This window comes from Lachnoclostridium phocaeense (assembly GCF_959599685.1).
Classification (GTDB): Bacteria; Bacillota; Clostridia; order Lachnospirales; family Lachnospiraceae; genus Claveliimonas; species Claveliimonas monacensis.
On sequence record NZ_CAUGIN010000001.1, the window covers coordinates 1 to 57,671 of the forward strand.

Sequence of the window (57,671 nt, forward strand, 5' to 3'; positions counted from 1 at the left end):
CCTGCAAGGAGATCCTTCAGGGGAGCCAGCACAGCTCCTGTCATCCAGGGCTACACTGCCACTACTACAATATCTGACTGCTCTACCGTCTCTTTGCTGTCCCGGCAGGCTTTCATGCCTCGTTTTTCTGTGTTCTTTTTCAATTTTTCATAGTTCACCGCGCAGGCACACATCTGGGACGGTTTCAATGTATGGGTATACAAAAATCCGTCCGCAATGGCCTGCCCCATATTTCCAAATCCAATAAATCCGATCTTTACCTCTTCTCTTGTCATGTCAGACCTCCTGTACATATAGCTTTTCCCTCAATAGGACGCTTCTATTTTTTTGATCTTCTCATATAAAAATGTATTGGCAGGCACAGGTATCCCGTGCCTGGCAGCCATGGGGATCACAGTCCCTGCAAACATCTCCACCTCCGAGGGACGCCTGGAGACACCGTCCTGGCGCATGGAGGGCATTCCCTCCGGAGAGAGCGTGCGAAGAATGGCTATGTACTCGTCAAGGTCTGTCTCAGTCAGATGGATCCCCTCCGCGTTTGCAAGGGCGATCACCTCTCTCATGGCAGCCAGCATGGTCTCATTTGCCTCGCTTCCCTCTCTAAGAGCGCCCCCATAGTTGGTCTCATAGGCCATACAGGTCTGGTTCACGCCCACGTTCAGCATGAATTTTCCCCACAGACGGTGCAGGATATCCTCCTCCAGCGTATATGGCATCTGTATCTCATCAAAATAAGCTGCCACACGAGCCAGATTTTCCTGCTGGCAGGCGTCCTCCGCCCCGATGCGCAGTTCACCCTTCTTTGTATAGGTCAGCTTATTTCCAAACTTCATGGCATCCATGCCCTGCGCCACTGTGTCGATGAGGCGGTCATGTCCGTACCTTTCTCCAATGATCTTCTCGCTGCTGATGCCGTTCATCACAGAGAGGATCACCGTGTCCTTTCCCACACAGTTTTTCATGGTGTCCAGAGCGCCTGCAAGTCCATTGTACTTAACTGCCACAATGACAAGATCTGCCGGTGAAACATCCTGGCAGCACTCCATCCGAAACGTCTTCTCCTGCCCGTTGCAGACAAACACGGTGCCCTCATATTTTTCGTATCTCTCCCGGTCCATGACAAAGGAGACACTCTCCGGTCCTTTTGCGGATGCGATCTGATCCGCGTAGAGAAGGCCCAGCGCCCCCATTCCTATGATCGCTGTTTTCTCTATCATCCCTGCATTCCTCCTGCGCTGTCTGTAAAATTCCTTCAGGATCACTCCTGTAAAACAGGATACCACGGACAGGAAAACATGTAAAGAAAAGCCGCTCTGCCGGGGAGGATCTTTCATCCTCTTTTGGCAGAACAGCTTTTTACTGTTGTTTTTATCTGTCTTTTTTACTGGTCCTTTTTCTTTTTTTCACAAGGTCTGCTGCCAGTACCACCAGATATCCCCCTGCCAGCACTGCCAGGATCACTCCATTGACCAGCTCCTGCGGAGGTGCCTGTCTGTGAAGGGCAAGCTGCAGGATAAAAGCCGGCCTTGTCAGAAGATCCTTGTTGTAGATCAGCCGAAAGGCCGCAGTAATGGCCAGCCCGCAGACTGCCAGGTTGAGAATGCTGAAAAGAGCGCCGATCTTCCATTTTTTAAGAAATGAAATGATCCACAGCAGGGCAGCTGTTCCCACAAATGATATAAGAAACAGCGTCCCCATGTTGATCCGCATACATATTACAACGGAATTGACACAGAGCAGCGTGATCACACCGGCCCAGATCAGTCCGTTATAGACAGCTCCAATGATCCGTGCCATTATTCTGCAACCGTAAATGTGGCGATGATATGCGTTCCCTTGGCAGGCATTTTGTCAGAAGGTCCGAATGTGATCTCCTCCTGGTACTGGTAAGCTGCGTTGCTTGTGATACCGGCCGGGCAGCTCTCCAGACACATAATGCAGCCTGTAGCGTACTCCTGGTTCACCTCCAGGTTTCCGCCGAAGCGCATAGCCATCTCTCTCTCCTCGGAGGCTGTAAACAGATCTGCAAAAGAGCAGGTCTCTGTACCGATTTCTACATTTACATCCAGATCCGTTCCTTCTATAATGCCATCCGGATCATCCAGTGCAATATTGTTTCCGTCCTGTGCTCCAAGCTGTTTCAGCGCATCATAGAAATCCTTTGTGGCTGCTGTGGTAGTAAATAAAGTCTTGTCCGCGTTGGATCCTTCCTCGTTTACGATGGCATGGATCGTAGACTCGTCATATCCTGTGGACAGAATATTCATGGAAATAGTCTTTGCCTCCTCGTTCACTACCATGGCTGTGTCATCCACTGTGATCGTAAAAGTTACCTCCGTTCCTTCCTCCGGCATATTATCTGAAGGTGTGAACTCGATGGGCTCATTATACTGGTAAGCCGCATCGCTGGCGATACCTACCGAGCAGCTCTCCATACAGAGCAGACACCCTGTAGCGTACTCCTGATTGAGGGCCACATTGCCGCCAAAACGCATGTCCATCTCCCTCTCCTCAGAGGCTGTGATCAGATCATATGTGTCGTAGTCTGTCCCGTCTACCTGGATGGACACATCCAGGCCGCTTCCAAGGATTGTCCCGCTCTCGGCATCTACTGGTATATTATTTCCCGGAATACCGCCCAGCTCCACGATCGCATCATAGAAGTCCATTGTAGATGCCTCTGTGGTAAAGAAAGCGCTCTCGGCGTTGCTTCCGGAGTCATTCACAAGCAGGTGGATAGAAGACTCAGTATTTCCCGTTGCTGTAGCCTGCACTGTGATGGTTTTCGACTCAGCATCCACTGTAAGGGCTTCTGTTTCCTCCTGTGTCTCCTGGGCTGTCTCCCCGGCGCTGTCGCTGCCGGTCTCCTCTTCCTGCGCGCCGCATCCTGCCATTCCCATGGTCAGAAGAAGTGCAAGGAATAATGCTGTCTTTTTCATAAAAACTCTCCTCCTTTGTTCAGACATAGCTTTTTATTCCGTTTTATCTTACTCTCTATGTCTTCGAAAAGCCAATCGGAATTTTTTATATTTCTTTGTATTTATTGTTTTTTTCCATAAACCATTCCCGGTACCAGGCCGGACAGATTTCTGTGCAAAAAAGCAGGGACAAAATGTCCCTGCCTTTTTAACATAATCTGTGAGAGGTTTTTTATATCTACAGGCCAAGCAGAGCTTTAATCTCTTCCTTGCCCTGGGCGCCGACTGCCATGTTTACTTTCTTTCCGTCCTTGAACACGATGAGTGTGGGAATAGACATTACCCTGTACTGCTTTGCCAGCTCCATCTCCTCATCCACATTGACTTTCCCGATCTTCACGCCGGTAAGCTCCTCGGAGAGTTCCTCGATGATGGGCAGAACCATCTGGCACGGTCCGCACCAGGTAGCCCAGAAATCCACCAGTACCGGTACATCTGACTGTAATACCTCTTTTTCAAAATTGTCCTTTGTGAAATGTAATGCTGCCATATTTATTCCTTCCTTTCTTTCCACTGATTCCGTCCGGTCTGCCGGAGGATCTTTTTGGGATTGCTTTTTTCGTTTTCTGTCTCTATTATACACCATTGCGGATTTTTTTCTGTAACCTGGTCACATTCTTTTCAATCTTTTAAGAAAGCTCCCTGATAAAGGGGCAGATCGATCCGCACCTGCGCCCCTCCTGTCTCTGCATTGGAGAGCGTCAGCCTTCCGCCTGCCTCCTCTGTGAAAGTCCGGGCAATGTAAAGTCCCATGCCGTAATGACGGTGCCCCCGGCTGCCATCCCCCTGGTAGAACCGCTCTGTTCCCCTTTTCAGATCCTCCCCGGAAAATCCCGGTCCCTGGTCTGTCACCGTGATGCGAAGCCACTCCCTGCCGTCATCCCCCGGCCGGACAATGGAGGCATGGATCTCCACCTTCCCATCTGCAGGCGTATAGTCCACCCCGTTGGAAATGACGTTCAGAACTGCACGGCTTACATTGGTCCGGTTTCCTGCCAGAAAGCAGGAAGACGCCTCCGGCAGTTCCAGGCGACAGAGAATTTCTGCTTTTCCTGCCCTCCCCAGAGCCGCGGCCTTTTCCTTTATCTCCTCCAGCCAGGGGCGGGCCGGAAAATATGCCTGTCCGCAGCCATCCTCCAGGCTTATCTCTCCTTTCATGGTCTCATGGAGGATCACAAGATATTCCTCTATATCTTTTATATTATCCAGGATCTCTCCGTCCCATTCACGGATCTCGCGGAGATCCTCCGTCTCGGCAAGAAGCTCTGCATTTCCCCGTATAATGGTAAGAGGCGTCCGGATGTCGTGAGCCAGGGCCCGGACCTGCTGCTCTTTTTTTTGTTCCAGCTCCCACTGCTCCCTGAGGGACTTCTGGAGGGCTTCCTTCATCTTATGGAGGGAAGCCAGGACTTCGTCTATCTCCTTTATGTCAGAATGTTCCCTCTCAAAGGCCAGATCCTCCCTCTCCACTCTGGCGGCAGTCTCCGACAGGACCTTAAGCCGCCGGTCCACATATCTTCCAAAGCGGCGGGGCATACAGACCGTCAATATAACTATGATCAGCACGAAAGCCCCCAGAAACACAAGCTCTGCATTGGGGAAAATCTCCCGCAGGGCAGGGGAGACAAACTTTGCCATCACCTGGTACCGGATCATGGCTGTACTGCCGTTTTCCTTTTCAATTCTCTGCCAGAAACTTCCATACAGACTGGTCGTCTCCTGTGTACCTGCCTGCCTCCACACTTCTTTTCGCTGCTCTGCCGGGATATTTCCGTACAGCCAGGTGCCATCCTCCCCGTACACTCCGTAGACACATGTATCCGGAAGCAGCTTCTCTTCCACCTGTCCCCCTGTCCGGATGGCATCCGCAGCCTGCATGATCCGGGTCTGTTCATAGGAAGGGATCCGGATCATACCCAGGCTCACCAGGACAAAGTAGGAAAAAAAGATGATGACGCTCGCTCCCACCGCCAGCAGGGCGTACAGAAGAAGGAACCCGGAAAAAATAGCATGCAATCTTTTTTGTCCCGGATTTTTCCGCTTTGTCAGTTTCCTCAGCTTTTCCATCTGTACCCTGTCCCCCACACTGTCTCCACAGGCTCGCAGCCGGCCGCCCGGCATTTTGCCCGGATGTTTTTTATATGCTCCGTAATGGCGGAGCTGTCGCTCTCGCCATCATAGCCAAAGACATGCTCATAGATCTGCTCCCGTGAGAACACCTGGCCCCGGTGAAGGGCCAGATACTCGCAGATTTCATATTCACTCTTTGTAAAAGGCAGCTCCGTCTCCCTGTATACCGCCCGTTTCTCTCCCAGATAGAAACGCATCTCACCTGCCAGGACCGCATGGGTCTTCCTGCGCCTCTCCCGGCGGATGTGGGCCTGCACCCTGGACCGCAGTTCCCCGATACCAAAAGGCTTTCTGATATAATCGTCCCCTCCCAGGCCCAGACCTGTCATGATATCTTCCTCCCCGGTCCGGGCCGTGAGAAAGAGAATGGGACAGTCCACCTCCCCGCGGATCCGCCTGCAGAGGGAAAAACCGTCCACCCCCGGCATCATCACATCCAGAAGGATCAGATCATATTTCCCCAGAAACCTGTTCTTAAGCAGGAGGGGATCGCTGACTGTATCCACCTGGCAGCCGTCCTTTTCCAGCGCTCTCTTTATGATCCGCAGGATCCCTTCCTCGTCATCTACCGCCAATATATTTCCTGTCATTTTATTTTTCACTCCCGAAAGTCTTAAAAATCTTTTTTCCTGTACCAGAAAAGTACTGCCCCGAAAATCAGAAGGGACAATCCCCCGCATACAAAAAAGGGCAGGAAAGCCTGCTCAGCCACTCCCCCGGGGGCCATGACACCCATGTGATATACTAACACATAATCACACCACCTGCCACTGAAAGCCCAGGGAAGGTACATCCAGATCCCCTCTCCCATGCCGGTGAGCATGAGGCAGGCAAGGATCATCCCGCCCGCGCCGGCGCTTATGGATGCAGCCTTCCCCAGCCGGATGGAAAGGAAAAGGTGGATCAGATACACCGGTATCTGCCCAAGCCAGATCACCAGGGCTTCCCGCACATACAGATCCAGAGAGAACACATCGCCGCCCGGGAGAAGGCGATACAGGACGCCAAATCCCAGTATGGCCAGAAGGACAGCTCCCAGCCCCAGGATCAGAAGGCCCAGCCACTTGGCCGCGATCCCCCGGCATCTGCCCGGCGGCAGGAGAAGGAGGATCTGATATCCCGCCTCCGCCTCCATTTCCGCCGCCATCCCGCAGACAAGTCCTGTGAGGAAAGGCCAGATACATGCCACCACCTCCAGATAGGCCTGCACCTTTCCGGCACTGCTCCAGCCAGAGAAGCTGTAGTATAGAAGAAACACTGTCATCCCCACAAGAGGGAGAACGAGATGGATCTTCAGAACAGGCGTATGGGCATACTTTCTCATCTCCGCCGCCAGAAGTCTTGCAAATCCTTTCATACTCTCGCAGCCCCCTTTCTTTCATACCACCGCCTGGACAGATACCACAGAAGCACAAGCAGCGCCAGGCTGATCCCCAGCCCCGGAGCCAGGCTGGCCGGATCCAGCAGCTCCGCAGAGAAAGTAGGATTGCCCGGCCTGGCCGGCATATTGTTGGGCAGCACCCCGATGACCACACACATCATCCTAGGAAGGATGGCATAGGGATCCACCATCCAGAAGGGCGTCACAGCGGCCAGAATGCCTGTAAGTGTAAGTCCCATCTGAATCAGCAGAGCCGGCAGCATACCCAGGCGCCGCCAGAGGGACAGACAAAGCGGCACCTGCCAGCTTCCGGCCACAACCATGACAAGGACAGCAGCTCCGGCCTGGGGCAGGGATACCTGCAGCGTCTGGGACATCACCAGATGTGGAAAAATAAGATTTCCCGTGATCCAGACAGCCAGCGCCAGCAGGATGTTGGCTTTTACCATCCACAGGATACAGGTCAGCACCTTGGCGTCCCAGAGGCGCGCCAGGGGCACAGGCAGGGACAGGATGGCCCTGTCCTCCATTTTTCCGTCTTTTCCTGCCGCCAGACAGCACAGCAGCCCTGTCATGGCCGGATACATACCCACATACCACCAGTTGTAGGCGCTGACCGTGCCGTAAGTCGTGCTCAGCACAAAAGCCACTGCCAGCGTAAGGACAGGCAGCAGATACCACAGCATGTCCGTTCCGCTGCGGCGGTACTTCATCTTTTCCGCCCGCAGCAGTCTTCCCATACACGTCTTTTCCTGACTCATGCCTGCCACTCTCCTTTCCTGTTTTTCTCCACCACTTTTGTGAAAAGTTCCTCCAGATGTCCCTTCTGCGGCATCCCGCCCTGGTAGCCCAGGACGCCTCCCGACAGGATCCCGATATGATCTGCCATCTGCTCCACCTCACCCAGGATATGGCTGGAGACCAGCACTGTCATGCCGCCAGATGCAAACTCCCGCAGCATGGCACGGAGCTTCTGTATGCCGAAGGGATCCAGTCCGTTGGTGGGCTCATCCAGTATAAGGAGCTCCGGTTCTGACAAAAGGGCAGCCGCAATGCCAAGACGCTGTTTCATTCCCAGAGAAAATTTCCCGGCTTTCTTCTTTCCCGTGTCTGTCAGCTCCACAGTCTCAAGCACCTGGCTGATCCGGCTTTTGGGAAGCCCAAGGGCAGCGGTGCGTACCAGAAGATTTTCCCTGGCGCTTAAGTTCCCGTAGAGAGGAGGGGTTTCTATGAGAACTCCTGTCTTTGCCAGCGCCTGTCTGCTCCACGGCTGCCCCTTAAAGAGCACCTGTCCTTCATCAGGCTGCACCATGCCTGTGATGATCTTCAGCAGGGTGGACTTTCCGGCCCCGTTTGGCCCCAGCAGCCCGTAGACGCATCCTTCCGGGATGCGCAGGGACACCCGGTCCAGTGCCTTTTCGTCGTTTCCCCGGAATGTCTTTGTCAATGCTTTCGTTTCTAAAACAATAGATTTCATTCTTTTTCTCTCCTTTATATAGTATACCGGCGGCGCCAGAGGCATCCCGCCCTGTATCTGAGAGTATAAAAGAGAAACCTAAGGAATTTATAAGGGTGGTAGAGTAGGTTAGAGGGCTTTAGCCCTCTTTCCCCTCATCAAACCGTGCATGAGGTTCTCCCTCACACGGCTTTCCGACATTCTTCTTTCTACAGCATTACGTCATGCTCTAGCCATTTTCTTTAATCCTTTTTCGTAAATGCTATTTCTAACAAATCCCACTCTTGACATATGTTTACGCCTTTGGTGTTTCTTGTTATACCATCTTGTAAAGGTGCAGATAATATACCAGTCTAATTCCTGCATCCATGTCTCATTTGTTTTGGTGGAATAATAATTCTTCCAACCTATGATTTTCGGATTTAGATTCTTTATTAAATCCTCTTCCTTTGCAACTAACAGACTTCGACCGTTTACATTCTTTTTGATTTCTGCTTTCATCTTCTTCATGGCTTTCCTGCTCGGGTACTGATAAGTTTCTTTATACAATTGTCCTTTGCTTGTTTCCGTTGTCATTCTTCTGTGGTGCATTCCAAGAAAGTCAAATCCCTCTTTTCCGTCCCACATGCTGACAATCTTTGTTTTTACTGGGTGTAGCTTTAAATCCAGTTTTGCCATGATGTACTGCAATAAGTTCAGTGCGTGATTTGCATTTTTCTTATTCTTGCAAATGATGACTGTATCATCTGCGTACCTTACAAGAATACCGTGAGTAAGTCCATACTTTTCCCACAGTCTGTCCAGTGTATTTAAGTAGATGTTTGCCAATAACGGAGATATAACTGCACCTTGGCTTGTTCCCAGTTCGGAAATTGTCAGTACATTTCCGTATAATACTCCTGATACTAACCATTGTCTTATCAGCTTCAATATCCTACGGTCTGATATTCTCTGCTCTACCAGTTTCATCAGTTTATCTTGGTTTACGTTATCAAAGAACTTCTCAATATCTGCGTCTACTACATAATAGCCCTTGTTGTTACACGCTTTCCTTACCACTTCCAGTGCTTGCCTGGCACTTCTTTTCGGTCGGAATCCATAGGAACAATCTCTAAAGTCAGCTTCGAATACTGGCTCTATTGCTATCTTGGTAGCCATCTGCACAATTCTGTCCTTGACTGTTGGTATTCCAAGAGGTCTTTCACTTCCGTCTGGTTTTGGTATCATAACTCGCTTTACTGGGGATGGTTTATACTTTCCATCCATCAGTTCCGATTTGATTTCTGACAGGTATTTTTCAATTCCCATCTCTTCAATATCTTCGATTCCGATACCATCTACACCACTGGAACCTTTGTTAGCTTTTACCCGTTTCCATGCTTCAAAAAGTACATCATCACGATATACCTTATCGTAAAGTGCATGAAATCTTCGGCTATCACATTTCTTGGCTGTCAGATATAGTTTGTTTTGAAGTTGTCGAACTTTTTCTTTGGAGTTGTTAGTCTGCATGACATTCTCTCACTCTTACCCTCTCCACAAACATGAATGAAGTAAGGAACCTTCCCATAAACTGCGTTTTCCTGCACAGTCATTGTCGGTACTATGTTCCTTTCCGACTCCCTCCCATCAGAAATACGATTTCGCCAAGCTTATACGCCTTCTCTTTACCTTTCAGTGATGGGTAGGGTCTCTCCAGTTCCGAACCACACTTTTCATACATACCGCTTCCTCTATACCGAGAGATTCTTCCGTGCTGCTTTCCAGTATCTTCACACGTTCCATGGTTTTCGCCCATTTTCGCAGGACTCAACTTCTCTTCCCTCTCTTTCGAGACCTTTTTAACGATACGGCAGAATTCACTTTATTTTACGGTCTGCATGATTGCTCGCTCCTCTTATCGAGGCTACTTTATCCACTCGCTTAGCACCCTGCATTACTGCAACGCACCGAGTTTAGCTACACAGCTCACTGGCGATTACTGTGACCGGACTTACACCGGCTAGTGTGGTCCAGCTTTGCTGGACACACCGAAAAAAAGAAGGGTATTGCTACCCTTCCGTGTGGATGGTTCCCTGGAAACTATCCTTAAAGATCCACCCCTGGGTCAGATCCGTGCTTGTAAAGACGGCCTTTGTATTGCCGGCCGTCCCCTGCCCCAGGGTCAGTGTAAACACGCCGCCCTCTGCTGTCAGAGAGTCCACTTTGTCCAGAAAGGATACACTGGAAGGAAGGCTCTCCCAGGGGAGGACCAGCTCTGTAAAGGAAGCGCCTCCATCGGTGGTCACTCTGAGAGCCGGATACTGTTCGTCGCCGTTCACTGTCTGGAGGCTGGCCACGCCATGTGATGTGTCCGAAAAAGCCAGTCCATCCAGCATCATTGCCTCCTCGTACAGCTCTGTGGAAGATGTCCACGTCTCTCCCCCGTCATGGGTCCAGTACACGTAAGTAGCCCCGCCACTCCCCATGGTCCAGTCTGTGCCAAGACCAGCGTACCCGTTTTCACTGTCCAGGAAACGGACGATCCTTCTTGTGCAGAGTCTTGGCATATAGTCTGTAAACGGAATGTCCTGCCAGGTGCCCCCTTTGTCCCGGGACAGGCGAAGAGTGGGCATCTCCCCGTAAAACACAGCGTAGACGCCGTTTCTATCTGCAAAGTAACTGTCCTCAAAAAGGCTGCCGCCCCTCTGGTAGGTGTCCGTGGTCTCGCTTACCTGCTGGCTGGAAAGTCCTGTGGAGACCCAGCTTTCTCCCGCATCACCGGTCAGAAGGAGGTCCCCGTTATTGATCCGATAATCCATCTGCATCACTGTCTCCGGGTGTCCGGACAGGGCGGACGTATCTGCCGCCTCACAGTAATATTCCAGCCTTTTGCCAGTGGCCCCGGTTCCATCCGTAAGGGAGATGACCAGGGCAGAGGAGCCGTCGCTGACACCGCCCTGCCCCTGCTGGTACTCTTCCCATGTCAGCACCGGGAAATCCTGCCCGCCGCTTCCATCCAGGACCGGTGTCCCCGCTTCAAGCTGGATGTCCGGCTGAAATTCCACCTGGAAACGGTCGAAATCAAGAAGGCGGATCTGTGCTTCAAAGGGGATCCTGCGGATCTGCTCATCTATGTATGTGAAATCCGCATTGGGATCGTAGTATGTGGGAAGGGCTGTTTCCTGGTACTCCCTGCAGGAAAGCTCCTGCGTCCCGCTGTCGTAGGTATAACCCACATGGGAGATATACTGATCCTGGTCATCGAAACCTGTCACCGTCAGCGTAAAGTCTGTCACCTCTCCCTTTTCTGTAATAGAAGCTCCCAGATAGGCGATATCCCCATGCTCTGGAAACTCTTCCGTTTCTTTTACCTTATCCAGAATGGCGGCAAGCCCCGCCTGTTCCAGCGTGTTCTCCTTATCCGTCCACCTGCTGAATATAAATGCCGCCAGCGCTGCCATCACAAGGATGGCCGCGGCCATTGCAATGATAACTCTCTTTTTCATGTCTGTTCTCCCCTTTCTGTTATCGTCTGTCCATACCCTGGCTTATATATCTCCATCCATGATCCGCTCCAGCACGACAGGGGTGGTCTTCTTCATACTGACCCTGCACAGAGTCAGTGTGCCGCCATCCTCCACCGTGTTCTCCCCGCCCTCCAGGATGCAGTCCGCATTCAGCACAAGAGTCCACTCAGGGCCGTCTTTGGGGAAAACCAGGGAAAGGGTTCCATACTGTATGTATGCATCATATTCGTAGGTTTCCACTCCCCGGGGCGTCTCCAGTTCCATCTGTCCGTTGCGCACATCCAGCATGTAGCCGCCTTCCCCCACCCATGTGCCTGCGATGGCATTGGACACATAGTAATAGGCAGTCCCGTCGCTGCGGTCTCCGTAAGTGGCAACATACTGGTGTACTCCTCCGTCCTCTTCTGACTCATACGTCACAGCGCACACGTCTTTTTCCAGCCACTGGGTCTTTACTTCCCCGGCAACGGTAAAGGGAAAAGTTTCCGCCTGGCGGACAAAAGGTCCCGCGGCCTGCCTGTAAAGCCTGGCAGAGCCATTATCCTCCTGTATTTTTAAAACCATGCAGTCTGAAGGAAAGCCGGGAGAAAAGCTGAGGATCTCTCTTTGTCCATCATCGGTCAGAAGGCCGGCTGCCCCATTGCCTGCGAAGAGGAGCACAGCTCCCAGCACCACCGCCGGTTTTAAGAAAAAGGGGCGCAGCTTTTTCATACAGAGGCCGCCTGCCATCAGAAACAAAAGGGCCGCCCCGTTTACGGCAAAGAACATCCACCTGGCCATATACTCGATCTGATACCCGTCTCTGTTAAGGATGTACCAGATCTGCACACCCAGGCACAGGATCCCCAGCACAAGCAGAATGCCCCCGACTCCTTCCAGCACATACCGGGACCGCTCCTTTTTCTCCGGGTGTTCCATGACACCGGAGGGCGTTGTGTACTCCTGCAGAGCCGGCTGCACAGTTTCCGTTTCTGCCGGGCCGCCCTCCAGGATCGCCTCCACCGGCACGTCCAGTACGCGGGCAAGCTCCAGCAGAACGCTGATATCCGGCATCCCCTGGCCTGTCTCCCACTTGGAGACAGCTTTGTTTGTCACACCCAGCCTGTCCGCCAGGTCTTTCTGTGTCATCTTCTTCTTTTTTCTGCAGGCTGCAATGTATCTTCCTGTCTTTTCGTGATCCATGCCGTCCTCTCCCTTCGCTGTTTTCGTTCTTATCATACCCCGCCGGGGAAAATCTGGCAATATACGCGAGGAAGAGCAGGAGTCCACGGATCGTGGAACTGCCTGCTCTTCCCTGTTTTCCGGTATTTTCTTCTATTCTTCCGCCGCTCCTTCTGCCAGCTTTTCATACCACTGAAGAGTGGTTTCCTCCTGCTGGCTGTTGGCAAACACAGTCATGTCGTCCAACCGGATCTCAAGAACAGGGGTAGATCCTCTATACAGGAACATCATACATTTCCCTGTCTCCTTTCCCCGGAAATGTCCCACATTGTACTCTTCTGTGCTGCCGCCGTTTGTCCTTGTAAAGTTCTCATCCGGCATATCATCCAGAAGGGTGACGGAGCGGATCTCCTCTTTGTCAAAAGAGCAGTCGTACCCTGCCGCCTCAAAAGTAAACGTATTTCCCTCCTGTGTAAGCAGGACTTCCACATTGATAAAATCTGCCAGCAGCACGGCCGTCCAGATGACAAGACCTGCAATCACCGCCGCCAGAACTGCCGTTATCACTTTCGCCGCCGGCCGCCCGTAATTCATGGACATGTTCATGCTGTTAAACCGGTCCTGGATAAAAAGATGCCTGTCCCCCGGGTTGTTGTACCAGCCGTATTTCCAGTATTCATCGTCGTCAATGTAACAGGCGGAGGTGTCTGCCTCCATCACTTCCTGCCGTTTCCTCACAGACCTTGCAAGCGGGAAAAGCAGGGCCGCTACCTCCAGAATGAGAAGGGCTGTATAGATCCCGTAGACGGCCCCCGACAGATCCGGGCCACAGCGGAAATACCAGAAAGCCATCCAGAGCCAGGATGCTCCGTTCAACCAGGACGCGTACACAAGTCCCTCTGTCCAGGACCGTTTCATCAGACGGTTGGCGGCCAGGTTGATCTCTGTGTGATCGCTGTACACCCGGTTGGGCCGCCGCACCACCGCAAGATGCATGCCAAGAAAAAGAAGGCAGAGTCCTACGCCGGTGCCGTAAAGCAGCCAGATGGGCCATGCCTCGGCCCAGGAGACATGGAACCTTCGCTCCCCTTCCACGACGAGGAAAACCGTAGCCGCTGTCAACGCCAGAACGGGAAGATGCCATTTCCAGTCCAGGGCCATCTTCTCCGAGGCAGCAGAGACGGCTGTGTCAATGCGGACAATCTTTTTACTTCTCTCATCCACCCAGCCTTTCTTTACTTTCAGCCGGTACATCCTTCTGTGTGGGACGATGATCAGATACTCCAGGCCGCACACATATTCCAGCAGCCACAGAGACCATACGATGATAAATACGATGTAATCCACAAAACACAGGAAACAGGAAAGGGTCCCCACCGCAAGATTGATCCGGTGAAATAACGTCCAGTTCCTCCGGTATTTTTCACAGAGTTCTTCCACTTCCGGGTGATGGATGCAGGTAGCCGGAATATGGACTCCCAGAACCATCCCCTCTCTGTACTCCCACATTTTCCCGTAGGAATAGCGGCACAGAGGAACAATGATCAGATTTGATATAAGGAAAATAAAAAACATGGCAATATTCATCGCTTACCCCTCACTTTCCGCGGGATGCATGCTTGTAAACATCTCCTCGCAGATCCGCATAAATTCGTCTTTTTTCATTCCTTTAAGGCAGGCCTCCGCCGACAAAAGCTCCAGCTCGGACTCCAGCTTCTCCCGGAAGAGTCCCTCCGCCTGCCCCGCAGGCAGTACCGTGGCTCCTTTTCTCCTGTCAATCTCTATAAATCCTTCTGTCTTCAGTATCTGGTACGTCTTGTTTACAGTCATGGTATTGATCCCTGCGTCCCGGGCCATCTGCCGGACCGAAGGCAGCGTCTCCCCTGCCCGCAGTTCGCCTCTGCCTATGCCTTTGACAATCTGGTTTCTGAGCTGTACGTATATGGGCGTGTCACTGCTCATATCAAGAGAAATGATCATAAAATCCGCCTCCTCTCCCTGGAATATCTCTGCTTTTGCATTATGATAAAAGTATTATCTGTATTACTAATCATAATACAGATAATACTTTTTTACAAGTCCTGTTCTCACATTACATTTACCTTACATTTCTGTCATTTTCACAGATTTTTCGACAATCCGTGCTACAATACGGCTCATAAAAGAAATCCAGTTTAAGGAGGGCTGCTTTATGAGCTCCTACGTACAGACCATTCTGACGGCGGTAGTCGCTTTTCCCTTTATCGCCTTTTTATTTACCTTCCCCTATATCATTTACAACTACCGGAAATACGGCTCTGTCCTAAGTTTCCGTATTCTGATTGTGTACTCTTTTATCCTGTACCTGCTGTGTGTCTACTTCCTTGTCATCCTGCCCCTGCCTTCCATCGATGAAGTGGCCCGCATGACAGGTCCCAGGATACAGTCCATTCCTTTTATGTTTATCCGGGATATTTTCCAGGAGTCAGATTTCCGCCTACGGGATGTCTCCACCTGGATAACCCTCATTAAAAATAAGGCATTTTTCCAGGTATTTTTCAATTTCATTATGATCATCCCTTTTGGCATCTATCTGCGGTATTATTTCCGGTGCGGTTTCAGAAGGACCTTTCTTTTCTCCTTCCTTCTGTCTCTGTTCTTTGAGCTGACCCAGCTCACAGGGCTGTACTTTCTCTATCCCAGGGGATACCGGCTTTTCGATGTGGATGACCTGCTGATCAATACCCTCGGCGGTATTGCCGGGTATCTGTGCGCCCCGGCCTTCATGCGGCTTCTGCCATCCCGCGAAAACATGGATAAAGCCAGCATACGCCGGGGAATGGAGGTGTCCCTGCCCCGGCGCGTACTGGCTCTTTGTTTCGATCTGTTCCTTATCTTTCTGGCAGATGCAGCGCTTCGGGCTGCCCTTCCCGGCGGCCGCCAGATGCCAGGCAGCCTCTGGCTTATTCCTGCCTTTTTATACTACTCCTTTGTTCCCGCGCTTACAGGCGGGCACACCGCAGGAAAATGGATCCTGCGCATCCGCATCGGCGCCACAGCAACAGGCGACAGGCCCCACTGGTACCAGTACCCGCTGCGGTGCGGCAGTCTGCTCCTCTTTCTCTTTGCACTGCCCCGGATCTTCTCCCTGCTTCCGCCTCTGCCGGCCTTTCTGTGTTACACAGTCTGGTTCTTCTTTCTTGTATACACAGGGATCCGCTCTGCCCGGCACCTGGATCTGTTTTACGAAAAGCTGTCCGGCACAAGAAATATTTCCTCCCTGGCAGACCAGCCTTGTCCCTCTGAGGAAATGTCATCCTAATGGCAGTTTTCTTACAAGTACCAGTCAGAACAGCGGCTTCAGACACTTCACGATCCGCTCCACCACCTGGACAAAGGTCTGTGTATCCACGGACATATTGTTTAAATAGGCGTGATACGCCCCCTGGATGCAGTAGGAAAGAAGAATATCCTTTTCCGGATCTTCCTGGTACTCCGGGTATTTCCGGTAGATCACCTTTTTAAGCTCCCTCTCCATCTGCACTCCCAGGTGGTTCTGCTCCTTTCCCGCAAACAGCACCTTGATGAGGGAGATATTGGACAGGAAGGCAAGGCAGAGGGCCCGCGTGAACACATCCGGATTTTCCGCAGAGTGTCCCTTAAGATCCGGGATGCTGTTTACAATGGAGAGCACCGTCTCCTGCTCTAGTGTCTCCGAGAGCGCATAGATATCGCTGTAGTGGGCGTAAAATGTGGACTTGTTGATACAGGCCAGGGCGCACAGCTCTTTCACTGTAATCTTCTCCAACGGTTTCTGCGCCCGCAGTTCCATAAATGCGTTGCGGATCGCTTTCTCTGTTTTTTCTGTTCTTAAATCCATCTTCCGTCCTCCCGGATCTTCCCTTTTAAGCAACCATTTCGCCAAAGAGTTGTTTTTCCGACGGATCACGGATATCGTCGGTGGACTCCCTGGCTGCGCTGTGATAATTATAAGATATAAAACAACTCGTGTCTATTATTTACGGAGGTCAGTTATGGATTTTTACGGATTTTATACAGGGAAAATTTTTGATGCGCACGAATACCTGGGCGCCCATGTGCAGGATGACGGAACCACGTTCCGCACCTTTGCCCCTTCCGCTTCCAGAGTCAGTCTCATCGGGGAATTTAGCGGCTGGCAGGAACTCCCCATGGAGAAAGTCCACGACGGAAATTTCTGGGAAGTCCATGTAAAGGACGCCCTCCCGGGTATGATGTACAAGTACCGGATCTACGGCGGGGACGGCCGCTGCATAGACCACTGCGATCCTTACGGGTACGGCATGGAGCTGCGCCCTGCCACCGCCTCCATCATACGCAGCAGGGACAGCTTTCATTTCCAGGACCAGGCCTGGATGAAAAAGCGTTCCGACTGCCGGGACAAGCCGCTGAACATCTACGAAATCCACTTCGGCTCTTTCCGGAAACCTTCCGATGAACCGGACGCCTGGTACACCTACGATGAACTGGCAGACCTGCTGATCCCTCATCTTAAGGAAGCCGGGTACAACTATCTGGAGATCATGCCCCTGGCCGAGTATCCCTGCGATGACTCCTGGGGCTACCAGGGAACCGGCTTTTTTTCCCCCACCTCCCGGTACGGCACCATGGATCAGTTCAAATCTTTTATCAATGCCTGCCACCGCAGCGGCATCGGCGTGATCCTGGACTTTGTCCCGATCCATTTCGCGGTAGACGACTATGCGCTTGCGCACTATGACGGCACGGCCCTCTACGAGTACCCTCACTCTGCCGTGGGATACAGCGAGTGGGGAAGCTGCAATTTCATGCACTCCCGGGGCGAGGTGCGGAGTTTTCTCCAGTCCGCGGCAGACTACTGGCTCACCGAGTTCCATATAGACGGCCTGCGTATGGATGCCATCAGCCGGGCCATCTACTGGCAGGGAGATCCGGCCCGGGGCGTCAACGGAAATGCGGTGGACTTCCTGCGAAATATGAACCAGGGGCTGAAAAAAAGATACCCCGACGTCATTCTGGCGGCGGAGGACTCCACCTCCTTCCCGGATATCACACGGCCCGCCGAAGAGGGCGGCCTTGGCTTTGACTACAAGTGGGACATGGGCTGGATGAACGATACACTGAACTATTTCCGCACAGCCCCAGCTTACCGCACAGCAGAATACCACAAGCTCACGTTCTCCATGGCCTATTATTACCAGGAGCAGTATCTCCTGCCTCTCTCTCACGATGAGGTAGTCCACGGAAAAGCCACCATCATGCAGAAAATGTACGGGGATTACGATGGAAAGTTCCCCCAGGCGCGGGCTTTCTATATGTACATGTACGCCCATCCCGGGAAAAAACTGAATTTCATGGGAAATGAAATCGGACAGCTCCGGGAGTGGGATGAAAAACGGGAGCAGGACTGGTGCCTCCTCTCCTATCCGGCCCACGACGGCTTCTTTCACTTCATGGCGGATCTGAACCACTTTTACCTGGAACATTCCCCACTCTGGGAGCAGGACTATGAGGAAGGCGGCTTCCAGTGGCTGGACTGTCACCAGGAGGAGAAATGTATCTATGCCTTTGAGCGCCGCAGCCGCAAAGAGCGCCTTGTGGCCGTCTTCAACTTCTCCGACAAAAAGATGGATGATTTTGTGCTGAAGGTCCCAGGCGCAGAGGCGCTGATCCCTGTGTTTTCCAGTGATCTGGAAATGTACGGCGGCGCTTCCAGAGAAAAAAGAGCAAAGATCAAAGGGGAGCATCAGCTCTTTCAGATTGATATGTCCCCCTATTCGGCCCTGTATTTTACAGTGAAGTGATTATAGCACAGGCCATTTCCAAAAAAGACAGCGGATGCCGTCCCGTATATCCGGAACCTCATCCGCTGTCTCCTGCCACGAAAGTAAAGTGATTTATAAATTATCTTCCCAGCATTCTGTATGCCACGTTTAAGTTGCCTCCGTTCATCATAAGGAAGCCTCCTGTGATTGTTGCTGCGTTCTCTGCAAAATATCTCTTAATTCTCTCCATGATTGTCATACCTCCATTATCTGTTATTACCATATTTCCATTCAATGCAGTTGTTTTCATAAGTCATACACTCCTTTCAACTGTTATTGATGTTGTTTCCTCTTTACGTGTATTATCATACTGCTCTTTTCCGGTAAGAAACAGATATCTTTTTGACATATTTTAAGTCGATATTGATTTATTCTGTTTTTTCTGCTATTCTATTCTGCAACAGAAAAAGGAGGATGATACAAATGGCGCAGCCCTATTATGAGACATTTCAGAATATAGGTAATTCAGGGATAAACGTGGCTTTCTACACAACCCCCGGCGGCTACCGGCCGCTCCACTGGCACGAGGAGCTGGAGATCCTGTATCCTTTGAACGGACTCTCCGAGATCACTGTGGAAGGCACAAAGTACTCTCTCCCAAAAAAGCAGCTTATGGCAGTGGAGTCCATGCAGGTGCACAGTACCTTCTGCTATGACCAGACTTCCATGTTCCTGTGCATCCACATTGCCCGGAAGCATTTCCAGGACTGTATGCCGGACATTGAAGACCATCACATCCTGTGCAGGCCGGATCTGATCAGCGTTGAGAAGTTCCCCGCCTACCTGGAGATCTGCCAGCTCCTTGAAAATATGACCCGGCTCTACATCCAGGATGCCACTGCTTTCTATCTGGAGGCGGAGGGCCTTACCCTGCAGGTGCTGGCCCGCCTTATACGGGACTTTTCCACCAGCGTGCTGCCCCCGGACAAAAAAAGCGACCGTCTCACGGCCAACCGTCTGCGGGATATCATCTCCTATGTGGAAGAACATTACCAGGAGCCTGTCTCGCTCCAGGATGCCGCCGATCTGGCAGGCCTAGGGAAGGAGGCCTTCTGCCGTTTTTTCAAAAAGAATATCGGCATGTCCTTCCTCCGGTATCTGAATGAAGTCCGGGCAACGCATATATACCATGATCTGGTAAACACGGAGGATCCTGTTTCTTACATCATGGAGAGAAATGGATTTACAAATCAGAAACTTTTTAACCGCACTTTCAAAGAGCTCTACGGCACGACACCGTCGGCGGTGCGGAAAGGGCGATAAAAAGTACAGCAAAAGGGGCTGCCGTGATGGCAAGCCCCTCTGTTGCTTTATTACTTTCTTTCTATTTTTCTTTTAGCACTGGCTGCAATAACCGCAAGCGCAGCTGCCATCACTGCCATTACTGCGAGTGGGGACTGGGTGTCACCTGTTCTCACAGCTTTGGTTCCTTTTTGATCAGAAACTGTTTCCGCTCCGTTTCCGGAAGATGGAGACTGTCCATCTCCGCTGCCTCCGCCCGGTTTCTGCTCCGGCTGTTCTTCAAACACGATCTGCACTCCCTCCAGCACGGTATCTTTTAAACGCTCATAGCAGTCTTTATCCGTTACAATGAGTTTTACGATCGCTCCATTGTCCGCAAATGCGTTCACTTCAATAACAGTCACTCCTCTTGGAATATTGACAGACGTCAGGGCATTTCCGGCAAAGGCTTCTTCACCGATCTTCTGAAGTTTCTCCGGGAGTATAACACCTGTTATCCCACAGCCCTTAAACGCTCCGGGTGCAATCTCTGTCACATCGGCGCCTTCCGGTGTCTGTGATGGGATCACCATATCAGGATATACCTGCAGCACTTCTCTTCCTTTGTCTGTCAGACCAGTCACAGTTGTTCCCTCGTAGGTAAAGCAGTCTGTTCCCCACTGTCCCTGGTATACGATGCGGTGGGAACCTGAACTTCCGAATTTCAGATGTTCCGGGTTCATTGTGTAGCACACCACGATGTGATCGCCATTTGTGCCGCTGTTTCCGTAAAATGGCTCTTCGCCCATTTCCTTCAGGCTGGAAGGAAGCTGTACGCTCTCCAGATAGCCTTCCTTAAACGCATATTTCCCGATCTTCTCAATTCCTTCTTCCAGCGTAAGGCTTCTCAAAGTGATAGCCTTAAATGTTCCCTCGAAGGCAGACTCTCCGATCTCCTTGACATTTCCAGGCACCGTCAGTTCTGTCAGATGGTGCAGATGGAACGCCTTCCTTCCGATCTTTTCCACAAAAGCCGGGATCTCCAGGCTTGTCAGCCGGGCGCCTGCAAAGGCCATTTCACCGATTTCTGTTACCGTATCCGGAATAGTCACCTGTTCCAGACGGATATTCATAGAGAAAGCTCCCTGCGGTATCACGGTAACATTCTTTGACAATGTAAGATCTGTGATATTATTCTCGGAAAAAGCACCTGCTCCCAGAGCAGTCACATTATCGGGGATAACGACTTTTGTCAATTTGTTGCCATGGAACGCACTTTCTCCAATCTCTGTCACAGCAGCGCCAAATCCCATTTCCACAAAATTGTTGTATTCAAAGGCCTTCTTTCCAATCTTTGTGACAGTCTCTGGAATTGATACTGTCTCCATCCCGTTTGGCGAATAAACACTGTCCTTCAGCTGCTCTATTTCATCGTCCGGGATCTTGAACGCATTTTCTCCAATCTCTGTCACAGCCTCTCCTGTCTCAGGATTTATCTGAGGAAGTACAAGATTTTTTATTTCTTTTCTCGTCACGTCTCCTTTGTCTGACCAGCCTGTCAGCACAGATCCGTCAAATGTAAAGTCATCATAGGACCAGCCTGTACCGATCAGATTACTGTATACTACTTTATGTCCTTCACTCTCCGGGATAAATGTATCTGTCTCCTGCAGATGCGCCGGATTCTTCGAGTACAGGATAACCTGTCCGGCTGCTCCATCCTGGAAACTATTCTTAGCAAGAGAAGCCAGTGTAGAGGGAATTTCCACACTTGTCAGCGCACATTTTTGGAAAGCAGTTTTTCCGATTTCTTCCAGACCCTCCCCTAAAACCAGCGTCTTAAGAGAGGAAGGCGACTGTTTGGAAGACTGTGAAAACGCGCTGGATCCAATACTCTTCACGCTTCCTGGTATAACCAGCTCTGTCAGCTGATGGCTTTTGAAAGCATCCCTTTCTATTGTTTCCACTGTATCCGGAATAACCAGCGTCTCTACCGGGGTACCGGAAAATGCCATTCTTCCGATCTCTGTCACTCCCTCAGGAATGATGACATCTTTCACCGCAGTCATCAAAAACACGGACTGTTCGATCTTTGTCATGTTTTTAGAAAGCGTCACTTTCTCCAGGTCAGCGCATGTTGTAAAAGCACCTGTCCCCACTTTTGTCACACTGTCAGGCAGAACCACTTCTGTCAGGCCGGATGCCTTGAAAGCAATATTGCCGATTGTTGTCAGCGTGGACGGCAGATCCAGTTTCGTCATGGTATTCTGTGCAAATGCACTATTTCCGATCACCTGCAGCTGGGACGGAAGCGTCACACTTTCGAAGGTTTCTCCTTCTGCTCCAAAGGTTCCGTAAGCCCCTCCGTCTCCAATCTCCGTCACATACTGTCCGTCCGGTGTCAGATCTGGTATCCGCAGATGCTGGTCCACTGCACGCTTGGCCTGTCCAGCCTCGGAAAGTCCGGTGACTTTTGTGCCGTCATAAGTGAAATGGATTGTGTTCCAGGGCTGTTCCGCAGGGTCCTGTACACCGATGACCAGTTTCTGTACATTGGATTTGTTCCCCGCATTATCCATGTGGGCAATCTGTCCCTCTGAAGCCAGCGCCTCATCCCCATACATGTAGACGATACCGCCCTTCTTCTCCGCAGATGATCCTTCGGTCACAGGCTCTTTTCCTGTGTTCTGTAAAAAGGCCCCTTTATTGACTTTTTCTGTCCGGTCAGGCAGTGCAACAGATACGATCTGATTGCCCGCAAATGCCTGCGCATCCATATTCAGCTTAAAATCACAGGTCTCGGGGAAGTCCACGATCGTAATCTGATTCTGAAAAAAGGCTCCCTGCTCGATCCACCAGACAGTCTCCGGCAGTGTCACATGTGTCAGCTCGTTTTTGGCAAAGGCCTTGCTCTCGACAAGAAGAACGCCCTCCGGCAGTGTCACCTCTTTCAATCCCTGGCCATAGAAAGCCATACCCATGATCAGGAAATTTCCTCTTTCGTTTTTATCGGACAGTTTCCCCTCATACCCAGCTTTTACATTCTGCGGGAATGTCACAGAAGTAATCTTCTGTGGCATGGTATCTGCGTCATATTTAAATGCCTCGGTAGCTACAGCAGTCACCTGGCGTCCCTCCGGATCTTTTTCCGGAATGATAAGTTCCGGGTTTCGTCCCAGTTTCTTCAGGCCATTTTCTGTGAAACCGGTCACTCCCCAGCCGGATACCTCCACCTTTTCTGTCATGGCCACATCATACAGCTTCTTCGGAGTAACCTCTCCATATGTAAAATCATAAGCACTCCACACCGTGTCGGACGGGTCATCCCTGAGAACAAACTTGTGGTATTCTGAATCCGGGAAATTCGTCTTATCCGAAATCTGTGTCTCATTCACATAGACCAAAGTCACCATTGCCTGCGTGGAGTCCGAATACTCTCTCGTAAACACATTCGCAGGAAAAGCCTTCACTGCCTCCGGCAGATCCAGGGTCTCTACGATCTTATTTCTGAACGCATAGGTGCCTATCTTTTCCAGGCCCTCCGGAAGAGTGACCGTACACACGGTGTCTTTCAAATAGTTCTTCGTAGAGAAAGCATAGCTTCCAATTTCCTTAACTGTAGACGGGATGTTGATCTGCGTAAAATTGTTGCCGGCAAATGCGTTGTTCCCGATGACGGTAATTCCTTCCGGTATCTCGATCTCTGTGAGTCCGTCCATCCACTCGTCTGCGGTGCTGCATCCGAAAGCCCCAGCCGGTATCTCTGTCAATCCTCTGGAGAGAATGATCTGTTCCAGCTGCGGATTGGTGCCAAATGCGCCTCCTCCCAATGTCACCACGCTGTCTGGGAGGATCACACTGGTCAGTTTGTTTCTCTGAAATGCCGCAATACCGATTTCTTTTAATGTCAGCGGAAATTCTATTCTCTGGATACCGCTGTTGCAAAAAGCCCTGTTGCCGATGCGCTCCAGATGGAGAGGAAGCACTACGGATTCAAACTGCTCTTCCTCTGTCGCAAAGAGTCCCGTATCATTTGTGGTATCTGCAAGCTCTGTTATATACTCTCCTGACGCATTCCGATCCGGGAGAACAAGATTTTTATTCACAGCTCTCTTCTCTATTCCGGAAGATGACAATCCTGTGATCGTCGTCCCTTCAATAGTGAAGTCATCAAGACTCCATGTCTGGCCCGCATTTGGATCTTCCCCTACGATCAACCGCTGATGATAGGACTTCTGAGTGGGTGCCGTCCTGTCAATATGATGGATCCTTTCCATATTCACAAGATTCGGATTATCCGTGTACATATGCACAACGCCGCCAAACTTGGCCCCTTCATTTTCAGGTGCATCTGCCGGGCAGTCTTCCATACCCGGATTCCAGTAGAACGCTCTCTTATCCACTACCTCTGTATAGTCAGGCAGACGCACAGATTGAATATTGTTCTGTGCAAATGCCATGGCATGGATCTGTAACTGGAAATCACATGTCTTTGGGAACCCAACTGTTGTAAGCTGATTCTTGGCAAATGACTGATTCTCGATCCACCAGATCGTATGAGGCAGTGTCACGCTCGCCAGCTGATTACTAGAAAATGCCATGGGCATAACTGCGATCACACCTTCAGGAAGATACACAGAGGTGAGATCATTTCCATAAAACGCGGAGGGTCCGATGATAAAATTCCCCCGCCGCGTCACTACATTAGTCACTGTATCATCATAGTCCACCATCATGCCTGATGGAAATTCCACGGACGTAAGCCCCATATTTTTAAAGGCACCGTCCGCCACTCCTACTAATGTCTCCCCATTATCATCCGTAGACGGAAGCACAAGATTTTTGTTTGCCTTTACTTTTTCCGCACCATATTCGGAGAACCCGGCGATAGCTCGGCCTTTAATCGTAAATTCACGTGTATAGTCGCAGCCATTTAATGTCTGTTCCATAGTCGTATACGTGAAGTCCTCCGTTGTCCAGATACTGTCATCCACAGAATCATCCGACACTGTACCTCCATCTATCAGAGGTGTTTCTTCTTTAGTTTCCTCTTTAGTTGCCACCGACTCATTTTCTATGAACATTTGTGATCGTTCTGCGTTATCATCAGCCGATTCCACAACTTCGGACTCCTCTTCTACCTGGTCCGTTTCCTCTACAGATATTTCATCTCCCAATGTAGTGTCTTCCACATCCATTGTATCTGACATAGTATCGGAAGATGTCGTTTCTTCCTTTGGAATATCAGCCGCAAATGTTGGCATCGCCATAGATATTGACAAGATTACAGCTAAAATCCCACCTGCTATTTTTTTCTTTCTCATTTTGCCCTCCTCTTAATAGTATAGATAGCTTTATATCCCCCTTATCTTCTTATGAAAAACCCATGCACCTGCTACAAATGACAGAACACCTGTTGACAACCATGTAAAACATGCAACTCCATCTCCTGTTTTTGCGGCCTTTATTTTATCTGGTGCGTCTGGATTACGGTTATCAGTATCTGTTCTGACAGGATTTAGGGGCTCTTTCTGATCATTCCCTTCATCGGAAATATCAGCCTTTTCCCTTATTAAAAGAGTTACCTCCATGGGTTCCAGACCTTCATACGTATACCCATGGTCATATAAAAATGTAATATTTTTCTCTTCAAGTCCATTAACCGTCAAAAGTCCTGAACTATTGTCATAGATATATCCTTCTCCTGCTGGCAAACTAACTTTTCCCAGTTCTGGTACGATAGTCTTCATATCAAATACCATACATTCCTCTTGCACATTGGCAAATACTATTCTTGCCTGCGGAGACACTTTTTTCTCATACCATAACTCCCCTGTCTTCGAGAGATCCAGTGAAGTCAAACTATTGCCCTCACAAGTCAGGCTATATAGATTGGGATTGTTACCTACATTTAATGATTCTAGTCCAGCGTTCGCACAGTATAATTCTTCCAGATTAGGATAACTGCTCATATCAAGATTTCTGAGATTTGTAATATTGGTCTGTGTTATATTTAAAATCCTCAGCTGACTGTTGTTAGAAATATCCAAGTAAGTAATCGGTGTATCAGCACATTCCAAACGTTGTAATTTAGTGTTCTTACTAAGATCCAATGACGAAATATTGGTATTCGAACAATTCAACCCTACCAGTTCCGGATTTCCTGAAATATCAAGTGTTTTTATATTTGTGTTATAACACTCCAGAGTATGCAATCCTCTAAAACCTGTAAGATCTAGATTTTCAATCTGAGAATCATAACAGAAAATCTCATACATCTGATGGTTATTGCTTAAATCCAATTCACGCATTTCCGTATCGTAGCAATATAACGCAGCTAATTTAGGATTATTGTGAAGATCCAGATTTGTAATGCCCGTTCCTGATACTCGGATATGCACCAATTCAGGATTATGAGTGACATCAAGTGATGTTATAGGTGTATTCGTAACATAAACCTCATATAATTCCGGGTTATTACTCACATCCAGACTATTTACCTTTGTATCCTCACAATTTAATGCAAATAACCTGCTGTTTTGTGTAACATCAAGAGTACTTATATCTGTATGATTACAATCTAAACGTCTTAGAAGCGGATTAGAAGAAACATCCAGGCTCGACACCCCTGTCTCATAGCAGTGGATTTCCTCCAGTTTCATGTTCTGGCTAACATCTAATTCTGTGAGTTCTGGATTATATGTACATTCAAGATACCTCAGTTCAGTATTATGACTGATATCAAGGCTCTTTATTCCTATAGATGAGCACCTGAGTTCTTCCAGAGATGACAGATACTCAATTCCTGTCAAATCTGTCACCCAATATTCTCCCCACATAAAATCAACTATTTTTGCCTGTTCAATTTCATCAGAAGATAGAACCGCATTTTTATCCAGATCAAAATTCTCAGATATATATGCCCTGAAGACATTGTCTGGAAAATGCTGGTCATCCACCTTTATCTCTCTTTCGTTCACTTGTTCTCCATCACCTGCTTCTGCCATTGATGGATGCATCACGGCCGCCAGCCCGATCATCAAAAGCAGATACTTTTTCCACAAGCTATTTCTTTTCATTTAATTTCCTCCTAATGACTCATCAACAAAAATTCTGAATTTTGTTTCTTCCCCCTCTCCAACGAAAAAATTACGCTTCATTTTCAGAATTTCTTATTTTGAGAATATCAGATATTTAGATGACTTTGAAATCGTTTATTTCTATATGTTTTTCCTATTTATTATCTTTTTCTATGCACATTATGTATACCGTAAAAACCAGGTGTTTATTGCTCCCCTTTCAGTCATATGTCAATTATAAAAAATCTCCGTCAACTCCCTTCGATGGCTGAACGCCACAAAACGGAAATCAACGAAGACCGCAATTTACATTATTTTGTTTTCCCGACCATACGCCGAACCATTCTTCCCACACGCCGGAGTGGTTCTGTATATCTCCAGCTGCTGGAATTCCGGAACTGGTTGATCAGATGTCTTTGCCTTTCATTTTCCCTTTTATAATATTTCAGCTTCTCTTTTGTCTCGTACATCTTCTGCGTCAATATAAAATCCGTATACCAATGGCCTTGATTCCAGGAATAAATTTCCTGCAGCGTAAGATCAAAATGCCTCTCCAGGACTTCAACTGCTCCTTCCATCCTCAAAACTTCCTCCAACTTATTTATGCCCGGAAGCCTCATTTCAGGTGAGTCATCTACGCAGTGCATTAAAAGAAATGCTTTTTCAAATTCCAGTTCCAGATGTGATGAAGAAGTTTTCTTCTGAAATTCTGATTTAAAGAACAGTAGCATCTGTTCGTCACTTAATCGGTCTATCATCTGTTTCCGGATCAGCATCTGTTCATTAAAAGAGCGGATCAGGTGCTTTTCTGTGGCGCTGCTGATCTGCTCCTGCTTATTGACATCCCACCTGAATCGTATCAGTTTTTCCGGAATCACATAGATGGGATACTCCGTGACAATACGTACCCACAGGTCAAAATCAGCAAGCTGGCAGTACATCAGGTTAAAGCCGCCAGCCTCATCCATGACACTTTTCCGAACAAGTGCGGACGGATGACATACACAGTTCCCTTTGTGCAGGAAAAAATGCATCCAGTCTTTCTGCTCTTCATAGTGGTTTTCAAACAGTTTTTCCATAGGCAGACATTGATCAGAAAGATCATTTCCATCATTGTCGATCAGAGTGACTTCCGTAAAACAGGCGCCAGCCTCCGGATGCTCCTCCATAAATCTCATCTGCTTTTCCAATTTATCCGGAAGCCACTCGTCATCACTGTTCTGAAACGCCACATAATCTCCTCTACACTGCTCAAGTCCATGATTAGCAGCATAACAGTAAAAACGATTTTTATCCATCTTTATATACTGTATCCTCGGATCAGCATAGTAAGACACTAACTGCTCCGTGTTGTCTGTAGAACCGTCATCCACAATGATCAGTTCCCAGTCTGTATATGTCTGCGCTATCACACTGTCGATCGCACGCTTCAGATATTGTTCTCTGTTATATGTACACATTAATATGCTGACCATTTGCTTACTCCACTTCTCCCACTACTGCCCAGCGCCAGAAGGACTGGTCATAATTCCATGTATTCTCATATCCGCACATTTCCAGGACCAGCTGTGTATAAGCCGAACGTATTCCTCCTGTGCAGTATGTAACAACCTTGTCTTCTTTATCTACACCGGCACTTTCAAACATTTCCGCCAGTTCACTGTTCGGCTTCAGCGTGCCGTCTTCCTGGAAAAGATCTGTATACCGCACATGTATAGCTCCGGGGAGATGGCCTCCCTGTGCCTCATTGTAAAGGATCGCTCCGTTATATTCTTCATCTGTCCGCACGTCCACGATGGTATACTCATCATAGTTTGCCTGCAGTTCCTCCGTCGTCATCACATGTGTGTTGTCAATGCTGTCCACAGTGACCTCCCCGGGCTCGAATCCAGAGGCAAACAGCTGGGTCTCAGCTCCTGCCGCTTTCGCAGCTGCATAGCCGCCGTCAATCATTTTGACATCCTCAAACCCCGCTGCCAGAAATTCCCACACAAGCCGGGCGTCGTCTCCCCAGCCGTCCAGAGTATCGGCAAATACGATGATTTCTTTATCTTTTGTGATTCCCAGTTCTCCAAGTCTTCCCTCCAGATCGTCCGGCGCAGGAATCTTTCCCCAGTCTGCATCTCCGGCCTGGCCCTCCTGACATGTGCAGAGATCCTGCCAGGTCGTAGCAATGGCGCCTTTCAGTGTGCCAAGGACTGCCTTCTGCCAACCTCTCGCATCAATAAATAGAACATTCTCAGCACCTATGCGGTCTTTTGCATACTCCCCGGTAATTATATATTCTCCATGAAAATGTCCGTCGTCAGGTATCTCTTCCGCGTCTTTCTCTGCCTCAGACTCTTCCTGTTGCTCCTGTGCATCTCCCTCTATCTTTTCAGCTGCGTCAACCGTATTATCTGTGTCCTGTTTACCACATCCTGCTGCCACAGACAGAACCATTATCAGGCACAGCACCAGGACTTTTTTTCTAAATCTCACTCTTATTCCTCCTCTCCATTGGCACTCTCATCCATGTACTGTAAATATTCTCCTTAAATGTTTCCTCCTCCATTATCTCCGGCAGGTTCAGACTGCTTCTTCCTTGTCGGTCCTCCCTCAGCAAACCCGTCTGCAGGTCCGCCGCGCGGACAGTAAAATTTCTCCAGCAGTCGTGAAACAGTTCCGGATGCATGAGATAGACCGCAGCAGTCACATCCCAGTTGTAAAATCCTTTTATCCCGTAATCCTCCTCATTATAGTGGAACCAGTCATCTGTCTTTTCCCGGATATAGGCCCCTGTAGGACTGCTGCCAGCAAACAGACGTCTCCTGTACTCTTCTTTTGTGAACAGCACTTTCAGGCAGTTATTCCCTGTAATAACGGATACATTTCTTCCCTCTGTCAGCACTCTGCAGGACGCCTCTGGATCGCAGGAGAAATTCAGCTCATCCATCTGTTTCTTTTCAAATATGAGGGGCTTTGTGATCCCTCCCATCAGGACGATCTCCTTTATATTTGCAAAAAACCGGCTGTCAGTCTCATACGCCCCCTCCATATTTGTCAGAGAACCAGTGGCAAGTACAGATATCTCTCCCGGATACTTTGCCGCCATTTCCGCCAGATATACAGCTGCCTCGCTGGCCCGTTCACTTTTGGATGCGGCTCCCCTTTTCACAGGGATATCTGCCCGTCCCAGGTCTTTTATCATTTCCCGGGTCGTCTCATACACCACATCCAGCCTGCTGTTGCCGTATGTGGTGGTGATCCCGCAGAGCTGCGCGTCCGGGTCCCCCAGCAGATAGAGAAGTGCCAGGCCGTCATCCACGTCGCAGTTTCTCACTCCAAATGTATTGTCACAGTCAAATATGATCTTTTTCATCTGTCTCCTCCTAACATGCAAAACAGGAAAACGGCCCTTCCTTGATCTGTATGCCCACCTTCATTCCCTTCTTAATTCCCATATCTGCCAGCTCCGTGCTCATGCACTGGCAGATCAGCGGCCCCTGTAAAGTCTCCAGCATGACTTCTGCCATCTCTCCCATGAACACAATATCCGTCACCTCAAGTGCGCCCTCTTTCTTGAGGCGGATCTGGAACGGACGCACCAGGGCATCGTAATTTCCGTCCGGATCCGGCGCATCCATTTCCAGGAGAGGGCTGACAAAACGGCCGTTTTTGATCGTGCCCCGTATGTAATTGGTTTTGCCGAAATACTCGGCAACGCTCCTGGAAACCGGCCTGTAAAATATCTCTCTTGGCTCTGCGTACTGCAGGATATCCCCCTCTCGCATCAACGCGATCCTGTCAGACATCTGAAGAGCCTCCCTCTTATCGTGGGTCACAAGGATGGTAGTAATATGCCTCTCCCTGTGGAGCTTTTTGACAAGGCTGCCCATCTCCAGCCGAAGCTTTTCGTCCAGTCCTGAAAAAGGCTCGTCCAGCAGGAGTATCCTCGGGTCTGCCGCCAGCGCCCGGGCCAGCGCCACTCTCTGCATCTGCCCTCCGGACAGCTCTTTGATCTTGCGCTTTCCGTATCCTGCAAGCTGCACCTCCGCAAGAAGCCGCTGTATCGTCTCCTGCTGTTCCTTTTTGGGAATTTTCTGCAGTTCCATGGGAAAAGCAATATTCTTTTCCACAGTCATATGAGGGAAAAGCCGCAGATCCTGAAATACGATGACCGTTCCCCTCTTCTCGGGCGGTTCTCTTAGGATGGACTGTCCGTCTATCAGGATATCACCCTCCCGGGTGTCCAGAAGCCCCGCAATACTCTTAAGAAGGGTTGTCTTTCCACATCCGGATGCTCCAAGAAGAGAGACAAATTCCCCGTCTTCCATGTGAAAATCTATATCGTGCAGTATCTCTTTCCCCTGCAGCGCTACTTTTAAATGTTCAATTGTAAGACTCATATTCTATTCCTCTTTATGCGTAAAAATCTCCTGTGCCGTCTTTTGTCCACCTTTTTGCCAGTGCCTCGAAAACCGTGAAAACCAGCAGTGTCACAGCCAGAAAAATCGTGCTGTACACACAGGCTATATTCCTGTCCCCACCCTGCAGATAGGGCACCATGACAATGGTGAAGGTCTGCACATTGCCGCCTCCGATAAGAAGAGTCAAAAAATACTGGCTGAAAGAGACAATATAGGACATGCTGACTGCCGAAACTATCACTGGCGCCAGAATCGGGAGCGATACTTTCACAAATGCCTTCACAGGCGAAGCTCCCAGCACGCGGGCCTGCTCTTCCAGCTTTTTCCCGGACGCCTCCATGCCATCCTGGATCAGGCGCACTGCATAGGGGAGGGAACAGATCAGATGAGCAATGATCACACCCGTTACGGTGTTGTTCAGTCCAAGCCTGATAAAGATGATCTGTATGCCCATGGCAAATACAGTAGCCGGTATCATAAAAGGAAGAATAGTAAAAAAGGACATTAGCTTTTTCCCAGGAAACTCATAAAAGACAAGCGCCTTGGACGTCATGATCCCAATCACTGCGGACAGTACCGCCACCGCTGTAGAGATCAGGATGCTGGACAGAAACAGCCTTGTCAGCTGCTCCTTACGGCCCAGCACTTCCTGCAGGGAACGCAGGGAGAACACCTGTGGGAGCAGATCCGGCCATGCCCACCGCTCGGTAAACACCCATATGACCATGATAGCCGCCGGGATCAGGATCGCTGCCGCTATGAGGATAAATACAATATGGACCATACCTGTTTTACGTTTCATTCTTTTCTCCGCCTGACATTTGTCTTGTGTTTTTCTGCATCAATTTAAAATAAGCAACTGCACTTATGAGGGATATGACCATGATCAGCCCGTTCAGTGCCATGGCGTAGGGTCTATGGGTCAGATCCGGATGGATATACTGCTGGTACGCCAGGATCGGGAGGGCTTTAGGCGTCGTTGCTCCCAGCAGGAGCGGTGTCTCATAGGCCCCCAGGGCAAACACAAAAATGATGAGAAAACCGCTGAAGATCGTGTTCTTGCATAAGGGCAGGGTCACTTTCCAGAACGCCTTCCACTTACCGGCTCCCAGGTTCACTGCTGCCTCCCCCAAGCTGCCGTTGATGTTTGCCATAAGCGCGATCACAAAGTAGATGATAAAAGGGATCTCCTTCCAGATATAAGCCAGGATCACGCCGATGCCCCAGGAATCATAGATCAGCAGAGGAAACTGCTGCTGCTCCTCTATCAGTCCCAGCATCCAGGCTATCCTTGCCAGGATTCCATTCTGAGAAAAAATGTTGATCATAAACAGTGCTGCAACCACATGGGGAACGATCACCGGAAGCTGTATGACCCTGATCATGGCTCCCCGGGTCTTGCCCGCCATTACAAAAATGCCGCATATGACAGAGCCTGCCGCCGTTGCGACCAGCGCTGAGACCAGCGCTGTCTTCAGGCTGTACAGGACCGACTCCAGGATATCCGGTCTGGAAAGGATTTCCTTATAATATGCCAGAGTTGGTTTCTCCAACCCAAAAGCCGGAACCACCCCAAGACTCTGGGTGATTCCAGTCACTAACCCTGCCAGCAGCAGAATGGTCAGGATAATCTGCGGGATCAGCAGCAAATACGGTGTCAGCTTCTTTTTCATGTCTACTTGCCTACTACTTCTTCTGTCCAGATTTCCTCTATGATCGGAACAAGCTCTGCAGGCATCTCCGGAAGACGCTTAGAGAGAAGCTCGTCCTGTGGGATCACGCCCTCTCCCAGATCCACTGCGTCAAACGCTGCCTTCTGCTCCTCGGACAGCTTGCTATTGTCAAGTACAGGAATGACTCTCAGCTGCTCATAGCGGTCAGCCTGGATCTCCGGTGACAGCATCTCGTTGATCGCCACCATGGCGCCCGCCTTATTCCCTGAGTTTGCGGCAACAGCCATAAAGTTTGTATTTCCGATTGTTCCCTTGTCAAACTGGAAGGTCTCTGTGGTGTCTGTGTATGTACCGCTCTCAATATTCAATGCCGTCGCATAGGCGTCGTAAGTCATATTCAGCACAACCTCTCCGTCGGCAAACATATTGTCAAGCGTGGTGGAGGAGTCGGGGAATGTCTTTCCTTCGTTCCACAGATACGGATTCAGCCCTCTTAAGTATTCCATGGCCGGCTCCACAGCCTCTCTCACGGTCTCTTTGTCCGCTTCCATATCCAGGAACTGCTCATAACCGCAGATCTCGTAGATGATGTTTCTCACAAAAGCACTTCCTGTAAAATCCGGAAGAGCAGGGTAGGTCACTTTACCCGAATATTTCTTTACAAACTCCTCCAGGGCCTCTGCGCTCTTGGGCACATCAGGAGTCACCGCCGTGTCTGCGATCATCACTACCTGCGCCTTGCCGTAAGGTGCCTCATATCCCTCCACCGGATACGCGAAATCCAGTGTCACATCCTCTGACTCGGCATCCACATAGTCGTTGAAGTTGGGCAGTTTGTCTGTAAACGGGCCGTAGAGCATATTATTCTCCTTGGCGGACTGGAAGTTCTCACCGTTGATCCAGATCATGTCGATGCTGCCGTCCTCCTCGCCTCCCTCGATCTCTCCGGAAAGCTGGCTCAGCACCTGATCGATATCCATGGGCACCCGCTCCATCGTAATATCATATTTTTCTTTCATTACCGGAGCAAATTTATTGTCCAGCCAGTCATTCAGCTTCTCATCGCCGCCCCAGCCATAGAATGTCACTGTCGTTCCTTCTGCGGCCTCAACCATCTCATCAAAAGTCATGTCATCTACAGATCCATTCTGCTCCTGACTGCTGCTGTCCCCACTTCCGCTCCCGCATGCGGCAAGTGAAAATGTCATAGCTGCGGCTAAAAATGCTGTTAAAACTCTCTTCTTCATAATCTTCTCCTCGTTCCGTAATCTTTTATATATTCCTATTCCTGACTGCGTATAAAGCTGTCTATCCTGTCCAGGAACTCCCAGCTCAGATATTGTTCCAGTTTTTCATATGTAGACTGATTAAAGATTTCTTTATCCGGCTGCTGGTATTCTATCCATGCCATGGCACACCAGGTGATCCCTCTCAGGCATGTGACCGGCACATATACCATCGTTCTTTCTTCCAGCCCCTCCGTGTCAAATCTACCGTCTGCATATTTAATATATTCACCGATAAAGTCTTTCATTTCCTGCACGGTGAGGATCACATCCGTCTTCCAGAATGTGGTCGTGGGAGCCAGAAAATGTCCCAGATCCTGGGCCGGTTCACCGTATAACGGCTTTTCCCAGTCAATCAGATAGTTGTCCTTACCCTCTCCGTTAATAAGAAAGTTTGTCGAATTCAGCTCTGTGTTGATACAGCAGCGGTATGCCGGTTTATCAAGACTGTCTGCTTTTTCCCATACCTTGTCCAGCATTTCACGGATCTTTGCGGCTTTCTGCCGGTCTGCCAGTAAAGAATTCTCATATTTTGCAAACATCTCCCCGCACTCTTCCAGTATGGCGCGAAGCTGGTTCGGCGGAGCGATCAGATGCGTATCTTCCGGCACAGATACACTGTGGATATCTGCAAGGCACTGTGCAGCGCAGACATTTTCTGTGCGGTAATCCAGAGCATGTCCCGGGAGATATTCCATCACCATCACACCGTACGGTATATGCTTTAAAGATCCATCGACATACAATGGCTTTGGCGTACGTCCGGATCTTTCAAGCAGCTTCAGCGCGCGATACTCGTACTCTATCTGATCATCCAAATGCATCTGGCTGCCAAAATTCACCCGGAATAAAAGCTGCTTTCCTGACAGCGGATGGGTAAACAAATAGTTTCTATTGTATTCTCCCTGCGCCAGCATGACGTATTCCTCTGTTATATCTGCCGGCAGGCACAGCGCCTGTCTGTAAGCAGGAAGCCCGACATAAGTTCTTAATTGTTCCATTTCACTCATAGCATATTCCTCTTTCTGCAGGTCGCTTATCTGATATCCTTGTACATTTTTGCAATTGTCTGTATAGCTATCTTGTCACGATACATTTTTCGCATCCGGTTCATTTTCCACATCAATTTCAGTTTCGGAATAGTTCCCTTTGGAAATCTCCGGTCAGATGTGTAGATCCTTTTTCTTGTCATCCCAAGACGTATTCCTTTCTCTTTCAGCGTCAGAGAGAACTGATAGTCCTCCATGATCGGTATTTCAGGAAACATGCCAACATCAAAAAACAGTTTTCTGTCAATAAATATGCCCTGATCCCCGAACATGACTTTTCTGTCTTTTACCCGGTGATTGGATATGACCCTGCATGTAAACATGAAAAAATTCCGGGAATGGAAAGCAATACCAAAGCATCCTGCCTGATAATCCCTCATGACCTCTCGTATCTGAGCCAGGGGATGGGCCGGGAGTTCGCTGTCACAGTGAAGGAAAAAAAGAATATCCCCGTGACTTGCTTTCGCACCGGCATTCATTTGAGCCGCCCGGCTTTTTCTGTCATGCAGCAGGGTAAACTCTTCCGAAATCCTGTCCAGTGTATGATCTGTGCTTCCCCCATCCACAAAAATGATCTCACATCTGTCTTTCAGCTCCCGGAGCTGATCCTGCAGGTGCTCTATCGTCTTCTCTTCATTATACACGGGCACGATGATGGAAATGCTGCTGTTAGACGCAAGATATTTTCCTGTCCTGGACTCTTTCAGGAAAACATCGGAACGCATACGCACCCTGTAATCCTGAAGATCAGCCGGTGTGTCCATATCCTGAAGTTCAGCCGTATAACCTATGGAGATCCCCTGCCTCTGAAGCCGGCGGAGTGTTTCCTCAAATACTGTACTGACACCATACTGCTCCAGTCCAAAAGCTTCTTTCCACGGCTTTTTCATACCGATCAGATAGTAGCCTCCATCTTTTGTTTTGCCGAATACAATATCATGTTCTGCAAGCACATCAAACGCCCGGATCATGTGCTCAGCTCTGAGCTCCGGAACATCCGTTCCGATCAAAATACAGCTTTTGTAGCCCTTTTCAAGCACTTTTTCTATAGCATGATACATTCTCTGTCCCAATGTATCTCCCCGCTGTGGGAAATATGCTGCGTCTCTGCCGAAAATTCCCCGCAGTATCCCTGTCTTCTGTCTATCTTCTGGTGTATAATTCACATACACATCCGCTCTGCAGATCCGACATGCCTCACATATATCCTGCAGGAAGCAGGTGTGCAGCCTGGCGCACTCTTTTCCGGACAGCACTGGCATCATGCGTGTCTTGGTTTTTCCCGGCAGAGGGACGCGGGTAAAAACAATAACTGCTCTATCCATTTACAGGACCTTCTCCAGTGACTCTATGGCAGCTTCTACAACTCCCGGGCAGAAGTCAAGCAGGAGCCCCTCCTCCATCACCTTCTCAAGTTCACCCGGTTTCCCCAGGTCATGCCCCAAAAGCTCCCTGCACATGCAGGAGGGATATTTCTGCTGAAAATTTTTCTTAAATTCTGCTGTTTTTTGCATCATGATGTTCTTCTGATCCATGTCCTCTTCTCTACAGTGCCCATATTTCATCCCAAGCACCATCAGAGCTCCTGTAACCGCACCGCAGGTTTCCCCACACATCATACCGCCTCCAAAACACGCAGATACTTTTCTTGCATCTTCTTCTGTCATTCCCATCTCTTCTGCAAACGTCCCAGCAACCACCTGTGAACAGTCTATCCCCTTTACGAATAACTCCCTGATTTCCTCTTTTTTCATTGTTTCCTCCCTTATTCTGTCGCTCCTCCACAGCTGGATCCCTGTCCTGCAGTACATCCATAGCAATGGTCTGCAAAACAAATTTTTCGCTTTTTATAAGGTTTACCTACCATGTTAAAAATTGTCTCGCCGGTCAGGACAGGCAGATCTGCGGCCTGGTTAAAATCACAATCGTACACTTTCCCGTCATATCCCACTGAAATCTGAAACCGGCACATGAGTCCCGGAAGAGTAGCTGTATTAAATGCATCCGAAAGTTTTTTCATATAACTCTCCAGATTGCCGCTTCTTTTCAGAAAGGCCTCAAAACGCCCCATGGGATTGTTAGTGATAGTAAAAAGGCTATTGAACACAATGCCGTAGTCCTCCCACAGTTTCGTCTTATACTCTTTTTCCATGGCATCCTGCACCGGCGGGAAAAAAGCTCCTGCAGGGTTATACACCATATTCAGCACCAGGTCCTCTTCTTTTCCGTAACCCAGCTCGTTAAGTTCCCGGATCACCTCAATAGCTGTCTCAAATGTTCCGTCTCCTCTGACCCTGTTCATCTCCTTAGCCCTGTAGTAGGGAAGGGAGCAGACTACTTCCACCTTGTGGTCAGCATAAAATCCCGGCAGATGTCTGTATTTTTCTTCTTTTAAGATAACCAGGTTGGTGCGGACGATGACGTGCCCGCATATTTTGCAGGCCTCCTCCACAAGCCACTCGAAATCCGGGTTCATCTCCGGCGCTCCCCCGGTGATATCGATGGTCGCCACCTTCTGCTCCCTGCACACCGCAAGGCAGGCCTCCATCACCTTCCGGTCCATAACCTCTGTCCTTGCAGGGCCCGCCTCCACATGGCAGTGCTTGCAGGCAAGGTTGCACACCCTCCCCACATTGATCTGCACAACCTCCAACCTATCTGTCGTATACTTATACCCCTCCCTGGCAACTCTGTCCTCAAAATTCGGGATACCCTTCAGTTCTCTTAAATCTTCCAACGCCTGACTCATACTCTTATAACTCCAGTTTCTTCACGATATTTTTCATCTGCACGCCGTGTACAAGCGTGGCTCCGCCTCGGATCGCCGCCGCCACATGGACAGCCTCTGTCATCTGCTCCTCGCTGACTCCCTTATTCAGGCAATCGTTGGTGTACGAGTCGATGCAGTAGGGACACTGCACCGCATGGGCCACCGCCAGAGCGATAAGAGATTTCTCCCTGGCCGTCAGGGCGCCCTCCGCAAACACAGCACCGTAGTAGTCAAAGAATTTCTCCGCCAGCTGCGGGGCCTCCTCGCCAATAGTGCCAAATTTTGCAAGATCCTCCGGGTTATAATAGGTTTCCATTACTCATTTCCTCCTTTTTTCTTTTGTCTATCCGTATATATTTTTCTGATCATAACGATCAAAGCTGATAGAGCAAACAATATCATTAAAGCTGTCACAAACATCTGTGCACCGCCCGTCAACATTCCTCCCACATAGGAATAAACAATCGTTGCAGGCAGCTGTCCAATGCCTGTCGCAATGAAAAATGATCCGAAAGACATGGATGTAAGTCCTGCCGCATAACTCACGATATCAAACGACACAAACGGAAGCAGGCGGCATACAAGGACTGTATTTTTCCCATATTTTTCGAAAAACTCATCTATTTGCTTCAATCCGGCTTTGCTTGTCAGCCGTTCCACTACGTCTCTCCCAAGTATCTTTGCAATATAAAAGCATACTGCTGCTCCTGCCATAGCACTGGTCCAGGATAAGATAGCTCCCTGCCACCATCCAAACAAATTTGCATTGGCAAAGGTCAGCAGAAAGGCCGGAAGCGGCGCTGCAACAGACTGGAATATCATCAGGAAGAAGGAAATAAGTGCAGCATACGCCCCATAGGATGCCACAAAGTCTTTCACAACCGCAAAATCACCGCTTGCAAACATTTTGAACACTTTATTCATACTTTCATTAACTGCCGGGATCAGATAATAGCATGCAACGGCAACGGCAACACATAACAGCAAGATTACTTTTTTTATCCAGTTATTTTTCTTCTTTTCCATAAATTCCTCCCTGCCAGTACTTTGTCTTCATTCGATTGATCATTGATTTACCCGTGTCTGGCTTCTCAGTACTTCCTAGAATTTTCAAAAGAATATGATCTGCCTGATCAAAGCCTTTTCTCGCAAAACTCCCTGAGCAGGATGCGCAATATGTACACACACTGCCTCCCGCAGCTGCCGTTTTGACCATTTCCACAGCCAGATCCGATTCCTTCTGACCGGCACAGCCCCCCAGTCCACAGCACTGGCTTTCCGTGATCGTTTCCGGCTCTTCTTTTAAAAACGGACGGATCGTGTCCAGAATTTCCATTGTGCCGCGGTCCGGACAGGGCGGAAAGATCCGCAGCTTCTCTTCTATCTCTTTTCCAATCCCAAGTTCCCTGAGCTTATCATAAATCATGACCACTTTTACGCTCAGCCTGTCCTTCAGATATGCGTAACAGTTGGGACAGACCATAATAAGCTCTTCCACCTGCATGCTCTGCAGTTTATGATCGATCCTCTCCGCAATCTTCTGCGCGTCTTCCTCCATTCCCAGCTCTGCCACCGGTTTGCCACAGCAATCAAAAATTATCCCGACCTCATCTTTTTTCCACAAAAGGTCTGCGAGCATTCTTGTCGTCTCGGGATAGAAGGAAGGAAAATTGCATCCTGGAAAAAGGACGCTCCTATATCTTCCATTCCGATAATTCTGAAAAAGATACTCTTTTTTCTCTTTAATCAGCATGGAATATCCTTTTTCTTTTACTCTTCCCTTATTTTCTCTGACCTGCCTGCGCCTGATATTTAATATGATCTCTCTGCCATCTATCCCTTTTGGGCATACCTGCGAGCACGTTCCGCACAGAAAGCAATGGTAGGCTAACGGTTCTAACTTACAGACATCCCCGATATCTATACCGTATTTACCCAGAAATGCGCAGTTCTTCTGACACAGATGGCAGTGCACGCAGGCAGATGGATCCGCTGTCTTCTTATTCTGATTCATCCGGCTCCTCCTGTATATACTTTTTCTTTAAAATGATCCCGGCAAAAACAACCACCACCGCTATGGCCAGGGCAACCCCTATGTACAGCATCCTGTTTTCTGCATCCGCAAGTCCCGCCGTGCCGATGGTATACATGGCCGTCCCGGGGATCATGAACACAAAGGAGCCCACCGTGTAGGTGACAAAGCTGATGTCCGTCACCCCATAGGCAAAATTCTGCAGATTGTAGGGAAAGAGAGGGACAAGCCTGGTGATCATCAGCACGAAAAGCTGATTTTTCCCTGACTCATCAAACAGCCACTTTTTCAGATATTTATTCTTCATGGCCGCCGGCCTTATGCTGTCCCTGAGGAAGAATCTTCCCGCCAGGAATGCCAGCACCGCTCCTGCCGTGGCGGAAACTGTACACAGCACCGTCCCAAGGACCGGGCCGAAGATCAGCCCTGCCAGTATGGCAAAGGTGACGCCCGGCAGCGCCAGGACAACGCTCCCTATGATGGTTACCGCCATGTAGATGGCAATGGCTCCGGGCAGGTTATCCTGTATCATATTTTTAAGAAAGGCCAGGTTGTCCGTATCTCCCAGGTAGGAAGACCATCCGAATATATGGTTCAGAACAAGGATCACTGCAACCAGACCGATAAAGATCCAAAGTTTTTTATTTTTCACCCTTTGCTCCCTCTGTCTGTCCTTTTGCCGTCAGAACGGCAATGGCTGTCTTGATGACCTGCACCGCTGCCGCCAGCAGGAACAGGATGCTGATAAAATAATAGTCCGTCATTGTCTCCGTGGAGCTTCCAAGGGTGTATCCGGCGTACAGCGCTGTCAGAGCGATCATACAGATGTTCATGGCGTATACAAGGCGGGATGTCTCCTTTCTCTTTTTCAGAAAAAACAGAAGCACCAGAACAGTCAGCACTGCCACCACTGCCACGCATCCTGTCTTCAGTGCGCCCATGGGATAGTCCCTCTCCCATGTCATGTTCTTGAAATTCAGATATCTGACCATTCCAAGCTTGCGTCTTGTAAAATAATGTATGATATAGGCGCCGGCAAGAGCTGCGATTTCCAGAACAAGCGCCAGAATATATCCGATTTTTTTCATGATTTCCTCCGTGCAGTCTTTGTACAGGGCTGCTCTGCAATCCACCCCATGTTATAAAAAGCGCTGCCGCGGTAAAACGGCAACGCCTTATTGATTCGCTTGTGCTTATTCAGCAGCCTTACCGGTTGGAAGTTCTCCCACTGTTGTGTGTACGCAGTCCTCACTTGCAGGATCGCCTACCTGTACCGGATAATCATCATGCATCAGCCACTCATACCATCCACCGTCATATACAGAAATGTTGTCGTAGCCGTTCTCGTAAAGAACAAGGAAAGGAACACATGCTCTCCAGCCTGTACCGCAGTAGAAGGAAAGCTCATTGTCCAATGTGAAGTCACAGTCAGCCCACACCTCTTCGAATCCTGCCAGATCCTTCACTGTCCCATCGTCATTGAGGAATCCGTTTACATCAGAAGATGTCTCGGAGCCCTTGCCCCATACAGCGCCTTCCGGCTCGCCTGCCTTGTCCATGTAGTTGTATCCGCTGGACTCGCCAAGCCACTCTTCCTCGCTGCGGATGCTGACAAGCCTGAAGTTGTCATCGCTCTCCAGCTTCTCTTTTGCATCCTGGATGTCCAGACGGTACTCCGGATGTGCGGGAGCCTCTACGCCGAAGTCATCTGCCGCCTCGCCTTCGTTTACGTCTGTCTCTGTATCGTATCCTGCCTCTGTCCATGCGTCAATGCCGCCGTTGATGATCTTTACATCCTCAACGCCTGCCCACAGATAGGCAAATGCCTGTCTGGCCGTACCGCTGACGTCAGCTCCGTAGAGAACCACCTTTGTATCCTTTGTGATACCGTGGTTCAGCATATTTGAAACTACTTCGTCTGCTGCCAGAAGGTTGTATGCACCTTCCTCGCTTCCTGTGGCGTCTTCCACTTCGCAGTTATCCACATAGATAGCGCCCGGAACATGTCCCTCGTTGTAGGATACACAGTCAGCCACATCACCGTAGCCTACCTCTGCGATCAGGATATCCTCATATCCCTCCTGCTCTCCGTTCAGCGCACTGTTTACCCACTGGGGTGTCACATACACGGTTCTTGTCTCCACCGGCTCCACTTCCACGTCTTCTGTGCTCTCTTCCGTGGTTTCCTCTGTGGACTCCTGTGTTGTCTCCTCCTCAGAGGAAGATCCCGAGCCGCATCCTGCCAGCATAGCCGCTGTCATGGTCACACAAAGAAGTGCTGCTAACACTCTCTTTTTCATAGTACTGTAAACCTCCTTATAAACTGGCAATACCTTACCTTTTTATATCCTTACCTATTATATACATTCACCCCGGCCCCGTCCAATAGATTAGACGGATATATAAGCCTATTTATTGATTTTGTCTATAGCCTTACAGCATCTCTAAAAATGCAGCGATCCTTGTGTTGAGCTGGCCGATATCTGCCTGGGAGTAGTCGGTCTCCACATTGATGTAGGGAAGACCTTTCTCCTCATTCACAAATTTCCGGATGCCAAACGCCTCCACATTGTATGTGTGGCAAGCCTGCAGCGTCATCTCCACAACACCGTCCACCTTGTACTCGTCGATGAGTCTGCCAAGAAGCTCCAGCCTGTTGGGGTTGGGTGTCATGACAGAGCATCCGATGTTCAGATATCTTCTTGCCAGTGCCTCGTATACATCCGGCTCCTCCTCGTCCACCAGCTTGTCGATGGATTTGGCTCCATTACAGTTTTCAAATGTGACAACCACGCCTCCGTTGCTCTCCACAGCGTCAATGATCTTCTCTGTGGCTCCGCCTACCGGACATCCTGTAATGAGGATGCGGGGCTTTTTCTCCAGCATTTTCCCTTCCGCATACTCCTTTTTGATCTTCTCCACAAGGGCGTCCACCTCGGCCGGGATGGCCTTTCTGTCAAACTTGAAAGTACTTCCATACAGAACCTTGAAAAGGTCATGTCCTGTGATGGGCGCCGGGTCATTGCGCATCAGCTCGTAGAGTCCCTTCAGGGATAACTTGACTTCATTGTTGGTGTGGATGGCTTCCCGGATATCATCCTCCGTGATGGTCACGTCAAACTTCTTCTCCAGATATTCCTTAAAGCGGATGATCTCGCCTTTCCATAGTTCCAGGGCCGCCGGGCTCTGGGTGTTGGGAAGATCCATGACAAATACATCTTTAAACTCTGACATGTACTCGTACATCTTCTTTTTTCCATCGCAGGTGGTCTCTCCCACTACCACGTCGGAGAAATAGAAGAAGGGACATTTCTCTGTCTTTGCAAATCCGTAGCTGGACTTGATAAGGGGACATAAGTTCTTCGGCAGATCCCTCTCTGCATCCGGGATGGTCTCATCAGATGTGGAGCAAAGTCCCACTGTGGCCGCTCCCATGGCCATAGCGATTTCCTGTGGGAAGTATGTGCAGTAAGCGCCCACCACCGGTATGCCCTGCTCTTTCAGTTTCTTCATGCCGAGGAAAGAATTTTTCCTCTGCTCTGCAAATTCCTCAAACACTTCTGGCAGATCTTTCACTAATTCCATGTCTTTTTTCTCCTCTTCTCGCTTTGTCTACAGTTTTGCGGCCGCCCGCTTTGTCTTCTCCTCAGCCAGCAGCGATGCCCCCAGGGCTCCTGCATATCTTCCCCTGTCTGTGGGGGATATTGTTTTTCCGATCTTCTCTGACAGGATCTTTGCAAAATATCTGCTGTCAGAGAGACCTCCTGTCAGAATGATCTGATCCGGCAGATTTTTCCTCATGGCAAGCTGAGCCACCTTGGCAGCCACAGAGTCCACCACTCCTGCGGCGATGTCCTCTCTTCTGCGGCCCTCGCCGATATAGTTGATCACCTCTGACTCGGCAAACACGGTACACAGGGAACTGATGGAGAGCGTCTCTCCTCCCTCCGCCATGTCAAACAGCTCATGGAGATTCACGCCCAGACGGTTTGCCATGATCTCCAGGAATTTCCCTGTACCCGCGGAGCATTTGTCATTCATGAGGAAGTCCTGCACAACGCCGTGGCTGATGAGGATCACCTTCGTGTCCTGTCCTCCCACATCGATAACGGCGCAGTCATCGTTTCCCATCTCCCGTCCGCCCCTGGCGTGGCAGGTGATCTCCGTGATGACGTAGTCCGCGTATTCCACGGCGATCCTTCCATAGCCTGTGGCCACTACTTTTGCCCCATCACCGGTCACATCAATGCCATCTCCTGCCAGTCTCTCCTTTATGATGTTCGCCGTCTCCTTGCTGCTCCAGCCTGTGGGGAGCGCAAACTCCATCTCATGGTCTCCTCTGACCACTACCTTGGCTGCCGTGGAGCCTATGTCAATGCCTATGTAATCCATTTTACCTGTTATCCTTTCCACCTCTGTCAAAGGCCTGTTTCTCTTGTCAGCAGTACCGGTCCCGCCCCGGATTTACATCTTTTTCCACTGTCACGATATCCAGGATCTCTATGCTGTTCTCCTGCACGCAGCAGCGGATCTTTTCTATATCCTCCTCCCTGACAAGAAGGGAGATCCCGCAGCATTTGCTGGCGCTCCGAGGTGTAGGCGCAATGACGGCCTTCACCCCCTGCTCTTTCAGTTTTTTATACAGCCGCATTCCATTGTCATGGTTCGGGAAAAGCACATAATGCTGTATCTCTTTCATTTTATGCCCCCAGCATCTCTATGAAAGCGCTGATCCTTGTGCGGAGCTGCTGCGCATCACTGTCCACATAGTCTGTCTCAATGCCGAGAACCGGGATGCCTGCTTTCTGAAGTTCTCTCTCCACTGTGTAGCCTTCCACATCGTAGAGGCTGCAGAATTTCAGATTCACATCAATGACGCCGTCCACCTTGTACTCTTTAGCCAGGCGGATGATATCGTCGATCCTGCCGTGGTTCGGTGTGAAGCATGCGCAGTTGATGCCCATATATCTCTCCGCCAGGGCGTCGATCTGCTCGTCCGCGGTCGTCTTTGTCTCATCCACCAGACGCTCAAAGTACCGTGTTCCCGTACACATCTCCTCACAGACTACAGCGCCGCCGCTTGTCTCCACCAGGTTGTGGATCTTCCAGTTGGGGATGGCCAGCGGTGTGCCGGTAAGCATGATCCTCTTTGTTCCCTCCTGGAAGACACTGATGCCGTCTGCCACTCTCTGCTCCAGCTCATCACAGAGCTTGTTTGTCATCTCCGCAAATCTTGTAGGATCGTCATAGAAGGCAATCTGGGAGATAAGGAGCACGTCCTTTCCGCTGATGGGCAGTTTGTCGTTCTTTCTGAAGGCGTAAAGCCTCTCCAGTGCCTTTCTCTTGTTGTTGATCATATGGATGCTGGCTGCCAGTTTCTCCGCAGTGATCTCATTTCCTGTGAAGTCCTCCACCACTTTTTTGAAGGTACGGATCTCATCCGCCCAGGAACAGACATCCTTCTCTCTCTTCATCTGGGGCAGATCCATGACATGCACCGGCACGTCCTCAGCCAGGATCTCCCAGGCTTTCTTCTTGCCGTCACAGGTCGTCTCTCCTACATACATATCCGCAATCCGGAAGAAGGGACAGGTCCGGTCAAGCCTTGCGCCTACGGAAGCCTTGATGAGAGGGCATGTATTTGTGGGGAGAACCTTCTCTCCTCCCGGCACCCAGAACTGGGAACCGCCGCATAAACCTGTGGCAATGGCATCTGCCGCAAACACGATCTCATCCGGCACATACACGCAGAAAGTTCCGAACACTTTTCCGCCTTTTTTCTGGTGCTCGATGAGCTCTGCCGGCCGCACACCGTGGATCTCCGCCACTACAAAATTGTAGTAATCCATGGACTCGGGCCTGTTCTCCTGGGAGAGATATACATCGCCGAAGGCCTGGGGCAGCACTTCGCAGAGCTGGTCGTGTGTATCAACATCCATGCCAAGATCTTCCCACATTTTTCTGTAATCAGCCATAATAAAAAAACCTCCTCTTGTGTATCTGATATTTTCAGAATTGTCCTTTTATAACCGTAACACGTTTACAATTTCCGGACAATCACAAGAGCGAGGTTTGCTATTGTTTTTTATAATGATCCTTTTTAAATATTGTTTTTTTCTATTAATATGTGTGCCTTTCAGCTGACGCCTCAGTCCAGCATGCTGTGCAGGGCCGCAGCACAATGGTCCACCTCCTCTTCTGTGTTGGCGGCACTGAAGGCGAACCGGACCGTTCCCCCCGGGAATGTACCGAGAGCCCTGTGGGCCATAGGCGCACAGTGAAGGCCTACCCGCGTCATAATACCGTACTGCTGTTCCAGCTCAAAGGCGGCCAGGGCATTATCCCGCCCCTCAAAGTCCAGAGAGACCACTGCCACCCGGCCTTCTGTCCCCTGTCTTCCCACAATGCGGACAGCGGGGATCTTCTTCACTTCTTCAAGGAAATGCTCTGTCAGCTCCATCTTCTTTTTGTGGATCGCATCCAGCCCCGTCTCCTCGATGTAGGAGAGAGCCGCGTGAAGTCCAATGATACCAGGCAGGTTCACGGTACCGCTCTCGTACTTATCCGGCAGAGTGCGGGGCATATCCAGACTGTCAGAGATGCTGCCCGTACCGCCTGCGATGAGGGGCTCCATCTGCCCATCCAGGCTGTCGGAGATAAGAAATCCTCCCACCCCCTGGGGCCCCAGCAGCCCCTTGTGGCCTGTAAAAGCCAGGAAATCCACGCAGGCCTCCTCCATATCCAGGGGGATGGTTCCCGCGCTCTGGGCCGTATCCACCACAAAGAACACACCTCTCTCCCGGCAGATCCTCCCGATCTCCTCCACCGGGACAATGGTGCCGCATACATTCGATGCATGGAGGACAATGACTGCCCTTGTGTTCTTCCGGATCATCCCCTCCACGTCAGCGGAGCGCACATTTCCCTCTCTGTCCGTCGGGATGCACTCCCAGGTAACTCCCTCCTTCTCCATACACCGCAAAGGGCGCATGACCGCATTGTGCTCCATCCCGGTGACAAGCACATGGTCCCCTTTTTTTAAAAATCCCCGGATAAAATAATTCAGGGAGTGGGTGATCCCCGGTGTGAAGATGACCCGCCGGGAGTTTTCCGCATGGAAAAGCCGGGCCAGCTGTTCCCTTGTGTCCAGCACCGCCGCTTCCACCTCGTAAGCTCCCTCATAGTTTCCCCGGTTGATATTGAAGGCTCCCTCTGTGAGGAGGCGCCCCACCGCCTCCGCCACTCCCGGCGCCTTGGGCCAGGAAGTGCTCCCATTGTCAAAATAGATCTTGGCCTTTTCTTCTCCCATGTTCCCCTGCCTCCTTTTCGTTTGAGCTATGTACTCATTATATGTCTTTCCTCTCCCTCCCTGCAAGGTACTTCTTCGCTCCTCTTTTCTGCGAAAAATACTTTTGTCATTCTATGCAAAAGGCTATAATAGAAAGACAAGACAAATTGAGGACAGGAGGTTATTTCCATGATCTACGAAAAAGAATATTTTCCCCAGTTCCGTGAGTCCGACCACACCGGCCTTATAGGAGCAAACGGCTATTTTGAATATTTCCAGGACGCAGTGACCGCCTACATGCATGCGCTTGGCAAAGGCAACGACACCCTGCCGGAGACCTACGGCATCTGCTGGGTTTTTACAAAATACAGACTTCATATTGAAAAGAGAACGGGCTACGACTCCGCCCTTAAACTGGCTTCCTGGGTGGAAAATCCCCGCCCCTCAGTCCGTTTCCACCAGGCTTTCACCGTCTCCCAAAGCGGTGATCTCCTGGCCAAAGGGCGGGTGGAAAGCTGTCTGTGCGACCTGAAAGCCGGAAAGATCTGCACGCCGGAGGCCATCAGCTATCCCACGGACACCGACGAGAGGACACCCCTGGATCTTCCTGCTTTCCAGCGTTTCCCAAGAACTATTGATGGCATGGAGCGCTGCTATACCCACACTGTCCGGTACACAGACCTTGACAAGAGCGGACACATGAACAACCAGAAGTATATTCCCCTCTTTCTCAACGCCTTTGACCTGGATTTCCAGACAGGGAAACAGATCACGGACTTTGAGATCCACTATCTCAAACAGTGCTTTGAAAAAGAACGTCTTTCCATCTGGCGTATGGAAAGAGAGAAGGACTTTCTCCTGGCAGGGGTAAAAGAAGACGGAACCCTGGCAGTCCAGGCCAGCATCGCCTTCAGGGAGGAGAACGGCAGCCATGCATAGCCCCCTTTTTTCTCTCTACCAGAACTGCACCCTCTGTCCCCGCATGTGTCGTATAGGCCGGCAGGAAAGGCAGGGCGTCTGCGGATGCGGCACAAAGATCACCGCGGCCCGGGCCGCCCTCCACTTCTGGGAGGAGCCCTGTATCAGCGGAAAAGGCGGCAGCGGCGCCGTCTTCTTCTCCGGCTGCACCCTGAAGTGCTGCTACTGCCAGAACTATCCCATCAGCCAGGGGGATGTGGGGAAGGAGCTGTCACCGGAACATCTGGGCGAGATCTTTCTTTCCCTTCAGGAGCAGGGAGCAGAGAACATCGATCTTATCACCGCCACCCAGTTTCTTCCCTCCATCCTGCCGGTCCTGGACAAAGTGCGCCCGAAGCTGCACATTCCCATTGTCTACAACTGCGGCGGCTACGAGAGGGTGGAGACGCTGCGAATGCTGGAGGGCTACGTGGATGTGTATCTGCCTGATCTCAAATATTTTTCCTCCGATCTGGCCGGAACCTACTCCTGCGCCCCGGACTATTTTCTCCATGCCTCCCAGGCTGTCCAGGAGATGATCCGGCAGACAGGAAAGCCCGCCTTCGACTCCAGAGGCATGCTGACAAGAGGCACGCTCATACGGCACATGGTCCTTCCCGGCCAGAAAGAAGACTCCATCCGTCTGCTTAAATGGATTGCTGAGCATCTCCCCAAAGGGCATTTTCTTCTTAGCCTGCTAAGTCAATACACACCCTTCTTCCGGGCCAGTGAACACCCGGAGATCAACCGACGCCTCACCTCCTACGAGTACGGCAAAGTGCTGGACACCGCTCTGGATCTTGGGCTGGACGCAGGATTCATGCAGGAGCGGTCCAGCGCAAGGGAGGAGTACACCCCTCCCTTTGACCTGGAGGGGCTGTAGAGAGCCCTACAGGCAAAGATGCGTAAAAAGGCAGGCCTGCTGCCTGCCTTCTAAGTCTCCCGTAGAAAGTTTTCCACTTCCCGGTTAAATGTCTCCGGATTTCCGGCGGCCACAAAGTGGTTCCCCGGGATGATGCGAAGCTCTGCCCCCGGTATCTCCGCCGCGATCAGCCTGGTGTGCTCCTCCCGTATCATATCCCTCTCTCCCGCGATTACAAGAGTGGGACTCTGGATGCTCCGAAGCTCCTCCGCTTTTATATCGGGGTCCTTCACCATAAGCCGCAGCAGCTCCGCGTTGGTTCTGGCCTTCCCGCTGAAATGTCCGAAAAAGTTGGCTATATAGTACCCCAGGATAATGGGTATCTGGACCGATGGCTTCACTCCCCCTGACCACAGGTTGGCTCCATTCAGGATGAGGCGGTTCACTTTTCCCGGATACCGCAGGGCAAAGATGAGAGCGATGTTTCCCCCGTCTGAAAATCCCAGGAGATCCGCCTTATCGATTCCCATCTCCTCCATAAATCCCCGCAGGTCCTCGGCAAACTGGCGGATGGTAAAGGGCGCGGTTCCCCGGGGCGACCTGCCGTGTCCTCTTGTGTCCACCGCGATGACCCGCCTCGTCTTCGAGAAATAGTCCATCTGGCTCTCAAAATAGCTGCCGTCCTCCCCGTTTCCGTGGAGGAGGATGAGTGGCTTTCCCTGGCCCTTTTCTGTATAGTACAGGTGTATCATAAGCAAATTCCTTTCTGTGCTATTAATAAAGCTTTATCACACATATATTGACTTCACCGTAAATGAAGCCTCCTCCTTCGCTGTTCACCTGAAGCACCGCAGGGGCCGAAGATACATCCAAGATCTGGGAAAATGACATCCCGGCCGTGGTCCCCGGGGCGGTAAAGGTGTGAACGGCTGAAGCCCCGGCCACCTCTGTTCCCTGGGAAGTGAGGAACAATCTCACGCTCAGGGGGAAGGCAGCGCCCGGCCCCGGGGTGACTGCCCCGTGAAAGGAGACATAGTAGGTGCCCGGCTGCCGGATGGCGATATCCGGGCTGTTCTGCCCGTGGACGACCGCATCGCCCAGGACGGCACCGTTCCTGTCAAAAACAAGCGGCATCCCCGGAGTTCCCAGCTGCGGGGGCGTGGCAAAGGCGCTCAGAAGGTTATCCGTCCCTCCTGCCGGCCCCTGAGGACCGGGTTCCCCCTGCGGCCCCGCCGGGCCCTGTGGGCCGGGAGGGCCCGGACGGCAGCACGGGCAGTTCTTCTGTGCACATCCTTTTTTACATCTCATGACAAAAACTCTTTTCTTTTTTTACCAGTATATGCAAGAATTAAACGTATGGGTCATCAGCATCGGAGAACTCGTTCCTGTCCGCACTCTAAAGGCCGGCTTTTCAAGCCGCTTACCTCGCCTTACACACCTGGAAAATATAAAACTTCAGATAATAGCTCTCATCCGCCGCCCACAGGATGGGGTGGTCCGGCGCCTGGGTCCGGAACTCCACCTGCCTGAGGCGCACGTGGGCGCTTCTGGCCGCTTCCCGTATGGTCTTTGTGAACAGCTCAAAATCCATAAAATGGGAGCAGGAGCAGGTGGCGAGAAAGCCACCGTCCCGGACCAGTTTCATGCCCCGGATGTTGATCTCACGGTATCCCTTCACCGCATTTTTGATGGAGTTTCTGGATTTTGTGAAAGCCGGCGGGTCCAGCACCACCACGTCGTACTGCTCTCCTTTCTCCACCAGGGAGGGGAGCAGATCAAACACATCTGCCTCCCTGAACTCCACCCGGTCTGACAGCCCGTTTAGCTCTGCGTTCTCCCGGGCCTGGGCCACCGCAAGGCCGGAGGCGTCCACACCAAGGACGCTCTTCGCCCCGGCAACCCCCGCGTTCAGCGCAAAGGAGCCTGTGTGGGTAAAGCAGTCCAGCACCCGGGCGCCCCGGCACAGCTTCTGGATAGCCAGACGGTTGTATTTCTGGTCCAGGAAAAATCCAGTCTTCTGCCCGTCCTTGACGTCCACGATGTATTTGACTCCATTCTCCTCAATATGGACAAAGGTGTCAAAGGGCTCCCCGCGAAAGCCCTTCGTCTTCCTCATGCCCTCTTTTTCTCTCTCCTTGGCGTCGCTCCTCTCGTAGATGCCCCGGACCTCGACGCCGTCCTCTGCCAGGAGCTCCTTCAGCATAAAGAGAAGCTTTTCCTTGTACCTGTCCATTCCCAGAGCCAGGCATTGGAAGACGAGCACGTCTGAGAACTTGTCCACCACCAGTCCCGGAAGGAAATCCGCCTCTCCGAAGACGATCCGGCAGCTTCCTGTGTCCACTGTCTTTTTTCGGTACTCCCAGGCATCCCGCAGGCGTTCCCGGAAAAACTCCTCATCAATCTCCTGGTCCGGATTTCTCGTCAGCATCCGGATGCGTATTTTGGAGTGCATATTGATAAAGCCCCGTCCCATGGGGTAGCCGTCAAAGTCGTGGACCATCACAACATCCCCGTTCTCAAAGGCTCCTGTCACGCTGTCTATCTCATTGTCAAAAATCCAGGCGCCTCCCGCCTTCAGCGTGCGCCCTTCTCCCTTTTTCAGTACTGCTAATGCTAAACTCATATCTTTTCTCCTATACTCTCTGTCTTATGCTTGGACCTGTACTCCTTTTTCTGTTTGCTGTCCATGTCATCATACCATATTTCCCCGCCTTTTTCACTCTGTATCAGAGGCGCGCATGTCAAAAATATGCCTGGGAGACAGGCATATCCGGGCTTGAGTTTTCCGACTGACAGAGCTATACTTATAGGCGGAAAATACAGCAGCTTCCCCTGCGGGAGATGCGGATACAAAAGGAGATGCGTTACATGTTAAACGAAAAAGTTGCAAAGCTGTTAAACGAGCAGGTAAACAAGGAATTCTATTCTGCCTACCTGTACCTGAGTTTTTCCAATTTCTATAAGGAGCTGGGGCTGGACGGATTTGCCAACTGGTACCATGTGCAGGCTCAGGAGGAGAGGGACCATGCCATGCTCTTCATCCAGTATATGCAGAACAATGACGTGCCTGTCACTCTGGAAGCCATCGACAAGCCGGATGCCGAGCTGAAAGAAAAGATGGACGCCCTGAAGGCAGGCTACGCACATGAGCAGTATGTGACAAGCCTGATCCACAATATCTACGAGGCTGCCTATGAGGTAAAAGACTTCCGCACCATGCAGTTCCTGGACTGGTTTGTAAAGGAACAGGGCGAGGAGGAGACAAATGCAAGCGATCTGATCAAGAAGATGGAGCTCTTCGGGGACGATGCAAAGAGTCTCTACATGCTGGATCAGGAGCTGGGCGGACGCGCCTACACAGCTCCCTCACTGGTACTGTAATAAGTCCTGCGGCGGGAACCCAAGCCTGTGGCGGCACCTGCATACATGAGAGACAAGCCGTATAGAATGACAGACGGCGCAGCCTTTCCTTCCGGAAGGGTCTGCGCCGTCTGATTTTCTATTGTCTGCCGGGGCTATGTTCTTTCTCTTACTCTACTGCCCTTTTTACCATACATTCCTTCCTGTAGAACGCCACTCCGTATTTCAGGATATCCTGGTATCCCTCCTGGCGCAGTGACTCCTCATACTCCTGCTCCTCGATCTGCCTGAGAGCCTCGTCGCATTTTTCCTCAAGCCCGGAAAAGGTGTCGGCCACCTTGATTTCCAATATGACCGCCTTCCCTCTCACGCTTGGATACTTCAGCAGGATGTCCGGCCTTCCATTTCCCGACTCCCGGTTGGACAGGACAATATAGCTTCCGATATTTTTCAGCATTCCCGCAAGGAAGCCATGGTAATAGCTCTCCTGGTAGTCGTAGAAGCTGATCGTCTCCATCAGATTTTCGGACAGGATCCGGGACATCCTGTCTGTATCTCCCTCCAGGATGCTCTCATAGAGGGGCGTCAGCTCTTTTTTATCTGTCTTTTCCTCAAACCACCGCAGGACTGTCGTCTTGTAAATATAGCGGACCTCCCTGTTGGGAATGGCCATCTCAATGTAGATATTTTCCCCCTCCTGGTATTCGCTGATCTTCTTCAGGTAACCGGTAAAAAAGAGAAAATTCCACAGATTTTCCTGGGTAGAGTCTATGTCTTCATAGGTGATATCCTCATGGATGGGCTTGGTGATCGTCTTCCCCTCTATCAGCGCCTCTATCTCCTGCTTGACGGAGAGGTCCGCCCTCTCCACAAGGGAGCGCACAATGCTGTTGGAACTGGTGTTGGACCAGTAGGGCCTGGGAAGAGCCTGTCTGTCCCCGCAGCAGGACTTGACATAGCTGATCACACTCCACGGATTATACACCTCCGCATTGCCAAACTTGTAGCCGTCATACCACTGCTGCACGGTGTCCAGATTTTCCTCCAGCCCATAGAAGGACAAGAGCGCTTCCACCTCCGGCTGTGTGAAGCCAAAGTTTTCCCCGTAGAGGGCCGTCGTGATGGAATTGATCTCCAGGTTATTCAGCCCGGTAAAAATGCTTTCCCGGCTGATCCTCAGGCACCCCGTCACCACGGCAAACGCCAGATTGTCATTGGTCTTCAGGGCCGACTCGAACAGGGAGCGTATAATGCCGGTCATTTTCTCGTAAAATCCGGCAAAATAGGCATTTTCCAGAGGCACGTCGTACTCATCTATGAGAATGACCGTCCTCTCACCCTCTGAAATGCGCAGACACTCTGAGAGGAATTTAAGGGCGTCTGCATAATCGCTCTCCACCCCTCTCAGATCCCTTATGCGAAGGTATCTCTCCTTCTGAGCCTGTGTCAGCTTTCCGCTCTCCTCCACCTGCCGCCAGTGTCTGGCAAACTCGCTGCCCACTTCCTTTTTCAGCATCTCAAAGGACAGCTCACAGGACGGCTGCTTCATAGACTTGAGCGAAAGGCTGATGACCGGATATCTCCCCATGAAAGCCAGGTAGCGCTCCCCCGCCTCCATGATCTGAAGGCCGCGGAACAGCTCTGCCTGCCCCGGCATATCCTTTTCAAAGAAACACCGCAGCATACTCATGTTCAGCGTCTTCCCAAAGCGCCTCGGACGGGTAAAGAGATTGACCTCTCCCTTCATGTCCAGCAAATCCTTTATAAAAAGAGTTTTATCGATATAGTAATACTGTTCTTTTCTCAGCTTTTCAAAATCATCCACCCCGACAGGCAGCGGGCTCCATGTCATGACAAAACGCCTCCCTTCCGGATATAGTTCCATTCTACTACATCCAAAAGGGAGGCGCAATTCATAAAATACTTCCTCTACTGGGCTGTGCAGCTCACCGGCTCATATCCGGCCTCTTTCACTGCATCCATCAGCACCTGGTCTGCCACATCCTCTGTCAGGGAGACGGTGGCTGTCTTCTTCTCCAGGTCCACCTGGGCGCTGTCCACGCCTACAACGCCCGCCAGGGCCTTCTCCACATGCATCTTGCAGTGCTCACACATCATACCTTCTACTACCAGTGTCTTTTTCATCGTTACCATTCCTTTCTCTTCTTGCTCTTCTTTTTTATCCACACCGGAGTCTCCCGGAATGTTCTCTGTCATGGAGTCTGTTTTCTCTGCGTCTTTCTCCGCTTTCGCAGACCCGTCTGCCTGGTCTCCCAGGGCCGGCTTGAAGAACCGCAGCCGCAGCGCGTTGGTCACCACGCACACGGAGGAGAGGCTCATGGCTGCGGAGCCGATCATAGGGCTTAGGCGCAGGCCAAAGGCCGGGAACAGGGCTCCCGCCGCCACCGGGATGCCGAGGATGTTGTAGAAAAATGCCCAGAACAGGTTCATGTGAATATTCCGCACGACTGCTCTGCTCAGTTCAATGGCTGTCACCACATCCTGTAAGGAGTCCTTCATCAGCACCACGTCTGCCGAGTCAATGGCAATGTCCGTGCCGGCTCCGATGGCAATGCCAATATCCGCCCTTGTGAGGGCCGGGGCGTCGTTGATGCCGTCTCCCACCATGGCCACCTTATGCCCCTTTTCCTGCCAGGAGCGGACGCAGGCCTCCTTCTCTGTGGGAAGCACATCGGACACCGCCTCCGCAATGTCCAGCTCCTTTCGGATAGCCTCTGCCGTCACTTTGTTGTCACCTGTCAGCATGACCACAGTAAGGCCCATCTCTTTAAATTTCCGGATGGCCGCCCGGCTTGTTTCCCGGACCGTGTCAGCCACCGCAATGATACCTGCGGCCTGTCCGTCCCGCACAAAGAGGAGCGGCGTTTTCCCCTGGGACGCATACTGCCCCATCTTCTCTCTCACCAAAGCCGTCTCCTGCTCAGGTCCCATTGCCTTTTCTTCTTCCATAAAGGCCAGGTTGCCGGCCAGCCAGTTCTTTCCGGAAATCCGGGCTGACACACCCCGCCCCGTCCGGGCCTGGAAATCCTCTGCCTGAACTGAGGATACACCGTCTCCCTTCGCCTTCTCCACCACCGCCTGGGCCAGGGGATGTTCACTCCCCGCCTCCAGGGCAGCCGCCCGGGACAGGAACTCCTCCGGGCTCATGGAGGGGTCCAGGACCTCTATGTCTGTCACCTCCGGGTGCCCGGAAGTGATGGTGCCGGTCTTATCCAGGATAACTGTGTCGATGGAGTGGAGATTTTCCAGGCTCTCCGCCGACTTGATGAGGATGCCATACTCCGCCGCCTTTCCGGTACCCACCATGATAGCCACCGGAGTGGCAAGTCCCAGCGCGCAGGGGCAGGAGATGACAAGCACTGCAATGGCATTGGACAGGGCGAACTCAAAGTCCTGTCCTGCCACGATCCACACGATGGCTGTCAGGATGGCGATGCCGATGACCACCGGCACGAAAATGCCGCTGACCTTGTCCGCCAGCCTGGCGATGGGCGCCTTTGAGTTTCCCGCCTCGTCCACAAGCCGGATGATCTGGGAGAGGGTGGTGTCCTCTCCCACCTTGGAAGCCCGGAACCGGAAAGTGCCGTTCTTGTTGATAGTTGCAGAGATGACCGTATCCCCGGGCATCTTTTCCACCGGGATACTCTCACCGGTGATGGCAGCCTGGTCCACATAGCCGGCTCCCTCTGTCACAACGCCGTCCACCGGGATACTTTCTCCCGGCCGGATGACCACAATGTCTCCGGCCGCCACCTGCTCGGCAGGCACGGTCACTTCCTGGCCGTTTTTGATGATAACCGCTGTCTTGGGAGCTAAGTCCACCAGCTTTCCGAGGGCGTCAGAGGTCTTTGACCTGGACCTTGCCTCCAGATATTTCCCCACAGTCACAAGCGTAAGGATCATGGCCGCGGACTCAAAGTACAGAGCATGCGCATACTCGTGGACCACCGCCATGTCCTGGTGTCCGAAGCCCCAGGCCATGCGGTACATGGCAAAGAGGCCGTATATGAGGGAAGCACCAGATCCGATAGCCACCAGGGAGTCCATATTGGGGGCCCGCTTTACCAGAGCTTTCAGTCCCACCTTGTAAAATTTACGGTTCAGCACCAGGATGGGCACGGTCAGGATGAGCTGCGTCAGGGCTGAGATCATGGCGTTCTCCATGCCGGTCAGGATGCCGGGCACGGGAAGCCCCATCATGGAGCCCATAGCCACGTACATCAGGGGGATCAGCAGGACGATGGAGGCCACAAGGCGCACCTTCATGCTCTGCTGCTCCTCCCGGGCTCTGCTCTGGCGGACTTCCCACTCACTGCGGAAGCCTCCTCCTTTTGCGTCAGGCACGGCGTCCGCGGGGGAGGCTCCGTAGCCTATCCCCTCCACCGCCCGGGCGATGGCGGCGCTGTCCAGCTTCGTCTCATCGTAATCTACTGTCATCTGGCCTGACAGGAGGTTGACATTGACTTCCTCCACCCCATCCAGCTTCTGTACACACCGGGTTACATTTGCCTGGCAGGCTGCACAGGTCATACCGGTGACGTTATATTTTTCTTTCTTCATTACCAGGGTCACCTACTTTCCTCGAACGATGTCTTTATACCCCCTATTGGTATTTCAGTGCTATTATATACCCCGGTACGGTGTATTGCAATATCTTTTCCACATTTTTTCGAAAAACATTCTCATTTACCGTCTTCAGACTCCTTCTCTTCGGCAGGCCCGGCCGGCTCCGGTCGGCGCAGGCTCAGCACCCCATCCGCCAGGATCCTCACATCATCCAGTATATAGTCAAAGGCCCCCGCTTTATACAGGTTGACGACGAGAAGACCGATGGGCACGGCCAGGATCATCCACAGGATGCCTCCTGCCCGGTACCCCGCGTACAGAAGCACCAGGGTAAACAGAGGATTGAGCCCCATGCTGTCCCCCACCAGCTTGGGCTGGATCAGCTGCCGGACAAGCTGGGTCACTGCGTACAGCACCGCCAGAGCTACCACCCGCCTGTAGTCGCCGGTCAGGAGCTCATAGAGCGCCCATGGCAGAAGAGCGGTGCCTGTCCCGAAAAAGGGCAGGAAATCCAAAAAAGCGATGCCGATGGCCAGCAGGACGGAAAAATGCACGCCCATGATCCCAAAGCCCACCAGGAGTATTGCGAACACGACAGCCATGATCTTGAACTGAGCCTTAAAATACCCGCCCACCGCATACTTCAGGTTGTCTGTCACCA

53 protein-coding genes (1 of these 53 running past the window's edge) are annotated in these 57,671 nt (G+C 50.9%); 6 read left to right on the forward strand and 47 right to left on the reverse strand.

The window, feature by feature from the left end:
- Positions 1-50 precede the first annotated feature (50 nt).
- The 15 genes from Q5911_RS00005 to Q5911_RS00075 all read right to left on the reverse strand — a co-directional run bounded on the left by Q5911_RS00005 (position 51) and on the right by Q5911_RS00075 (position 14,595).
- Complete coding sequence (locus tag Q5911_RS00005) at positions 51-275, reverse strand: pyrroline-5-carboxylate reductase family protein (protein WP_303179977.1); 225 nt, start codon at positions 273-275, stop codon at positions 51-53.
- A gap of 30 nt (positions 276-305) precedes the next feature.
- Positions 306-1,217 carry a ketopantoate reductase family protein gene (locus Q5911_RS00010; protein WP_281725706.1) on the reverse strand — a complete coding sequence of 304 codons (912 nt, stop codon included), beginning with the start codon at positions 1,215-1,217 and terminating at the stop codon, positions 306-308.
- Positions 1,218-1,368: 151 nt separating this feature from the next.
- A complete protein-coding gene (locus Q5911_RS00015; RefSeq protein WP_087174065.1) occupies positions 1,369-1,797 on the reverse strand; it encodes a hypothetical protein in 429 nt (142 codons plus the stop codon).
- Positions 1,797-2,939: a YdjY domain-containing protein gene (locus tag Q5911_RS00020; protein WP_281725704.1), complete on the reverse strand. Its 1,143-nt coding sequence runs from the start codon at positions 2,937-2,939 to the stop codon at positions 1,797-1,799. The genes Q5911_RS00015 and Q5911_RS00020 overlap by 1 nt, the downstream gene beginning before the upstream one ends.
- 217 nt (positions 2,940-3,156) lie before the next feature.
- Positions 3,157-3,468, reverse strand: coding sequence for a thioredoxin (trxA, locus tag Q5911_RS00025; RefSeq protein ID WP_076780742.1), 312 nt, complete (start codon positions 3,466-3,468; stop codon positions 3,157-3,159).
- A gap of 131 nt (positions 3,469-3,599) precedes the next feature.
- Positions 3,600-5,045: a HAMP domain-containing sensor histidine kinase gene (locus Q5911_RS00030; RefSeq protein ID WP_303179983.1), complete on the reverse strand. Its 1,446-nt coding sequence runs from the start codon at positions 5,043-5,045 to the stop codon at positions 3,600-3,602.
- On the reverse strand, positions 5,033-5,698 hold the full coding sequence (locus Q5911_RS00035) for a response regulator transcription factor (RefSeq protein ID WP_076776694.1): 666 nt from the start codon (positions 5,696-5,698) through the stop codon (positions 5,033-5,035). The genes Q5911_RS00030 and Q5911_RS00035 overlap by 13 nt, the downstream gene beginning before the upstream one ends.
- Before the next feature lie 23 nt (positions 5,699-5,721).
- Positions 5,722-6,465 carry a lantibiotic immunity ABC transporter MutG family permease subunit gene (locus tag Q5911_RS00040; protein ID WP_303179984.1) on the reverse strand — a complete coding sequence of 248 codons (744 nt, stop codon included), beginning with the start codon at positions 6,463-6,465 and terminating at the stop codon, positions 5,722-5,724.
- A complete protein-coding gene (locus tag Q5911_RS00045; RefSeq protein WP_303179985.1) occupies positions 6,462-7,250 on the reverse strand; it encodes a lantibiotic immunity ABC transporter MutE/EpiE family permease subunit in 789 nt (262 codons plus the stop codon). The genes Q5911_RS00040 and Q5911_RS00045 overlap by 4 nt, the downstream gene beginning before the upstream one ends.
- A complete protein-coding gene (locus Q5911_RS00050) occupies positions 7,247-7,966 on the reverse strand; it encodes a lantibiotic protection ABC transporter ATP-binding protein (protein ID WP_303179987.1) in 720 nt (239 codons plus the stop codon). The genes Q5911_RS00045 and Q5911_RS00050 overlap by 4 nt, the downstream gene beginning before the upstream one ends.
- A 201-nt stretch (positions 7,967-8,167) precedes the next feature.
- Positions 8,168-9,457: a group II intron reverse transcriptase/maturase gene (gene ltrA, locus Q5911_RS00055; protein WP_118585015.1), complete on the reverse strand. Its 1,290-nt coding sequence runs from the start codon at positions 9,455-9,457 to the stop codon at positions 8,168-8,170.
- Positions 9,458-9,996: 539 nt separating this feature from the next.
- Positions 9,997-11,433 (reverse strand): WD40/YVTN/BNR-like repeat-containing protein, encoded by a 1,437-nt coding sequence (locus Q5911_RS00060; protein ID WP_303179990.1) that lies wholly within the window; start codon positions 11,431-11,433, stop codon positions 9,997-9,999.
- 42 nt (positions 11,434-11,475) lie between these two features.
- Positions 11,476-12,636, reverse strand: coding sequence for a helix-turn-helix domain-containing protein (locus Q5911_RS00065; RefSeq protein ID WP_303179992.1), 1,161 nt, complete (start codon positions 12,634-12,636; stop codon positions 11,476-11,478).
- Positions 12,637-12,768: 132 nt separating this feature from the next.
- Positions 12,769-14,202: a hypothetical protein gene (locus tag Q5911_RS00070; RefSeq protein ID WP_303179994.1), complete on the reverse strand. Its 1,434-nt coding sequence runs from the start codon at positions 14,200-14,202 to the stop codon at positions 12,769-12,771.
- Between the two features lie 3 nt (positions 14,203-14,205).
- Positions 14,206-14,595, reverse strand: coding sequence for a GntR family transcriptional regulator (locus Q5911_RS00075; RefSeq protein ID WP_076776677.1), 390 nt, complete (start codon positions 14,593-14,595; stop codon positions 14,206-14,208).
- 211 nt (positions 14,596-14,806) lie between these two features.
- Between Q5911_RS00075 and Q5911_RS00080 the strand changes: the two genes are divergently transcribed.
- Complete coding sequence (locus tag Q5911_RS00080; RefSeq protein WP_303179996.1) at positions 14,807-15,916, forward strand: VanZ family protein; 1,110 nt, start codon at positions 14,807-14,809, stop codon at positions 15,914-15,916.
- Positions 15,917-15,940: 24 nt separating this feature from the next.
- Here Q5911_RS00080 and Q5911_RS00085 read toward each other — a convergent pair whose 3' ends face one another.
- On the reverse strand, positions 15,941-16,474 hold the full coding sequence (locus Q5911_RS00085) for a TetR/AcrR family transcriptional regulator (protein ID WP_076776673.1): 534 nt from the start codon (positions 16,472-16,474) through the stop codon (positions 15,941-15,943).
- Positions 16,475-16,628: 154 nt separating this feature from the next.
- Here Q5911_RS00085 and glgB point away from each other — a divergent pair, with 154 nt between their 5' ends.
- Positions 16,629-18,416: a 1,4-alpha-glucan branching protein GlgB gene (gene glgB, locus Q5911_RS00090; protein WP_303179999.1), complete on the forward strand. Its 1,788-nt coding sequence runs from the start codon at positions 16,629-16,631 to the stop codon at positions 18,414-18,416.
- 100 nt (positions 18,417-18,516) lie between these two features.
- Here glgB and Q5911_RS00095 read toward each other — a convergent pair whose 3' ends face one another.
- Entirely contained in the window at positions 18,517-18,687 is a 171-nt protein-coding gene (locus tag Q5911_RS00095; RefSeq protein ID WP_164488605.1) for a hypothetical protein, read from the reverse strand.
- A 173-nt stretch (positions 18,688-18,860) separates the two neighbouring features.
- Between Q5911_RS00095 and Q5911_RS00100 the strand changes: the two genes are divergently transcribed.
- Positions 18,861-19,700, forward strand: coding sequence for an AraC family transcriptional regulator (locus Q5911_RS00100; protein WP_303180002.1), 840 nt, complete (start codon positions 18,861-18,863; stop codon positions 19,698-19,700).
- A gap of 50 nt (positions 19,701-19,750) precedes the next feature.
- On the opposite strand, the gene Q5911_RS00105 is transcribed toward Q5911_RS00100, so the two are convergent.
- The 24 genes from Q5911_RS00105 to Q5911_RS00220 form a co-directional block, all read right to left on the reverse strand.
- Positions 19,751-24,982, reverse strand: coding sequence for a leucine-rich repeat domain-containing protein (locus Q5911_RS00105; protein WP_303180003.1), 5,232 nt, complete (start codon positions 24,980-24,982; stop codon positions 19,751-19,753).
- A 30-nt stretch (positions 24,983-25,012) separates the two neighbouring features.
- Positions 25,013-26,737 (reverse strand): leucine-rich repeat domain-containing protein, encoded by a 1,725-nt coding sequence (locus tag Q5911_RS00110; protein WP_303180004.1) that lies wholly within the window; start codon positions 26,735-26,737, stop codon positions 25,013-25,015.
- A gap of 311 nt (positions 26,738-27,048) precedes the next feature.
- Positions 27,049-28,212 carry a glycosyltransferase gene (locus Q5911_RS00115; RefSeq protein ID WP_303180005.1) on the reverse strand — a complete coding sequence of 388 codons (1,164 nt, stop codon included), beginning with the start codon at positions 28,210-28,212 and terminating at the stop codon, positions 27,049-27,051.
- Positions 28,213-28,216: 4 nt separating this feature from the next.
- Positions 28,217-29,218, reverse strand: coding sequence for a sulfurtransferase (locus Q5911_RS00120; RefSeq protein ID WP_303180007.1), 1,002 nt, complete (start codon positions 29,216-29,218; stop codon positions 28,217-28,219).
- Positions 29,208-30,098, reverse strand: a complete 891-nt coding sequence (locus tag Q5911_RS00125; protein WP_303180009.1) for a nucleoside hydrolase — start codon at positions 30,096-30,098, stop codon at positions 29,208-29,210. The genes Q5911_RS00120 and Q5911_RS00125 overlap by 11 nt, the downstream gene beginning before the upstream one ends.
- Positions 30,099-30,108: 10 nt before the next feature.
- Positions 30,109-31,125 carry an ABC transporter ATP-binding protein gene (locus Q5911_RS00130; RefSeq protein WP_303180010.1) on the reverse strand — a complete coding sequence of 339 codons (1,017 nt, stop codon included), beginning with the start codon at positions 31,123-31,125 and terminating at the stop codon, positions 30,109-30,111.
- A 13-nt stretch (positions 31,126-31,138) separates the two neighbouring features.
- A complete protein-coding gene (locus tag Q5911_RS00135) occupies positions 31,139-31,948 on the reverse strand; it encodes an ABC transporter permease (protein ID WP_281724797.1) in 810 nt (269 codons plus the stop codon).
- Positions 31,938-32,819 carry an ABC transporter permease gene (locus Q5911_RS00140; RefSeq protein WP_303180014.1) on the reverse strand — a complete coding sequence of 294 codons (882 nt, stop codon included), beginning with the start codon at positions 32,817-32,819 and terminating at the stop codon, positions 31,938-31,940. Before Q5911_RS00140 ends, Q5911_RS00135 begins: the two co-directional genes overlap by 11 nt.
- Before the next feature lie 2 nt (positions 32,820-32,821).
- A complete protein-coding gene (locus Q5911_RS00145) occupies positions 32,822-34,066 on the reverse strand; it encodes an ABC transporter substrate-binding protein (RefSeq protein WP_303180016.1) in 1,245 nt (414 codons plus the stop codon).
- Between the two features lie 35 nt (positions 34,067-34,101).
- Complete coding sequence (locus Q5911_RS00150; protein WP_303180018.1) at positions 34,102-35,115, reverse strand: aminoglycoside phosphotransferase family protein; 1,014 nt, start codon at positions 35,113-35,115, stop codon at positions 34,102-34,104.
- Positions 35,116-35,141: 26 nt separating this feature from the next.
- Complete coding sequence (locus Q5911_RS00155) at positions 35,142-36,479, reverse strand: TIGR04283 family arsenosugar biosynthesis glycosyltransferase (RefSeq protein ID WP_303180019.1); 1,338 nt, start codon at positions 36,477-36,479, stop codon at positions 35,142-35,144.
- Positions 36,480-36,908, reverse strand: coding sequence for a C-GCAxxG-C-C family protein (locus tag Q5911_RS00160; protein WP_281724802.1), 429 nt, complete (start codon positions 36,906-36,908; stop codon positions 36,480-36,482).
- A gap of 11 nt (positions 36,909-36,919) precedes the next feature.
- On the reverse strand, positions 36,920-37,903 hold the full coding sequence (gene arsS / locus Q5911_RS00165) for an arsenosugar biosynthesis radical SAM (seleno)protein ArsS (protein WP_303180020.1): 984 nt from the start codon (positions 37,901-37,903) through the stop codon (positions 36,920-36,922).
- 4 nt (positions 37,904-37,907) lie between these two features.
- A complete protein-coding gene (locus Q5911_RS00170) occupies positions 37,908-38,240 on the reverse strand; it encodes an arsenosugar biosynthesis-associated peroxidase-like protein (RefSeq protein ID WP_087174047.1) in 333 nt (110 codons plus the stop codon).
- Positions 38,240-38,950, reverse strand: coding sequence for a TVP38/TMEM64 family protein (locus tag Q5911_RS00175; RefSeq protein WP_281724804.1), 711 nt, complete (start codon positions 38,948-38,950; stop codon positions 38,240-38,242). Before Q5911_RS00175 ends, Q5911_RS00170 begins: the two co-directional genes overlap by 1 nt.
- Positions 38,931-39,938, reverse strand: coding sequence for a (Fe-S)-binding protein (locus Q5911_RS00180; RefSeq protein WP_303180022.1), 1,008 nt, complete (start codon positions 39,936-39,938; stop codon positions 38,931-38,933). Before Q5911_RS00180 ends, Q5911_RS00175 begins: the two co-directional genes overlap by 20 nt.
- The gene (locus Q5911_RS00185) at positions 39,925-40,608 is read right to left on the reverse strand and encodes a TVP38/TMEM64 family protein (protein WP_076776662.1); all 684 of its coding nucleotides are present in this window, start codon (positions 40,606-40,608) and stop codon (positions 39,925-39,927) included. The genes Q5911_RS00180 and Q5911_RS00185 overlap by 14 nt, the downstream gene beginning before the upstream one ends.
- The gene (locus Q5911_RS00190) at positions 40,598-41,044 is read right to left on the reverse strand and encodes a hypothetical protein (RefSeq protein WP_076776661.1); all 447 of its coding nucleotides are present in this window, start codon (positions 41,042-41,044) and stop codon (positions 40,598-40,600) included. The genes Q5911_RS00185 and Q5911_RS00190 overlap by 11 nt, the downstream gene beginning before the upstream one ends.
- A gap of 105 nt (positions 41,045-41,149) precedes the next feature.
- A complete protein-coding gene (locus tag Q5911_RS00195; RefSeq protein WP_281724807.1) occupies positions 41,150-42,256 on the reverse strand; it encodes a sulfurtransferase in 1,107 nt (368 codons plus the stop codon).
- Positions 42,257-42,389: 133 nt separating this feature from the next.
- Positions 42,390-43,541 carry a double-cubane-cluster-containing anaerobic reductase gene (locus Q5911_RS00200; RefSeq protein WP_076776659.1) on the reverse strand — a complete coding sequence of 384 codons (1,152 nt, stop codon included), beginning with the start codon at positions 43,539-43,541 and terminating at the stop codon, positions 42,390-42,392.
- Positions 43,542-43,568: 27 nt separating this feature from the next.
- Positions 43,569-44,348 carry an acyl-CoA dehydratase activase gene (locus Q5911_RS00205; protein WP_303180026.1) on the reverse strand — a complete coding sequence of 260 codons (780 nt, stop codon included), beginning with the start codon at positions 44,346-44,348 and terminating at the stop codon, positions 43,569-43,571.
- Between the two features lie 46 nt (positions 44,349-44,394).
- Entirely contained in the window at positions 44,395-44,655 is a 261-nt protein-coding gene (locus tag Q5911_RS00210) for a DUF3343 domain-containing protein (RefSeq protein ID WP_076776658.1), read from the reverse strand.
- Between the two features lies 1 nt (position 44,656).
- On the reverse strand, positions 44,657-45,931 hold the full coding sequence (locus Q5911_RS00215; RefSeq protein ID WP_303180031.1) for a double-cubane-cluster-containing anaerobic reductase: 1,275 nt from the start codon (positions 45,929-45,931) through the stop codon (positions 44,657-44,659).
- Between the two features lie 173 nt (positions 45,932-46,104).
- The gene (locus tag Q5911_RS00220) at positions 46,105-47,265 is read right to left on the reverse strand and encodes an aminotransferase class V-fold PLP-dependent enzyme (protein ID WP_303180034.1); all 1,161 of its coding nucleotides are present in this window, start codon (positions 47,263-47,265) and stop codon (positions 46,105-46,107) included.
- A 168-nt stretch (positions 47,266-47,433) separates the two neighbouring features.
- Between Q5911_RS00220 and Q5911_RS00225 the strand changes: the two genes are divergently transcribed.
- Both Q5911_RS00225 and Q5911_RS00230 read left to right on the forward strand, forming a co-directional pair.
- Positions 47,434-48,183: an acyl-ACP thioesterase domain-containing protein gene (locus tag Q5911_RS00225; RefSeq protein WP_303180037.1), complete on the forward strand. Its 750-nt coding sequence runs from the start codon at positions 47,434-47,436 to the stop codon at positions 48,181-48,183.
- Positions 48,176-49,084, forward strand: a complete 909-nt coding sequence (locus Q5911_RS00230; protein WP_303180040.1) for a radical SAM protein — start codon at positions 48,176-48,178, stop codon at positions 49,082-49,084. The genes Q5911_RS00225 and Q5911_RS00230 overlap by 8 nt, the downstream gene beginning before the upstream one ends.
- A 50-nt stretch (positions 49,085-49,134) precedes the next feature.
- On the opposite strand, the gene Q5911_RS00235 is transcribed toward Q5911_RS00230, so the two are convergent.
- From Q5911_RS00235 to Q5911_RS00245, 3 genes are all read right to left on the reverse strand, one after another.
- The gene (locus tag Q5911_RS00235; protein ID WP_303180042.1) at positions 49,135-49,815 is read right to left on the reverse strand and encodes an alpha/beta fold hydrolase; all 681 of its coding nucleotides are present in this window, start codon (positions 49,813-49,815) and stop codon (positions 49,135-49,137) included.
- A gap of 22 nt (positions 49,816-49,837) precedes the next feature.
- Positions 49,838-50,371, reverse strand: coding sequence for a hypothetical protein (locus tag Q5911_RS00240; RefSeq protein WP_303180044.1), 534 nt, complete (start codon positions 50,369-50,371; stop codon positions 49,838-49,840).
- Positions 50,372-50,483: 112 nt separating this feature from the next.
- Entirely contained in the window at positions 50,484-51,686 is a 1,203-nt protein-coding gene (locus tag Q5911_RS00245; protein ID WP_303180047.1) for a class I SAM-dependent rRNA methyltransferase, read from the reverse strand.
- A gap of 245 nt (positions 51,687-51,931) precedes the next feature.
- On the opposite strand from Q5911_RS00245, the gene Q5911_RS00250 reads away from it, so the two are divergent.
- Complete coding sequence (locus tag Q5911_RS00250; protein ID WP_303180049.1) at positions 51,932-52,444, forward strand: ferritin; 513 nt, start codon at positions 51,932-51,934, stop codon at positions 52,442-52,444.
- Positions 52,445-52,592: 148 nt separating this feature from the next.
- Here the strand turns inward: Q5911_RS00250 and Q5911_RS00255 are convergent, their stop codons facing one another.
- The 3 genes from Q5911_RS00255 to ytvI all read right to left on the reverse strand — a co-directional run.
- Complete coding sequence (locus Q5911_RS00255; protein ID WP_226394540.1) at positions 52,593-54,275, reverse strand: AAA family ATPase; 1,683 nt, start codon at positions 54,273-54,275, stop codon at positions 52,593-52,595.
- 77 nt (positions 54,276-54,352) lie between these two features.
- Entirely contained in the window at positions 54,353-57,004 is a 2,652-nt protein-coding gene (locus tag Q5911_RS00260) for a heavy metal translocating P-type ATPase (RefSeq protein ID WP_303180051.1), read from the reverse strand.
- A gap of 122 nt (positions 57,005-57,126) precedes the next feature.
- Positions 57,127-57,671, reverse strand: the end of a protein-coding gene (gene ytvI / locus Q5911_RS00265) for a sporulation integral membrane protein YtvI (RefSeq protein ID WP_303180053.1). 646 nt of this gene lie beyond the right edge of the window; only the last 545 of its 1,191 coding nucleotides appear in the window; its start codon lies beyond the right edge, outside the window — the gene reads right to left on this strand; it ends in the stop codon at positions 57,127-57,129.

Coding starts and splice junctions, on each gene's coding strand:
- Q5911_RS00005 (WP_303179977.1), bottom strand. CDS start 275: ATGACAAGAGAAGAGGTAAAGATCGGATTTATTGGATTTGGAAATATG.
- Q5911_RS00010 (WP_281725706.1), bottom strand. CDS start 1,217: ATGATAGAGAAAACAGCGATCATAGGAATGGGGGCGCTGGGCCTTCTC.
- Q5911_RS00015 (WP_087174065.1), bottom strand. CDS start 1,797: ATGGCACGGATCATTGGAGCTGTCTATAACGGACTGATCTGGGCCGGT.
- Q5911_RS00020 (WP_281725704.1), bottom strand. CDS start 2,939: ATGAAAAAGACAGCATTATTCCTTGCACTTCTTCTGACCATGGGAATG.
- trxA (WP_076780742.1), bottom strand. CDS start 3,468: ATGGCAGCATTACATTTCACAAAGGACAATTTTGAAAAAGAGGTATTA.
- Q5911_RS00030 (WP_303179983.1), bottom strand. CDS start 5,045: ATGGAAAAGCTGAGGAAACTGACAAAGCGGAAAAATCCGGGACAAAAA.
- Q5911_RS00035 (WP_076776694.1), bottom strand. CDS start 5,698: ATGACAGGAAATATATTGGCGGTAGATGACGAGGAAGGGATCCTGCGG.
- Q5911_RS00040 (WP_303179984.1), bottom strand. CDS start 6,465: ATGAAAGGATTTGCAAGACTTCTGGCGGCGGAGATGAGAAAGTATGCC.
- Q5911_RS00045 (WP_303179985.1), bottom strand. CDS start 7,250: ATGAGTCAGGAAAAGACGTGTATGGGAAGACTGCTGCGGGCGGAAAAG.
- Q5911_RS00050 (WP_303179987.1), bottom strand. CDS start 7,966: ATGAAATCTATTGTTTTAGAAACGAAAGCATTGACAAAGACATTCCGG.
- ltrA (WP_118585015.1), bottom strand. CDS start 9,457: ATGCAGACTAACAACTCCAAAGAAAAAGTTCGACAACTTCAAAACAAA.
- Q5911_RS00060 (WP_303179990.1), bottom strand. CDS start 11,433: ATGAAAAAGAGAGTTATCATTGCAATGGCCGCGGCCATCCTTGTGATG.
- Q5911_RS00065 (WP_303179992.1), bottom strand. CDS start 12,636: ATGGATCACGAAAAGACAGGAAGATACATTGCAGCCTGCAGAAAAAAG.
- Q5911_RS00070 (WP_303179994.1), bottom strand. CDS start 14,202: ATGAATATTGCCATGTTTTTTATTTTCCTTATATCAAATCTGATCATT.
- Q5911_RS00075 (WP_076776677.1), bottom strand. CDS start 14,595: ATGATCATTTCTCTTGATATGAGCAGTGACACGCCCATATACGTACAG.
- Q5911_RS00080 (WP_303179996.1), top strand. CDS start 14,807: ATGAGCTCCTACGTACAGACCATTCTGACGGCGGTAGTCGCTTTTCCC.
- Q5911_RS00085 (WP_076776673.1), bottom strand. CDS start 16,474: ATGGATTTAAGAACAGAAAAAACAGAGAAAGCGATCCGCAACGCATTT.
- glgB (WP_303179999.1), top strand. CDS start 16,629: ATGGATTTTTACGGATTTTATACAGGGAAAATTTTTGATGCGCACGAA.
- Q5911_RS00095 (WP_164488605.1), bottom strand. CDS start 18,687: ATGAAAACAACTGCATTGAATGGAAATATGGTAATAACAGATAATGGA.
- Q5911_RS00100 (WP_303180002.1), top strand. CDS start 18,861: ATGGCGCAGCCCTATTATGAGACATTTCAGAATATAGGTAATTCAGGG.
- Q5911_RS00105 (WP_303180003.1), bottom strand. CDS start 24,982: ATGAGAAAGAAAAAAATAGCAGGTGGGATTTTAGCTGTAATCTTGTCA.
- Q5911_RS00110 (WP_303180004.1), bottom strand. CDS start 26,737: ATGAAAAGAAATAGCTTGTGGAAAAAGTATCTGCTTTTGATGATCGGG.
- Q5911_RS00115 (WP_303180005.1), bottom strand. CDS start 28,212: ATGGTCAGCATATTAATGTGTACATATAACAGAGAACAATATCTGAAG.
- Q5911_RS00125 (WP_303180009.1), bottom strand. CDS start 30,098: ATGAAAAAGATCATATTTGACTGTGACAATACATTTGGAGTGAGAAAC.
- Q5911_RS00130 (WP_303180010.1), bottom strand. CDS start 31,125: ATGAGTCTTACAATTGAACATTTAAAAGTAGCGCTGCAGGGGAAAGAG.
- Q5911_RS00135 (WP_281724797.1), bottom strand. CDS start 31,948: ATGAAACGTAAAACAGGTATGGTCCATATTGTATTTATCCTCATAGCG.
- Q5911_RS00140 (WP_303180014.1), bottom strand. CDS start 32,819: ATGAAAAAGAAGCTGACACCGTATTTGCTGCTGATCCCGCAGATTATC.
- Q5911_RS00145 (WP_303180016.1), bottom strand. CDS start 34,066: ATGAAGAAGAGAGTTTTAACAGCATTTTTAGCCGCAGCTATGACATTT.
- Q5911_RS00150 (WP_303180018.1), bottom strand. CDS start 35,115: ATGAGTGAAATGGAACAATTAAGAACTTATGTCGGGCTTCCTGCTTAC.
- Q5911_RS00155 (WP_303180019.1), bottom strand. CDS start 36,479: ATGGATAGAGCAGTTATTGTTTTTACCCGCGTCCCTCTGCCGGGAAAA.
- Q5911_RS00160 (WP_281724802.1), bottom strand. CDS start 36,908: ATGAAAAAAGAGGAAATCAGGGAGTTATTCGTAAAGGGGATAGACTGT.
- arsS (WP_303180020.1), bottom strand. CDS start 37,903: ATGAGTCAGGCGTTGGAAGATTTAAGAGAACTGAAGGGTATCCCGAAT.
- Q5911_RS00170 (WP_087174047.1), bottom strand. CDS start 38,240: ATGGAAACCTATTATAACCCGGAGGATCTTGCAAAATTTGGCACTATT.
- Q5911_RS00175 (WP_281724804.1), bottom strand. CDS start 38,950: ATGGAAAAGAAGAAAAATAACTGGATAAAAAAAGTAATCTTGCTGTTA.
- Q5911_RS00180 (WP_303180022.1), bottom strand. CDS start 39,938: ATGAATCAGAATAAGAAGACAGCGGATCCATCTGCCTGCGTGCACTGC.
- Q5911_RS00190 (WP_076776661.1), bottom strand. CDS start 41,044: ATGAAAAAAATCGGATATATTCTGGCGCTTGTTCTGGAAATCGCAGCT.
- Q5911_RS00195 (WP_281724807.1), bottom strand. CDS start 42,256: ATGAAAAAGAGAGTGTTAGCAGCACTTCTTTGTGTGACCATGACAGCG.
- Q5911_RS00200 (WP_076776659.1), bottom strand. CDS start 43,541: ATGGAATTAGTGAAAGATCTGCCAGAAGTGTTTGAGGAATTTGCAGAG.
- Q5911_RS00205 (WP_303180026.1), bottom strand. CDS start 44,348: ATGGATTACATAGGCATTGACATAGGCTCCACGGCAGCCAAGGTAGTG.
- Q5911_RS00210 (WP_076776658.1), bottom strand. CDS start 44,655: ATGAAAGAGATACAGCATTATGTGCTTTTCCCGAACCATGACAATGGA.
- Q5911_RS00215 (WP_303180031.1), bottom strand. CDS start 45,931: ATGGCTGATTACAGAAAAATGTGGGAAGATCTTGGCATGGATGTTGAT.
- Q5911_RS00220 (WP_303180034.1), bottom strand. CDS start 47,265: ATGGGAGAAGAAAAGGCCAAGATCTATTTTGACAATGGGAGCACTTCC.
- Q5911_RS00225 (WP_303180037.1), top strand. CDS start 47,434: ATGATCTACGAAAAAGAATATTTTCCCCAGTTCCGTGAGTCCGACCAC.
- Q5911_RS00230 (WP_303180040.1), top strand. CDS start 48,176: ATGCATAGCCCCCTTTTTTCTCTCTACCAGAACTGCACCCTCTGTCCC.
- Q5911_RS00235 (WP_303180042.1), bottom strand. CDS start 49,815: ATGATACACCTGTACTATACAGAAAAGGGCCAGGGAAAGCCACTCATC.
- Q5911_RS00240 (WP_303180044.1), bottom strand. CDS start 50,371: ATGAGATGTAAAAAAGGATGTGCACAGAAGAACTGCCCGTGCTGCCGT.
- Q5911_RS00245 (WP_303180047.1), bottom strand. CDS start 51,686: ATGAGTTTAGCATTAGCAGTACTGAAAAAGGGAGAAGGGCGCACGCTG.
- Q5911_RS00250 (WP_303180049.1), top strand. CDS start 51,932: ATGTTAAACGAAAAAGTTGCAAAGCTGTTAAACGAGCAGGTAAACAAG.
- Q5911_RS00255 (WP_226394540.1), bottom strand. CDS start 54,275: ATGACATGGAGCCCGCTGCCTGTCGGGGTGGATGATTTTGAAAAGCTG.
- Q5911_RS00260 (WP_303180051.1), bottom strand. CDS start 57,004: ATGAAGAAAGAAAAATATAACGTCACCGGTATGACCTGTGCAGCCTGC.